Source organism: Riemerella columbina DSM 16469, assembly GCF_000374405.1.
Classification (GTDB): domain Bacteria; phylum Bacteroidota; class Bacteroidia; order Flavobacteriales; family Weeksellaceae; genus Riemerella; species Riemerella columbina.
The window spans coordinates 54,845-112,212 of sequence record NZ_KB894229.1 but is presented as its reverse complement, the minus strand read 5'-3'; the positions used below and the strand labels follow the sequence as shown (position 1 = coordinate 112,212).

The following is a 57,368-nucleotide window of genomic DNA, read 5'->3' as shown; positions in this document are numbered from 1 at the left end:
TTCTGTGGCGACAGAACTTCAAGCTGATTTCTACGCTGGACTTTGGGCTAGAAAAACAGATAATAGAGCGCATATATTAGAACCTGGTGATATCCAAAGTGCCATAGATGCTGCTGCTGCGGTAGGGGATGACAATATCCAAAAGCGCGGTCAAGGCTATGTGAATCAAGAAGCCTTTACCCATGGTAGTTCAGCACAAAGAAAAGAGTGGTTTTTAAAAGGCTATGAAACAGGCGACATCCGCCAAGGTAATACTTTTGATGCGTTGTTGAAGTAATTATATCTTTATTAAAAATTTAATGCCCAGCCTTGAAAAAGAGGCTGGGTCTTTTTAGTTGAGCATGGCTTTAATTTCCCTTAAAATATCTTCTAAACCATTGAGTTTTATTTCGTAGATGGTTGCCAGTTGCATGCCTAGTTTACCTTTGGGGAATCCTCCCTGTCTTAGAAACCATTCTAGATAGGCAATAGGTAAATCGACTAAAATGAAATCTTTATATTTCCCAAAAGGCATTTTGGTTTTACAAATTTCTTTTAAAATCTCTGGATTGATACTAGGTTGTTCCATTAAGCATCTTTTGGGTCAATAATTAAGTCTGTATCATCTCTGTCTTCCTCAGGTTGGTCGGTGAGTACCAATTCTGGAGTTGGATTATCGGTAAACTCGTCTTGGTAAACTTGTATCAATAACAAGGTAACGGATACTAAAATAGGTCCAAATACTAAGCCCATAAATCCAAATAAATTCATACCCAAGATAATTCCAAATACGGTATTGAGTGGGTGGATGTCTTCTAGTTTTTTTAGTAAAGTAAACCTTAAAACATTATCGGTTAACCCCACTAAAATTACACAATATAGAAATATACCAATCCCCGAAACTACATCGCCCTCTGCCGCCATAAATAGCGCAACGGGAATAAAGATAATAGACGCCCCAACGATAGGAATCATAGAACAAACCGCAGTTAATGCAAATAATAATATCGGGCTTGGTGCCCCAAAGATATAATATCCAATCAGTGCTACAATCCCTTGTCCTAAGGCAACCACAGGAATCCCAATAGCATTGGCAATAATCATTTTTCTAATTTTATCCGCAATAAGGTTGATATTGGTTCTTTTAAGTGGTGCCGCTTTTACTAGAATTCTTTCAAAAACCCTAGGATTAATGAGCATGAAATATAAAATAAAATAAGCAGAACTTACAACGGTAACGGTATTAAAGGTACTGCTAACCGCTGTTGTAGATATAGTCCCTGCGAGCTCTTTCACCTTATCCAGATTATCTTGACTTAGTATATCAAAGCCCACTTTGTCTAAAATATATTGGTGTATTTTGTCTAAGAAATCATTAAACTTTGCCATATAGTTCTTAGCATGCCCCAGTTTTTCTATCACCATATCTACTAAAAAATACATTGGCAAAATCAGTATCAAAATCGTAGAAAGCATAATGGTGAGAGCGGAGAGCCACGGTTTCCATTTTTTCTTTTCTATGAGATAAAGATTATATTTTCTAGAAATTACATAGAGTGTAATTGCGCCTAACAAAGATGGAATAAACATAGCTAAGTTGTAGGCGATCAGTAGAAATAATATTAGGATAATTAAAATCAGGGCAATTTGCTTGATTTTAACATTGCTTATGGCATCGTTATTCATAGGATTGTAAATTTATTATCAACAAAGATAGTTTTTTAATAGTGAAAATAAAAGACCTTTTTTTGAAATAAAAAGGTCTTCAATCTGGATAGGAATTGCTAGCTACATCCCTAGATTGGTGCGTACGCGTTTGAGTGTTTCATGGGCGATGCGTCTTGTTTTTTCTGCCCCAACTTGTAGTTTTTCTTCAAGCTCCTCTAGGTTGTTCATATAGTAATTGTACAGTTCGCGTTCTTTTGCAAATTTTTCTAAAATTAGGCTAAGCAGTTCCGTTTTTGCATGACCATAGCCAAAGTTACCCGCCAGATATTTTGCTCTTAACGCCTCGGTTTGTTCAGGGCTAGCAATCAATTCGTAGATGGCAAATACTTTGTCGGTTTCTGGGTCTTTAGGCTCTTCTAAAGTTTTAGAATCCGTTTCTATTGACATCACTTGTTTTTTTAATTGCTTTTCTGGTAAGAAAATATTGATGATGTTTCCTCTAGATTTAGACATTTTATTACCATCAGTACCTGGTACATATTTAGTGTTTTCTTGTAATTCTGCCTGTGGCAATACAAAAGTTTCCCCCATTTGGTGATTAAACCTAGATCCCATATCTCTTGCCATTTCTAGATGTTGAAGTTGGTCTTTACCCACGGGAACAATTTCAGCATCGTAGAGAAGGATATCTGCTGCCATCAATACGGGATAAGTAAACAATCCCGCGTTGACATCTTCTAATCTATCGGCTTTATCTTTAAAAGAGTGGGCAAGTGTTAATCTTTGGTAAGGAAAAAAACACGATAAATACCAAGAGAGTTCGCAGACTTCTGGAATATCGCTTTGGCGGTAGAAATAAGTTTTTTCTGTATCTAGTCCACAGGCGAGCCAAGCCGCTGCAATTTCGTAAGTATTTTGTTTTAGTGTAGCAGCATCTTTAATTTGAGTTAAAGAATGCAGGTTGGCAATAAACAAAAAAGATTCGTTATCCGAAGATTTAGACAATTCTATGGCGGGAATAATAGCACCTAGTAAATTTCCTAAGTGTGGCGTTCCTGTCGCCTGTATCCCTGTAAGTATTCTTGACATTATATTTTATTTTTTACAAATGCAAAATTAATCATTTTATAGGTTAAAGATAATCTTTTACCTCAGAAAGCGTTTTAATATTGATGATACCCGTCTCTGAAAATCCTTCGTCGAACACATCAAAAAATAGAACGGGTAAGCCAAAATCTCTAGCGCCCAAGGCATCGGCAATCCAATCATCCCCAATAAAATAAGTGTTTTGCTCTTCGGCATGGGCTTTATTTAAAGCAAATTGAAAAATTTCCGGGTGAGGTTTTCTTAGCCCAATTTCATCGGCACTGGTTACAGTTTCAAAATAATGTTCTATTTTACTCCCCGTTAATTTTCTTCGGGTTACTTCTTGGAAACCGTTGGATAGAATGTGTAAGGTGTAGCCTTTGTCTTTTAAGTAATTTAAAAGTGGCACAGTGCCTTCTACCAGTTCGTTATACTCTATAATTTCATCTAAAAATTGATGTTCAAAAGTTTGAGCCAGTTCAAAATCATCAAGCCCAAAGTGTAGAAATACATCATAAAAGCGATGCTTTCTCAGTGTGTCTTTATCAATAATGCCATCTCTGATTTTTGCCCATAAATCTTCGTTGATGGTATGGTATACACTATGATATTCCTCAAAGCTGATAGAAAGTTTATCTTGTATATTGTACTCAGAGAATAACTTTTGTAAAGTGAGCTGAGCATTTTTACGATGGTCCCAAAGGGTATTGTCTAAATCAAAAAAAATGTGCCTAATTTTCATAAGGCACAAAGTTAGTTAATTTTTTGAGAGTACGAAGACTCCATTTTCAGAATTAAAAACCGTCAACGATTTTGAAAAATCTAACAAAAACTTAACCGTTGATGGTTTTGGAAGTAATACTTGATAGGCTCTAGAGTAAATGTTTTTCATCGGCTTTATTATTTGTTTTTTTGATAACGAAATAATAGCCTAAATATTATATTTATCGGGTTAAAATTATTTGATGTTCCTCCATAATTTTTCTTAAATTTAGAACCGCATACCTAACCCTGCCAAGCGTTGTATTAATACTAGAATCGGTTTGTTCAGCAATTTCTTTAAAACTTAAACCATCAAAAAATCTTAGTTTAATGACTTCTCTTTGATTTTCTGGAAGCAACTGAATCATCTGGGTAAGAGATTCGTTAATTTGTAATGAAACCATTTGTTCTTCTATGTTTTCGGAAGGTTCACAAAGGGTGTCAAAGATAGAAAACTCATCATCGAAGGTAGTTTCAGAAATGTGCTGCCGTTTAGATGTTATTCTATAATGGTCTATGATAAGGTTGCGGGCAATTCTTTTAGCCCAAAGGATAAATTTACCTTCGTCTTTATAAGCGCCAGATTTTAATTTGATGATGATTTTCATAAAGGTATCTTGGAAGATATCATTGGCTATATGCTCATCATAAACTTTATAAAAAATAAAAGTAAATAAATCTTTTTGGTGTTTTTCTATAAGTTGGGCAAGTGCGGATTCGCTGCCTTGCTGGTAAGATTGTATCAGTGTGCTATCGCATAAAACTTTCATAACTTTACAGTTTAACTCGTTAGTGCCTTATAATGGATAGGGCAATTTGGATTTTTAATAATAGTTAAAAGAGTAAAGTTTTATCTATAGTTTTGGTTTTATGATGCTACAAATATAAGATTTATTTTGAAAGAATTAAGAAAAATTAACATTTTATTGGTATTGATGTTTTAAAATCATTTGATAATGGTATTGGAATCCCTCAAAAAACCTTAATTTTGCATAAAGATTGATAATCTATGAGCCAAACCTTTACTGATAAACAAATTAATATTCTAGATGCTGCGGAAGTTCTGATTGCTGAAAAAGGCTACGATGCTACTTCTATGCGGGAAATTGCTAAACTAGCCCAAGTGAATGTGGCGATGATTTCTTATTACTTCGGTTCTAAAGAAAAAATGATGGCGGCATTGTATCAATATCGCGTAGAAAAAACGAGAGAGGTATTTAGCGTGTTTACATTGACCATATCTAAGGCAAGCCCTACCACACAAATTTCGGAAATGGTTGCTTTTGTAGTGAAACATATTCTGAAATTTAGTTATTTTCATGGGTTTGTCACACAAGAAATGCAGTTTAATCCAAACCTTGCGTTTTTCTTAAAGGATTTTTATGATTTGTGTATCCATAGGCTAGATGACGCCATAAAAAAAGGTATCGTAACGGGCGAATTTACCAAACTGGCAAAAGCGGAGGAAATCCTATCCAGTCTTATAGGTACCATAGTCTTTACCATAAGAAACCAATTTTTTTATAAAGATTATTTGCCAAAGGGAAAATCCTATTTGCCCGCCTTAGAAAAAAAACTGAATCTCTATTTAAAAGATATGATTTTTTCGCTTCTAGGTCATCAGCAAAAGTGATTGGATTATTGTCCTAAATAATAAAGCCCTTTTAAGGTATGCAATCGATCAGCGATATGGATTTTATTGGTTAGTGGTTTGTAGACATGGGATACGCCACCCGTGGCAATCACGAAACAATCGTCTTTTACTTCTTCATTAATTCTGTCAATAAACCCTTCTACCATACCGAGATAGCCATAGACCATACCGCTCTGCATACAAGTAACGGTATCTAAACCCAATACAGATTTTGGTTTTACCAATTCTATTTCTGGCAGTTGTGCCGTTTGTCCTACGAGAGAATTAAGTGCGGTGATAATCCCTGGAGCAATAATGACGCCTAAGGTTTCCCCCGTTTCGGAAAGGCAACTTGCCGTTAAGGCTGTGCCAAAATCTAGAATGATTTTTTTTCTTTCGGGATAAAGATGGTGTGCTGCCACTAGATTCGCATAGATGTCAGTTCCCATTTGTTTAGATTTAGGATTAACTTCCGAAGGAGTATTGCGGTCGACTAAAATTGGTTTTTGTTGGTGGATTTTTTCAATAGCTCTGGCAATATCGTGGGTCATCTGTGGTACTACCGAGCCGATAATAATTTTAGAAATATCCTCTACCTTAATATTGTAAGATTGATACATCATTTTAAACTGAACAAAAAGTTCGTCTTTGGTTCGGTAGGGTTTGGTATTGATAACCCAAGAAACGCTACAATGGTCTTGTTCAAAAAGTCCAAAACGAATGTTTGTATTTCCAATATTAATGACGATAGATTTCATCGCGTGTGTTTTATTTTACTTCTAAGAAATTATTACTTAAATCCACATCGGCTAATCGCTGAGAAAAATCTATCCCTAATGCAGCCAATTGACTTTTAGCATAAGGAATTTCAAAACTATATTCTTTAGATGTCCAACACCAGTAAGGCAGCGTGGTAAAACTTCCAAAATAATCTGAAGTTTTAGGGCTTCTCATCATATTGAGTGGAATATGATAAGTGATGATTTGTTTGTCCTTGGTTAATACACCAAAATCAATAGGCATAGGCACTTCCCCTTTATTTTCTAATGTAATGGTGGTAGAGCTTTCGTTGTATTTTACATTTTTAATGGCATAGTCTATGGTTTTAGTGGTATTAATCCAATAGTGCTGAAACCATTTTAAATCCATACCCGAAACTTTTTGTGCGATATGTAAGAAATCTCTATCAGATGGGTGTTTTAGCGCCCATTCATCATAATAAGTTCTAAGGGTGCTTTGTAGGGCTTCTTGCCCCATAATATAACCGAGTTCTACCAAATAAAGTTCCCCTTTAGTATAAGAGGCTACGGAATACGCCGAGGCATCATCGTGGTGGTCACCTAGCCAGCTGGCAGGCTCTTCTTTATCTGTTTTTACAAATTTTCTATAACTATCCAATACGCCTACAAAAGGATTAGGCAATGGATTCTGAATTGGAAAGAGTTGGTACATTACAAAGTCTTCGGCATAGCTGGTAAAACCTTCGTCTAGCCATGGTTTCATGCTCTCATTGGTAGCGAGCATTTGCTGGTACCATGAGTGTCCACCCTCGTGTGCCATTAGTCCAATGAGTCTTTCTAGGCTTTTATGTTCGCCTAGAATCATCGTACACATGCCATATTCCATACCGCCATCACCCCCTTGGATAAAGGCATAGCTAGGGTATACATAGCGTCCGAAATTGGCATTCATCAGTTGGTAGAATTTAGTTATATACGGTTGGGCTTCACTCCAGTATTGAGTTTTATCGGATTTTTGGTATACAAAATAAACTTTTGGTCCATCTGGCACCGTAAATTGCTCTACGCTATAATCTGGGTCTGCTGCCCAAGCAAAATCTAAGATATTTTTAGCGATCCAGTGCCAAGTTACTTTTCCTTCGCTATTAGGTGTTATGTTAGGATCGGCGGTGTAGCCTTTCACTTGATTTGGGTTTTCCAAAGTTCCTCCTGCACCTATCACATAATTGGCATCTATGGCGATATTAACTTCGTAATCGGAAAAAGGGGCGTGAAATTCTCTGCCCACATAGTCAAAAGTCGCCCAACCATCGTAGTCGTATTCTGCAATTTTTGGATACCATTGCGTCATAGTCATTTCTATACCTTCGCGATTTTGGCGACCTGCTCTACGGATTTGATATGGGATATTGGCGTCCCATTCCATTGTGAAAGTGGTTTTGCTATTAGGTTTTAATGGCTGGTCTAGGTAAACTTTCATGACCGTTTCTTGGATTTCAAACTTAAGGTCTTTGCCATTTTGTTTAATCCAGTGGATGTTTTGAGCGCCTTCTTCACCTTTTGGAATAGTGGCTAACCTTGAGACTAACTGCCCTGCTTTGTTTTTGTCGGCTAATCTTTTATCGGCGTGGTTACCCTGATTTTGAACCCTTTGGTCCATTAAGGAATTGGGTTTAAATGCGTTCCAATATAGGTTGAAATAGACTACCTTTAACTCGTCTGGGGAATTATTAGTGTAGGTTAAGGTTTGCTTACCGTTATAAGCATAGTGTTGTGCATCTACATCAATATCCATTTTATAAGCGGCGTGTTGCTGATAGTATTTGCCTTTTTGAGCAAACAATAAAGTGGAATAACTGATGATAAATAAAATGAAGAATCGTTTCATTGTAAAAATATTTTATGACTAAATATAATGAATTTAATTTTTTGGTTTAATGTTAAGGAGTTATTGGGTTTCTTACCATTTCCGTATGCGGGAGTTGGTCTTCTAGATATTTTTTATCCGTTTCTATAAAACCGTAAGTTTGGTAAAAAGGGATAAGGTAGTCCTGAGCGGAAATTCTAATTTGGTTGGTACCCAATCGGTTTTCTATACACTCTACGGCGTAGGCTACCAACTGTTTGCCAATTCCTTTACCTCTGGCTTTTGAAGTCGTTAATACCCTTCCGATAGAGGCTTCAGCATATTTAATACCTTTAGGAAATAAGCGGGCGTAGGCTAGAATATCGCCATTTTGTTCTGCCCAAAGATGTAGCGCCACTTGGTCGGTATTATCCGCATCGAGATAGTAGACTTTTTGTTCTATAAGGAATACTTCTTGCCTTGCCACCATAATTTTATAAAGTTGTGTGGTGGTAAGGTCTTCAAAAGTGCTGATATGCCAAATGATTTTATCCATCAAAACGAACTTTGTTTTCTACTAACATTTGATTGGTTTGGTCTATATAGTCTAGAAGTTCCTCAGTGCCTCTTTTTTTCTCTGCGGAGGTCATAAACATTTTTGGGGTTTGTTCCCAAGTTTCCAATAGTTTATCGGTGTATATATTCTGGTTTTTTAGAGCCGCATTGGGTTTTAGTTTATCCTCTTTCGTGAATACGATAGAAAAAGGAACGCCACTTTCGCCACACCATTGCATAAATTCTAAATCTATTTTTTGAGGCGTGTGTCTGGCATCTACCAAAACAAAAAGATTAACCAAATTTTTTCGATTGAGGATATAGTTGGTAATTAGTTTTTCAAAATCTTTTCGGATAGATTTTGAGACTTTAGCATAACCATAGCCGGGTAAGTCGGTAAGGTACCACTGGTCATTAACCAAAAAATGGTTGATGAGTTGTGTTTTCCCAGGGGTTTGAGAGGTTTTAGCCAACCCTTTATGATTGGTCAAGGCATTGATGAGAGATGATTTGCCTACATTAGACCTGCCGATAAAGGCGTACTCTGGTAAATTAGGCTCTGGACACTCTTGCCATTTTTGGCTACTTTTTATAAAGGCTACAGTTTTTATCATATCTTAAAAATATAAAAGGAAGACGGTGGCCTTCCTTAGTGTATTTTATGCTTCTACTTTTTTTAGCCAGTGGTATAGAATATCGTTGAATTCTTCTGGTTTTTCCATCATAGCGGCATGTCCACATTCGTCTATCCAATAGAGGTCAGAATTTGGAATGTGTTTGTGCATATCTTCTGCCACCTCGGGTGGGGTTACATTATCTTGTTTTCCCCAGATGATGCAGGTAGGACAAGAGATTTTTGGCAAATCTTTCAGCATATTGTGTTTGATGGCGCTTCGGGCGAGCATTACGGTTTTAATGCCCTTCATTCTATCATTTACCACATCAAATACTTCATCTACTAATTCGTCTGTGGCTACATCGGGGTTGTAGAATACCTCTTGTGTTTTTTTGCGGATATAATCTTTGTCGCCTTTTCTTGGAAAGCTATCCCCAAATGATTTTTCATAAAGTCCCGAACTTCCTGTAAGTACCAAATGTTTTACCAATTCTGGCTTTGCTAAAGTTAGGATAATACCGATATGTCCTCCCATAGAGTTCCCAGTTAAAGTGACAGGCTCCCCGCCCAGTTCTTGCTGAATGAATTTGGCTACAAATTTAGAAATAGCCGTAAGGTTGGTGTTCAGAATAGGCAAATCATAAACGGGTAACACGGGCGCCAATACTCTATAACCTCTCTGTGAGAAATAGGAGATGGTGTCATCAAAATTACTCAAGCCACCCATAAGTCCATGAAGTAGGACGATTGGATGTCCTTCCCCTTCTTCGATGTAACTGAATTTCTTTTCTTTTTTAGTTTTAAATATCATAAAAACATTACTAAACCTCGCAAAAATACAAATTATAGATTAAACCGACCTACTAAACTGCCTTTTTTCTTACTGGTATATAAAAAATTTGCTGATATTCATAAGGTTTAGGGACTAATTGAAATGGGTTTTAAGTTTGTATTTGGATAATCAATGAGTTAGAGATTTTTAAAAACTTATCCACAAAGTGGTAAAAAGTGGTAATTTTTGGAAAATATTATATAATTTTGTACCAGGTGAATTATTTTTTTGAAACATATGAGTGTAAGATAGATAGCAAAGGGCGAATGAAATTGCCTGTCGCTTTAGCGAAACATCTATCCACATTGCAAGGCGAATACCTTGTGGTGAAGCGTTCTGTGTTTCAAAATTGCCTAGAAGTGTACCCGCAACAACCGTGGCAAAAACTTATGGAAAAACTCAGCCGTATCAATCGTTTTAAAAAGAAAAATACGGATTTTATTAGGTTATTTACAGCAGGTGTGAAGACGGTAGAAACGGATAAAGTAGGTCGGATTTTAATTCCTAAAGATTTAAAATCTTTTGCAGGTTTGCAGTCGGATATCGTGATTTCTGGAGCAGGGGAATATTTTGAAATTTGGGATAAAGCCCAATACGAAGATAATATTCGCTATAATGAAAAAGATTTTGCCGAGCGTGCAGAAGAAATTATGGGGAATATAGAGGATTTTGATTTTTAAAAAATAGATAGCAGTGTATCATCAGCCAGTATTATTAAAGGAAAGTGTGGAAACGCTCGTTACTAATAGTAGCGGGATATATGTAGATTGTACCTTTGGGGGTGGTGGGCATTCTCGCGAGATTGTATCTCGTTTATCTGCGGAAGGTAAATTATATGCTTTCGACCAAGATTTAGACGCGATAAATAATCAGTTTGAAGACCAAAGATTTACTTTAATTAATCAAAATTTTAGGTTTTTAGAAAATTCTTTAATGCTCTACGGCGTTAATGAAGTGGATGGGGTGTTAGCGGATTTAGGTGTGTCTTCGCATCAGTTTGATGCCGCAGAGCGTGGGTTTTCGACAAGAAGTAATGCACCGCTGGATATGCGAATGAACGCCATGCAAAAACTCAATGCCCAAGAGGTGGTGAATGAGTATGAGGAGCATCAGCTGGCAGATATTTTCTATTATTATGGAGAATTGCGAGAGGCTAGGAAATTGGCTAGAGAAATTGTACATCATCGAAAAACTAAAAAAATTGAAACTACGGAAGATTTAAAGGCTTTGTTTGACTATTTGCCACCTAATAGAAGAAATAAATTTTTTGCCCAATTATTTCAAGCGATAAGAATTGAGGTAAACCAAGAGCTAGATGCTTTAAAGGATATGTTGCAGCAGGCTTACAATGTGCTAAAGCCAGGTGGGAGATTAGTAGTGATTTCTTACCATTCGTTGGAAGATAGGTTGGTAAAGCGTTTTCTAAAGAATGGGATGTTTGAAGGAGAGCCAGAGCGCGATATTTTTGGAAATTATCATAAGCCTTTTGAGTTGTTACAAACCAAGGCAATTATTCCGAGTGATGAGGAAATAGAGCAAAATTCTAGAGCACGAAGTGCTAAAATGAGAGTAGGGATTAAAAATTAAAGTTTAGGAAGAGTTAGAAATGGCGAGAAAACCAACTTATAAAAAGAAGAAACTGACCTTTGGCGATATTGTGAAGGGGAATTTTCTGAATCGTGATGAGATTAGACCGCACTATAAATACCTTCTTCTTCTCGCTGCAATGATGTGTGGTATTATTTATACCAACCATTTGGTTAATAAAAAAATAAAGAAAATCAATGCTTTAAAAGAACAAACGGAAGAATACAAATCGAGAAATGCTTATGCTCAGAGTCGATTGATTAAAATAAAATTAGAAAGTGAACTGGGAAAGGAGATGCTAAAAGATTCATTGATGCCACTAGAGAGCCACCCGCATAAACTGATTATAAAAATAGATTCTACCAATGAAAAATAATACCAACACTTTTGAGCAAAAAAGAAAAAAAATGCTGCTCTGGGGCTACGGCTTCGGGTTGGTTGCTTTAGTGATGTTTGTGGTGTTTGTGGGTAGAATTTTCGTATTGCAAAATACCAATGTAGAAGAAATAAAGGCAGATTATATCAATAGAGATTATCGCCAAGCCACCCTTAAAGCAGCACGAGGCAACCTCTATGCCGCCGATGGATCTATTCTAGCCACTACGGTGATGCGATATGATATCTATTTGGATTTCAAAACTATGCGTGATTCGCTTTACAAAAATAACATTAGTGCATTAACGGATTCTCTCGGTAAAATGTTTGGGAAACCGAGGTCTTATTTTAGAGCTAAGTTTGATAAGCAGAGAGGCTATGGAAATCAATATTATTTATTGGTAAGAGATTTGGATTTTGATGAATACGAACGCATTAAGCAGTTTCCAATATTTAATAAAGGTAAAAACAAAGGGGGCTTCATTGTGGAAAAAAGATTCCAGCGAGAGTTGGCAACAGCAAAAATAGGACGCGGAACGATTGGGGTAGATGAGGGCAATTACCACTACGGATTAGAATGGGCATTCAGCAAATACTTATCTGGTAAAGATGGGAGCCGGTTTGAGCAAAGAGTGAATGCGTCCCAATGGAAACCCATAGATTATTGGAAAATTGTAGAACCTGTAGATGGAAATGATGTATATACGACTTTAGATTTAAGGATTCAAGATATTGCCCACTCTGCGCTATCCAAACAGTTGGCAGAATTTGATGCTGAACATGGAACCGTGATTGTGATGGAAACAAATACAGGGAAAGTAAAAGCGATGGTTAATCTTAGAAAAAAAGAACCGGGCGTGTATGTGGATTCTTATAATTATGCCATAAAAGATAATTTAGAACCAGGGTCTACATTTAAGACAGTATCGTTATTGGCGGGGATGGACGATGGTTTTATAGATGAAAACACCAAAGTGAATGTAGGCAATGGCGTTTGGACTTATGCAGGACAGACCATTAGTGATGGGCATGGCGGTGGTACTTACGAAATCAGCGATGTATTGGCTAAATCTAGCAATGTAGGAACTGCGAAATTGATTACTAAATATTACGCTAAAGACCCTAAAATATTTCTAGACCATTTAAGACGATGGAAATTGTTTGATGCGATGGATATCGAATTGCCGGGAATTTCAACCCCCAAAATCGTTACACCTAAAAATCCGCGTTGGAATGCAGCAACTTTAGCATCTATTTCTTACGGCTATTCTACCAACTTTAATCTGTTGCAACTTGCCACTTTTTATAATGGGATTGCCAATAAAGGGAAAATGCTAAAACCATTATTTATAGAAAAGGTAATGAAGGATGGTAAAGTAAAATATGAAGCCCAACCAGAAGTCATGGTAGAGAAAATGGCTTCGGACAAAGCAATAGAAATGATGACCCATGCTTTAACAAAAGCTGTGGAAAAAGGGACGGCACGCAGTATCTTTACCCCAAACCTAAAAATGGCAGGAAAAACGGGAACGGCAAGGTTTGAATATTGGAAAAAAGGGACTAAAAAATACCGTGCATCGTTCGCGGGGTTTTATCCGTCGGATAATCCTAAATACACTTGTTATGTGATGATTAGCGAGCCTGATGTAACAAAAGGTTACTATGGCTCAACCGTAGCAGCGCCAGTCTTTAAGGAAATTGCAGGGAAAACTTTCCTAAAAACACCACTCAATGTAGAAAAAGCATTGTTGGTAGAGAAGAAGGTAGACCTTAAAAAGATGATGCCACATCAAGTAAAAATTAAAATTGAAAACCACCGAATGCCTAATCTTAAAAATATGATAGGCAAAAATGTGATTCCTCAATTGGAAAACTTAGGTTATAGAGTAGAATATGAGGGTGTTGGGAAAATTATAAACCAATTTCCGCAAGAAGGGACTTATATTAAAAAAGACCAAAAAATTTATTTGACACTTCAAAAATAAAAGCAGAATGAACATCAATTCTTTAATACAACATATCGGCATTATTCAGCATCAAGGTGATTTGAATACAGAAGTTTCGTCTTTGGTTTTCGATAGCCGAAAGGTAACCGATGGTGCAATGTATGTGGCAATTAAAGGCACAGTGGCAGACGGTCATCAATTTATAGCCTCTGCTATTGAGAAAGGTGCTAAAGCCATCGTATGCGAAGAGCTACCAAGTGAATTGGTAGAGGGCGTGGTGTATATTCAAGTTAAAAATTCTGCGGAAACTTTGGGGATTTTGGCATCGAACTTTTATGGCAATCCTTCGGAGCGTTTGAAATTAATTGGTGTTACAGGGACTAATGGTAAGACTTCAGTGTCTACACTTTTGTTTGATGTGTTTAAATTATTGGGCTACCCTTCCGCTTTAATTTCTACGGTAGAATATAGAATTGGCGATACCGTTTTGCCATCTACACATACCACACCAGATGTGGTAACTTTAAATAAAATTCTTGCTCAGGCGGTAGAAGAAGGTTGTGAATATGCTTTTATGGAAGTGTCTTCACATGGCATTCATCAAGGAAGAATTAATGGACTAAATTTTTCGGTGGCAGGATTTACCAATATCACGCACGACCATCTGGATTATCATAAAACCTTTTTGGATTATCTCAATACTAAAAAATTATTTTTTGACCATTTACCCGCATCAGCAACGGCGATTACCAATATAGATGATAAAAACGGGATGGTGATGCTTCAAAATACCAAAGCGACTAAAAAATCCTACGCTATGAAAACCATGGCAGACTATCATGGTAGGCTATTGGAGGCTGATTTTAATGGCATGTTGCTTAATTTTAATGGTCATGAATTTTGGACTACGCTTACAGGAAAGTTTAATGTCTATAACTTATTATTGGTATTTGCAATAACCCAAGAACTTGGTTTTGATGAGGTGGAAGTACTCCAAGCCATGTCGAAACTTCAGCGTGTTAATGGGCGATTTGAAACTTTAAAATCCGATGGTGGTATTTTCTTTATTGTAGATTATGCCCATACGCCAGATGCGTTGGCTAATACCTTAGATGCCATTAATGAAATTAGAACAAAAAATGAACGCCTGATTACCGTGTTTGGTTGTGGTGGGGATAGAGATACAGAAAAACGCCCAGAAATGGGAAAAATAGCCACCCAAAAATCCACCTTGTCTATCATTACTTCGGATAATCCACGCACGGAAGACCCACAGCAAATCATCAAAGGCATAGAAGCGGGTATAGAACCCCAGCATTATAGCAAATATACCGTAGTGCCAGACCGAAAGGAAGCGATAAAAATGGCGATAAAATTTGCAGAACCCAAAGATATTGTCCTAGTGGCAGGAAAAGGACACGAAACCTATCAAGATATTAATGGGAAAAAGCATCATTTTGATGATAAAGAAACGATTGTAGAACTCTATAAAGCCATGTCTAAATAAAAAAAGAAACTTATGTTGTACTACCTATACGAATACCTTACCGCGAATAATATTCATATTCCAGGGCTTAATCTTTTTAAATATATTTCTTTTCGCGCTGCCATGGCGGTGCTTAGTTCATTGATTATCGCCGTGGCGTATGGTAAACGAATCATCAACCTATTGCGAAGAAAGCAAATGGGAGAATTGGTAAGAGATTTGGGCCTAGACGGACAGAAACAAAAGGAAGGTACACCAACGATGGGGGGCTTAATTATCATTATAGCAACGCTGATTCCCGTATTGTTATTTACTAAAATTACTAATGTTTACATCGTTCTGTTGATTGTTTCGGTTGTATGGATGGGCGTAATTGGTTTTATTGATGATTATTTGAAGAAAATTAAAAAAAATAAAGACGGACTAAGTGGTAAATTTAAAGTCATTGGTCAGGTTGGTCTGGGATTAATTGTGGGCGTCACAATGTATTTTCATCCTGATATTACGGTTAAAAGAAAATATGCCGATGCGGGCGTGGTGAATCGAAACAATGTGGAACAAAACTTTATGCCAGAGGAAAAAATTACTGTGTCCACTGTACCTATGATTAAAAATAACGAGTTCGATTATAGCGGTATTCTATTTTGGATGAACGAAAAAGATGCCCACGAATGGGCTTGGGTTGTCTTCATCCCAGTGGTGATTTTTATCGTCACAGCCGTGTCCAACGGTGCTAATATTACTGATGGAATAGATGGCTTAGCAGCGGGAACGAGTGTAATTATTCTTCTTGCGTTAGCCTTTTTTGCCTATGTGTCGGGGAATATTATTTTTGCTGATTATCTCAATATTATGTTCCTACCGAATATGGGGGAAACCACCATTTTTGCCGTCGCCATGGTAGGTGCGGTTATTGGATTTTTCTGGTACAATACCTATCCTGCCCAAGTATTTATGGGGGATACAGGAAGTTTAATGTTGGGTGGTGTCATTGCAGTACTGGCGATTATTCTAAGAAAAGAATTGTTAATCCCCGTGCTGTGTGGTATTTTCTTAATTGAAAATATTTCGGTGATGCTTCAGGTGTCTGTATTCAAATATAGGAAGAAAAAATATGGGTTAGAATATGCCCAAAATAACCGATTATTCAAAATGTCGCCTCTGCATCATCATTATCAGAAAAGTGGATACCACGAGAGTAAGATTGTGAATCGAATGATTATTATAGGGGTGATATTAGCAATTATTTGTTTAATTACATTGAAAATCAGATAGTCGTCCGATAATTTATAAACTTTACATTATGAAAGTAGTCGTATTAGGTGCAGGAGAAAGTGGATTTGGAGCGGCATACCTTGCTAAAAAGAAGGGTATGGAAGTTCTGGTGTCCGATAAAAATAAAATCAAACCAGAATACAAGCAATTGCTGATAGAACACGATATAGAATTTGAAGAAGGGCAACATACCGAATCGCGTATCTTGAATGCCGATTGGGTGGTGAAGTCGCCTGGGATTCCTAAAAAAGCAGATATCGTAATCAAGGTAAAAGCAGAAGGCATCCGTTTATCTTCGGAAATAGAGTTCGCTTCAGAATTTACCGATGCTAAAATTATTGCCATCACGGGGAGTAATGGGAAAACTACAACCACTTCGCTCATCTATCATATCCTTAAAAATAATGGCATGAATGTGGGCTTAGGAGGAAATATTGGTAAAAGTTTTGCCAAGCAAGTAGCCGATGAAAATCACGACTATTATGTTCTGGAAGTCAGTTCGTTTCAATTAGATGATATTCAGAATTTTAGACCCTATATTTCTCTGTTGCTGAATCTTAGCAAAGACCATTTAGACCAGTACAACTATAATTATGAGGAATATGCCCTTGCGAAGTTTAGAATTGCAGAAAACCAAACACAAGACAACTTTTTCATCTATAATAAAGATGATGAAATGAGCCAAAAGATTTTGCAAGAGCTGGATTTTAGTGTAAGCAAAATTCCGTTCTCTCTTAGAGAAAAATTGGACAAAGGAGGCTATATTGACGATGATAAATTAGTGGTTAATTTAGACCATTATTTTGCTATGGAGCTGAAAGAGCTTTCCCTGATTGGTAACCATAATGTGGCGAATAGTCTAGCGGCATCTATCGCAGGGAAAATATTAAACATTAGTGATGAAAATATTAGAGCATCATTAATGACTTTTGAGGCGGTAGACCATCGACTTCAAGAAATTGCGGTACTTAATGATGTGAAATTCATTAATGATAGTAAAGCTACCAATGTTAATGCCACTTACTACGCGTTGGAAAGTATGCAGCAACCCACCATTTGGATTGTAGGAGGCGTGGACAAAGGAAATGATTATTCAGAAATAGAGCATTTGGTTAAGAAAAAAGTAAAAGCCATTATTTGTTTGGGCTTAGATAATGATAAAATCATAGAATATTTCCGAGATAAAATAGAATTGATTTACGATACCAGCAGTATGGCAGATGCTATAAAAATTGCTAAATCCATTGCTACTGATGGCGATGCGGTATTATTATCCCCATGCTGTGCGAGTTTTGATTTGTTTAAAAACTATGAAGACCGTGGCGAGCAGTTTAAAATGGAAACTTTAAAATCTAATTAAGATGGAAGTGTCAGCAGATAGAAAAATAGAACTGTTTAAAGGTGACCGTGTATTGTGGATTACCATTATCGTGATATCGGTGATGTCCATTTTACCAGTTTACTCGGCGAGTTCCAATCTAGAGCATATTGTAAATGCGGGTTCTACCACACTGCACACCGTAAAACATATGTTGTTTATACTTTTGGGATTGGCGCTGATGAGGTTTATCGGTGCCGTCAAATACGAATATATAGGTAAACTTAGTATATTTCTACTAGGTTTTTCGGTGGTGTTGTTATTCATTACAATGTTTACGGGACAAACCATTCAAGGAGCGAGTGCCTCTAGATGGCTAAAAATTCCGGGGACAGGTTTTTCGTTTCAGCCATCATCAGTAGCGTATTTGATGTTGGTGATTTACCTTTGTCGCTATTTGACTAAAAAAATCCAACGCGAGCGCTTACCAATTGAAAATATCATCTATATTTTTGGACCAATATTACTGGTGTTTTTATTAGTGGCTAAGGACAATGGGTCTACGGCATTGATGATTTTATTTACTTCTATTTGTGTGTTGATTTTAGGACAACTCAATTGGAAATATATTGCAGGGTTTATCAGTATTTCTTTTATTACCTCAGCGTTGTTTTTGCTTATCGCCCTCAATACCGATTTAATTAAAGACAACCGTGTAAACACTTGGTGGAGTAGGATAGAATCCTTTGTTAATAGCAAATCCAAAAGTGAACTTAGTGAAACGGAACTTCAAGAAGTTAAAGAAAAAAATTACCAAGTATTACATGCCAAAGCAGCGATAGTACATGGCGGAATTGCAGGCGTAGGACCAGGTAAAAGTGTACTTAAAAGAAGTTTACCCCAATCGGCATCTGATTTTATTTTTGCAATTATCATCGAGGAATATGGATTGATAGGTGCGTCGTTGCTTATTGCGATGTATTTTATCATGATTATTCGGATTCTTATCATAGCAAGTAAAACACGGCCATTTTTTGGAGCGTTGCTGGTGATTTCTTTAGGGTTGATGATTTTCATTCAGCTTTCGGCAAATATTATGGTCGCCCTTAATCTGATACCCGTTACGGGGCAGCCTTTGCCTTTAATCAGTTATGGAGGAACTTCAATGTTAGTTACTTATGCCCAATTGGGTTTAATTTTAAATATCAGCTCTAGAATCCCCATTTACGATGAAGAAGGCATTGGCAAAAAACAAAGTATAGAGGAAATTAATGATATTGCTTAATATAAAAATAACTACGCATGGAACAGCATCAACATAACACTTTCGCACCACGCATTTTGATGAGTGGCGGGGGAACTGGTGGGCATATTTTCCCTGCGATTGCCATTGCCCAAGAAATTAAAAAAAGATACCCTAAGGCTGAGTTTTTATTCATTGGTGCATTAGGTAAAATGGAAATGGAAAAAGTACCGCAGGCGGGATTTAAAATTGAAGGATTGAACATTGCAGGGTTTGATAGAAGTAGCCTTATCAAGAATTTGGGATTGCCTTTTAAACTGGTGTCTAGTCTTTGGAAGGCAAGAAAAATGATTAAAGCATTTAACCCCGATGTTGCCATAGGAACAGGCGGTTTTGCGAGTGGTCCCGCATTATTTGTTGCATCTATGCTGGGTGTTCCCATTATGGTTCAAGAGCAAAACTCATTACCTGGGAAAACCAATCAGTTTTTAGCGAAGAAGGCAAAAGCGGTATTTACGGCATATCCTGATATGGCATCTTACTTTGATGGTACGGACACTTTATTTTTAGGAAACCCTATCCGAGAAAACATTATTACAGATAATATAGATACTAAAGTTGCCAAACAGCAATTAGGATTAAACCAAGAAAAATTAACGGTTTTATCCGTGGGTGGGTCGTTAGGTTCTAGAACTTTGAATAATGCTTGGAAAAAACACGCCACCGAACTTTTGGATAGAGATATTCAATTGATTTGGCAAACGGGTAAAACGGATTATCAAGCCATTATTAACAGTGAACTAGGGCAATCTTTAGCACAAGATAAAGGCATACAAATTAAAGAATTCATCTCGGATATGAGTTTGGCGTATGCGGCGGCAGATATCATTGTATCTAGAGCGGGGGCAATTGCCGTATCCGAATTAGCCGTAGTGGGAAAACCCATTGTATTGGTGCCATTCCCTTTTGCTGCGGAAGACCATCAAACGAAAAACGCCCAAGCTTTAGTGGAAAAAAATGCAGCCCGAATGGTAAAGGATAGCGAGATGGAAGATAAATTTTGGGCTACACTAATGGAAATTTGTACACAACCCGAATTAAGGGCAACGCTATCGCAGAATCTTTTATCTTTTGCAAAACCCAAGGCGACGCAAGCCATTGTGGATGAAATTGAAACTCGAATATTAAAACCTTTGAACCAATAGACTATGGATACGCATCATTTAAAAAGTATTAAGGATAAAGACACATTCTATTTTATAGGTATTGGCGGTATTGGTATGTCGGCATTGGCAAGGTATTTTCATTCGATTGGGAAAACTGTATTAGGTTATGATAAAACACCCACTAAGCTTACCCAAGCACTTGAAAAAGAAGGAATAGATATTAGTTTTGAAGATAAAGTAGACGATACGATACACCAACTCAATCCTGATGATACTTTGGTGGTCTATACCCCAGCGATAAAGTCGCTAGGGATTTTAGATTATTTCCAAAAGCATGGGTTTGAAGTTTTAAAACGCGCAAAAGTTCTAGGGGTAATCACCGAGCATACTCAATGTCTAGCAGTTGCTGGGACACATGGTAAAACCACTACTTCTAGTTTATTGGCGCATTTATGCCGCGAAGCCGATTTGCCTTTTTCGGCATTTTTGGGTGGAATAGCAGAGAATTTCGGGTCTAATTTTTTATTTAATGGGGATACTTACGCGGTGGTAGAAGCCGATGAGTACGATAGAAGTTTTCTTAATTTATCGCCAGATTATGCCATCATTACCTCTACCGATGCCGACCATTTGGATATTTATGGGGATAAGGCAACAATACAGCAAGGGTTTCAGGATTTTGCCGATTTAGTGCCTCATGAAAAGCATTTATTTGTGAGAAAAGGGATTCAATTAAATCAAAATGCTACCACTTACGCTGTGAATGAAGAGGCAGATTATTATTCTGATAATTTAAAACTAAACGGTGACCAAATTACATTTGATTTTCATACGCCAAACCATGAGGTACAGTCATGTTCTTGGGGGATACCGGGAATTCATAATGTTGAAAATGCCACGGCAGCTATGGCGGTACTTCATCAGTTAGGAGTAGATTTATCGGTAATTGTAAAGGGACTTCAAACTTTTAAGGGGATTAAAAGACGCTATACAAAGCACCAGTTTGATAATGGTAAAATTTATATTGATGATTATGCCCATCATCCCACAGAGCTCAATGCCGTTATAGGGTCGATAAGAAATTTCTATCCAGATAAAAAATTATTGGTAGTTTTTCAGCCGCATTTGTTCAGTAGAACGAGAGATTTTGCTGATGATTTTGCGAAAAGCTTATCCCAAGCCAACGAATTATTGCTGCTAGACATCTACCCAGCCCGCGAATTGCAATCTAATTTTGAAGGGGTTACATCCAAATGGTTATTGGACAAGGTTGAACTTAAAGATAAAGCGGTGGCTAGTTTGGATGAGGCTTTAGACCTTATAAAAACTAAAAATTTCGATATTTTGCTTACCGTAGGGGCGGGGAATATTGATACCTTGTATGATGATTTGGTAGCATATGTGGACAGTATAAAATGAAAGGAATGAAAAATAAATACAGAATATTAAAAATTGCGGTGACGCTGGTGATATTAGCGTTTCTATTAAATTTTTCGTTGAAGCGATTTAATGAAATGGCTATGCCGCCAATTGATATTCGTATGCTGCAAGGCGCTACACCAGTTTATTTTGTAGATGAAAAAGATATTGTGAAATTGGTCAATCAAGCTAACCCGACCAATAAAGTAGGCGATATAGATATCCCTAAACTAGAGCGAAGTATCAAAGCGCTAGAGGCGGTGGATAGTGCTAATGTATATCTAAGTCTAGATGGGATTTTACACTTGGATATTAAACAAAGAATACCTATCTTTAGACTTCATAAAGGAAATAAAAGTTGGTATGTAGATGAGCAAGGCGTGGCGTTTCCTACACAGAGTAATTTTGCTTATCCTTGTATGCTGGTATCTGGGAATATCCCTAAAGAAGACTATCCCCAATTGATTAATTTAATCAAGACCATTAATCAAGATAGTTTTAGTAAACAATTTTTTATAGGGATTTCTAAGTATAAGAATGATTATAATTTGGTGACCGACAATGGTAATTATAAAGTGGAAATAGGCGATTTAGACCATATTGATTTTAAAATCAAAGGCTTTAAAACTTTTGTAGAGAAGTATTTGGTGTACCAATCGCCAGAGAAGTATTCTAAAATATCCGTAAAATACGATAATCAAATTGTAACCACTTTGAATCCAAGGTACAAGGAGCAAAAAGAAACAACAGAAAATTAGTAGAACAAAGTAAATATAAATCAATGAAAAGTCAAGATTTCTCAGTAGGCTTAGATATAGGAACCACCAAAATTGTGGCCATAGTAGGGCGACACAATAGGTTCGGTAAAATTGAGGTTATGGGTGTAGGTGTGGCACCGAGCCTCGGCGTGCATAATGGTATTGTTAATAATATCTCACTTACCATAGACTCTATAAAGTCGGCGGTGGAAAAAGCACAAAAAAATGCAGGGATCATCATAAAAAAAGTTACGGTAGGCATTGCAGGAAAGCACATTCGCTCTCTACAACACTCGGATTATATTATGAGAGAACATCCCGACCAGTACATTACCGAAGCGGATATAGAAACCCTTAAAAATCAGGTTAAAAAATTGGTAATGTTCCCAGGTGAAGAAATTATCCATGTGCTACCACAAGAGTATAAAGTGGATTCCGAAGGTGAGATTTTAGAACCTATCGGGATGCACGGGAAGCGCTTAGAGGCAAATTTCCATGTGGTAGTGGGGCAGATGAGTAATATCAAGAATATTACCCGTTGTGTTCGTGAGGCAGGTTTAGAAATGGAATCGCTTACCCTTGAACCTTTGGCGTCTTCGGAGGCGGTACTTACTGAGGAAGAAAAAGAAGCGGGTGTTGCCATTATCGATATCGGTGGTGGAACTACGGATATTGCAGTGTTTAAGAATGATATTATTCGCCATACTTGTGTTATTCCTTATGGAGGAGGTATCGTAACAGACGACATTAAAGACGGCTGTTCTATAATAGGAAAACACGCCGAGCAACTCAAAGTAAAATTTGGGGCAGCTATACCTGAGAAAGAAAAAGAAACCACTTATGTGACGATTCCTGGCTTACACGGCAGACCCGAAAAGGAAATTTCATTAAAGACTTTAGCCAAGATTATCCATGCTAGAATGGAAGAAATTTTGGAAATGGTCAATACCGAACTGAAAGCCTACGGCGCACACGAGCAGAGAAAAAAATTGATTGCTGGGATTGTTCTTACAGGGGGTGGGTCTAACCTAAAGCATTTAAGACAATTGGCAAATTATGTCACAGGGTTTGACAGTCGTATTGGTTATGCCAATGAGTTTATCTCTAATGATGATAAGGATTTATTAAAAAGTCCAAGTTTTGCGACTTCTATTGGATTGCTAATGGAAAGTTTAAACATTAATAGCAAACGAAAAGCCGAAGCCGTAGAGCCAATTTCTGAGGATAAATTGGAAGATAAACCTTCTGATGTAAAAGATAATGAAGAAGTTAGAGTAGAAGCACCTTTGGAAGGGGATAGAAAGAAGGCGTCTATCGGTCAAAATATCTTAGAATTTGTCAAAAAGTTCTTTGAAGAGTCAGAATAAATTATTAATTTCGTTTTTTTATAAATATACCTATGGAACATAGTAACAATACAGGATTTCAATTCGATTTACCAAAAGGCAACTCATCAATTATTAAAGTAATTGGCGTTGGTGGCGGTGGAAATAACGCCCTAAAACACATGTACGAAAAAGGCATACATGGTGTAGATTTCGTTATTTGCAATACCGATGCCCAAACGCTAGACAGCAATCCCGTAGCACACAAAGTACAATTGGGTACTGCAATTACGGAGGGCTTAGGAGCAGGTGCCGACCCAGAAGTAGGAGAAAAGGCGGCTATTGAAAGTATTGATGATATTAAGTCTGCCTTAGGGCAAAACACCAAAATGGTTTTCATTACTGCTGGTATGGGAGGCGGTACGGGAACGGGTGCTGCGCCTGTGGTTGCAAAAATCGCTAAAGAAATGGGTATTCTTACCGTGGCTATTGTTACCGTACCATTTGCATTTGAAGGCAAAAGAAGATTGGAACAAGCGGAAGCTGGATTAGAAAAACTTAGAGAAAATGTAGACTCCCTGATTGTAATTAATAATGATAAATTGCGTCAGCAGTTTGGAAATTTAGGCTTTAGACAAGGCTTTTCCAAAGCAGATGAAGTACTTACCAATGCTGCTAAAGGGATGGCAGAGGTCATTACAGCACCATTCTCTATTAATATTGACTTTAGAGATGCCAAATCGGTATTGCAAAATTCTGGTACAGCACTCATGTCCACTGGTATTGCAACGGGTGAAAAAAGAGCAGAAGAAGCCGTAAGAAAGGCTTTGGATTCACCATTATTAAATGATAATAAAATCACTGGTGCTAAAGATGTATTGCTATTGATTTTGAGTGGTAGTGATGAAGCCCATGAAGCCACTATGGACGAGATAGGATTGATTAATGACTATGTTCAAAACGAAGCGGGTGGAAATAATAACGCCAATATCATCTTTGGTGTAGGAACAGATGAAGAACTTGGCGAAGCGATAAAAGTATTGGTGATTGCAACAGGATTTGCTAAGGAAACTCCAATTAATGCAGGACCTTCTGAGGTGGTAAAAGTGCCACTTCATGATGACCAACAGGGACGAAGAAGAGTATCCCCATTTAAAACATCCTCCGAAAGAAAGCAAGAATCGACTTCTACCGCGGAGAAAAAAATAGTAAGATTGGATGACGAGGATGATTTTTCTTCGCCACAATTTTCAACCACTACGGATAATAACACCGCTTTTGAAACTAAAACGGCAACATCTGAAATCCAGTTGATGGTTGAAGACGAAACCAACCAGTGGGAAAGACACCAAGACAAAGAAGAATTGAGCTTATTTTCTTTTGAAGATGAATTCTCTACGGAAAGTGAAGGGCTTTCTTTTACTTTTGAAAAAGAAGAGGTAGAAAGTTCTTCTATCGAAACATTGGAAACAGAATCTACGGACTTTAATTTTACAGTTAAAGAAAAAGAACAGCCTTCAAATACTGTTTTTGAAGAGGCAAAGCCTTTGGCTAATGAACCTAAAAAAGAAGAGGTGCAAGCCTCTGTAAATGAGGAAGTACAAGATATTAAAACTGATATCGTAACATCTGAGGAAACTTTATTTACCATTATCGAAAAAGAACCAGAAGATAAAAAAGTTCAAGACCGTAGAAATAAATTGAGAGAATTTAATTCTCGCTACCAGACTCAGGAAGAAGAAAATGTATTTGAAACGATTCCTGCATTCAGAAGAAAAAATATCAATATTGATGAGGATATGCCTTCTGAGCAGCGAATAGACTCTTTTCTAAGTCAGAAAGATGGTAAAATGGAATTGAGAGAAAATAGATTCTTAAATAAAGATGTAGATTAATATCAAATGCCGTCTCATAATTGAGGCGGTTTTTTGTCATTATGACCGAATTTCGAGTTTGGAATACTTTTGACGACAATTAACCATATTAATAATTACTAAATAAAATATTATGTATCCACAAGATTTAGTCATGCCGATGAAGGCAGAATTAACCAATAACGGATTTGAAGACTTAACCACGCCAGAAGCGGTAAACGAAGCTCTTAAGAAATCAGGAACAACTTTACTTATGGTAAACTCCGTATGTGGTTGTGCGGCAGGAGCAGCAAGACCAGGCGTATTATATTCACTAACAGGAGATAAAAAACCAGACCATTTAACAACGGTATTTGCAGGGTTTGATATCGAAGCTGTTGCAGAAGCGAGAAAGCATTTAGCCCCATTTCCACCATCGTCGCCATGTGTCGCCTTGTTTAAGGATGGAGAATTGGTTCATATGGTAGAAAGACATCATATAGAAGGTAACCCCGCAGGTGCCATCGCCGCGAATTTGCAAGCCGCTTATGATGAGTATTGTTAATAACTTATAACTAAACTAAACTGCCTCATAAAAAGAGGCAGTTTTTTTATTATTGATAATATGAATAAGAGAACAGTTAATATAATATCAATAGCCTTATTTGTTGATATAGTTATTCTATTACTGTTAAATAAATTTCATACAACAGACCTGATTTTTCTTTATGGTAATGCTCCAATCGGCCATTCCCCTTAAATATTTATTAGGTATCAAGAAATAGGATGGATGATTAAAAAGTTTATTTACCAGAACGATACCATTATCTACCCACAAATACCTCATATAGAATATCATGATAGTGGAGTCTATGAACTATCAAAAAGCAGAGTATTCAAGCACCGCTATTATTTAAAAGATGTTGGGAGTTGATATTTACTTAATGATGTTAAGAATTTCTACTGCCAACTGGTAACCATTAGTTCCAAATCCAGAAATTAATCCATCGGTATAAGCGGCAGTAACAGATTTTTGACGGAAAGTTTCTCTTTGATAAATATGGCTGATATGTATTTCTATTTTAGGTTTTTTCAGATTTTTTAAAGCATCAGCGATGGCATAAGAATAATGCGTAAAAGCACCAGGGTTGATGATTAACGCATCATAATCCTCATCTTGGATTCTATTGATGATTTCCCCTTCAATATTAGATTGGTAGTATAATAGATTATGGCTGGGATAAGCGGTTTTGATCTCGTTTAAAACCTCATCCATAGTTTTATTGCCATAGATTTCGGGTTCTCTGGTACCTAGTAAGTTGAGATTAGGACCGTTAATAATTAGGATAGTCATAAGCAAAATGTTATTTGATGCTAAAATACAAAAAATCCTCAGAATATTCTGAGGATTGTAGCCCGTAGGGGAATCGAACCCCTCTTGCAAGAATGAAAATCTTGAGTCCTAACCGATAGACGAACGGGCCTTATAGGTTTTATTATCCTAATTTATTAACATGCTTAGTTAACTTGCTTTTCAAGTTAGCCGCTTTGTTTTTGTGGATAATGTTTTTCTTAGCCAATTTATCAATCAAAGAGATTACTTTTGGTAATTGCTCTGCTGCTGCTGTTTTATCTTCTTCATTTCTTAATACTTTCACAGCCGTTCTAGCGGTTTTGTGATAGTATCTGTTACGAAGTCTTCTTGCTTCGTTTTGTCTGATTCTCTTAAGTGCTGATTTATGATTTGCCATAACTTTCTAAAAACTTGAGTGCAAAGATATATATTTTTTTTTAATTACAAAATTTTTTTAATAAAATTTTTAATTTAGTAGCCTATAGGGGAATCGAACCCCTGTTGCAAGAATGAAAATCTTGAGTCCTAACCACTAGACGAATAGGCCATAATTTTTTTGGATTGCAAAAATACAAATATTTTTTAATCCTCAAAAATTATTTTACTACTTTTTCTATCACAATGTTTTTTATGCCTTTAGCTTCTAAAGTTTTTAAGGCTTCAGCTGCGAGTTCTAGGGTTTCAAACTTACCATAGGTATAATAGAATTTTCCTTTTTGTCTATTTCTTACAACATCTTTTCCGAGGGTATTCAGAATATAGGATTCTTGTCCTAATTTTCTGTCCGTTACCGCAACTTCTAAGGTGTAATACCCGACGGCTAATTTTTGATTAGGTACAAAACTAATGGCTACGGCATTTCTAAAGCCAGCATCTTTGGCGGTTTTTACATTGCTATTTTTAACAGAAGCAAAGTTGGTGGTACCATAATAATATTTATAATAACCATTTTCTTTTAAAGTTAAAATATAATTAAGCCCTTTTAGTGCTGGGTCACCTTCGTTATATTTCTCTTCCGAACTCATTAGTAAAACTCTAAAGTCATTTTTCAAAGGTTGTTCTTTAGGTTTTTCTGGAATGTTTTTTAGGGTAAGGTTTCCACCTTTTCGGTCTGATAGTCTTTTGTATTCTACAATAGCATTGTAGACGCTTTTTGCAGTTTCCATTTGTCCTTCGTAAGACATCAGGTATGCGGCATCATCATAATTGCTTATAAACCCCATTTCTATGAGGATAGAAGGCATGGCATTAAGTCTTAGCACATGGAGGTTTTTTTGTTTTACTCCTCTAGAGAAACGATGGTCTTTTTTTACAAAATTATCTTCCACCAAACTGCCTACGATTAGGCTGCTTTCTAAATACTTCTGTTGTTGAAGTTTCAAGGCAATTAAAGATTCTGGCGAACGCGGGTCGTAGGTGGCAAAGGTTTGCTTATCTTCCTCATCTAAAAATATCACATCGTTTTCAGATTTGGCAACTTCTAGATTCGTTGCATTTTGGTCAGGACCTTGAACATAGGTTTCGGTACCATAAGCGGACGACCTTCCCGCGGCATTACAATGGAGGGATACAAATAAGTCGGCTTTTGAACGGTTAGCCAAATTGGTTCTAGAGGTAAGGTTAGGATAAAAATCTTCTTTTCTGGTATAAACTACTTTAAATTCCTTGTTTTTTTCTAGCATTGCCCCCAGTTTTAGAGTCACGGCTAGGGAAATCTCTTTTTCTACTACATTGCCTAGGTCGCTGTACCTTCTATTAGCTCCGTGGTCACTACCACCATGTCCTGCATCCAGAACAATCACAAAAGGCTTACTTCGCTGTGCTGAGACAGACATTAATAATAAACTGAACAGCAGAATCAACGATTTTTTTATGTTAAATAAACTTTTATTTGTCATCATATTTAATAAAAATTACTATTTTTGACACCTAATTTTTTCAAGATAAGGCATTGGTAAGAAAAGGCTTCAAAAATACTTTACATATTTTAATTATCCTAATTTTTAACAATTTTTTAGCACAAACCCAACCTTTTAAACCTGCTAAAATTTCGGTTAAAGATTCAGTGATGGTTAAAAAAGATTCTTTAACCCCCAAAAAAGAATCGCTAGATGGAGTGGTAAAAATGAAAGCGGATAACCAGCGCAATGACATTCCTAAGAAAATGTCTTACCTTAATAAGAATGCCCAAGTCCAATATTTGGATATGACCATAGATGCCGATTATATTTCCATCAATTGGGAAACGGGCGATATCTACGCTAGAGGGGGGCAAGACGACGATGGTAAAATCATTACCCCAGCAAAGTCTACCCAAGGGGGCAAGTCCTATGAGTACAACGAAGTCAAATTCAACTTTAAAAATAGAAAAGCGGTGGCTTACAACGCCAGAACCGAAGAACAGGAAGGCGTTATCGTAGCACAAAAAACCAAAAAGGTAAGCGATTCGGTATTCTATATGAGGAATGGTTTGTATACCACGGATGATTATTTCATCAAGAAAAAAGATACCGTTGCCGATTATTATCTCTTAGCCCCAAACATCAAATTGATTAAAGGTGAGAAAAACTCAAGGGTTATTACAGGGCCTATACAAATGTATATCGAACGAGTGCCTACGCCATTGGTATTGCCATTTGCCATTTTACCATTTTCGGATAAGCGTACCGCAGGGATTTTAATTCCGAGTTTTGGGGAACGAGAAGATGTAGGCTTTTTCCTTAATAATTTAGGATATTACCAGCCTATTGGCGACCATTTCGACTTAAAGGTGTATTTTGATTTCTATACCAAAGGCAGTTGGAATATCCGTCCAGAACTGGGCTACAAGAAAAACTATAAATACAATGGCAGTTTCTCTGCGGATATAGGCACTACGGTAAGAGGGATTAAAGGGCTAGATGATTATTCCAAATCCAAAACTTATCGTGTGGCGTGGCGCCATACCCAAGACCCGAAAGCCAACCCGTTTTTTAATTTCTCGGCTTCGGTGGATATGGTGAGTAATAAGTTTTATAATAATACCATTAATAATAATTATATCTTTAACCAAGATGTATTAAAAACGCAGCAAAATTCGTCTATTAGCGTTACCAAGCGTTTTTTAAATTTACCGATTACCATTACAGGAAATGCGTCTTATTCCCAAAATTTTGCAACGGGACAAGCCAATATTCGTTTGCCACAGTTGAATGTTGCGGTCAATCAATTTTATCTATTTAAGCCTAAAACTGGGGTAAGGCAAGGGCTTCTGGAAAATATTAATGTGAATACAGGCTTGTCTTTTAATAATTATGTGAATACAGAACAGGGCGAAGCCTTTACAAAAGCAATGTGGGATAAAATGCAAACGGGAATGAAGATTCCTATCGCTCTATCGACTAATACAACGATATTTAAGTACTTTACCTTGTCTTTAGGGGCTAATATAGAAAATGTATTGACGACTAAAACTTTACGAAAAGTATACGACCCAATTAAAAATGAAGTGGTAAATGATTATCAAAAAAACATTAACGGCTTTACCACTTTTTCCACTTCGGCGAGTGTACAAACCATGTTGTATGGACAAGCCAACTTTAAAAAGGGTTCAGCCATCCAAGCCATAAGACATACGCTCTCACCGAGTGTGAATTTTTCCTATACACCAGATTTTGGAACGCCATCTTGGGGCTATTATAAAAACTATTACGATGCCACTGGAGCCATGACGCCGTATTCGATATTTGATGGCGGTGTGTTTGGGGCGCCGTCTAGAGGGCTTTCTCAGTCTATTGGGTTTAATATCAATAATAATATTGAAATGAAAGTCCGCTCCAAATCGGATTCTACGGGGGTGAAAAAGATTAAAATTTTTGAAAACATCAATATTTCTGGAGGGTATAATTTTGCCGCAGAAAAATTTAAATGGTCTATATTTAATGTTAGCTCCCAATCTTCATTTTTTAATAATAAACTGAATATCAATACCAGTCTGGCGATAGACCCTTACCAAATTGTCTACGCTCAAAATTCCGATAAAGGTGAAAGGGTAGAGAACTTTGGACATTTTAGTGTTCAGGGGTTTAATATCCAGTTATCCTATCCGCTATCGAGTACGATTTTTAGTAAAAAAGAGGGCGAGAATAAACCCAAGTATAAAACTAAGGGTAAAGTAATGCAGGAAGTCTATGAGTTTGATGATGATCACTATGCGCATTTTGAGCAACCTTGGAATTTAAATATTAATGCCAACTATGGCTACACCCGTTCATTGAGTAAATTTGGAAATAAAGTAGGGGCAATTGGGCTTAATGGTAATATCAAACTAACACCTTACTGGGCGATTAATGGAAGTACCAATTACGATTTTATCAATAAAACTTGGGGCTATACGCGATTAGGATTTGCAAGAGACCAGCGAAGTTTTAGTATTAATTTTAACTGGGTGCCATTTGGGGCTTACAAAGTTTACGATTTCTATATCGGCATCAAAGCGAATATCTTAAGAGATGCGGTAAAATATAAGGATAGAAGTTTCCCGCAGCGCGGTGATTTTTAATTTTAAAAATCAAAAAAATAGTATATTTGCAGCCAATTAATGTTTCAACAATGAAAACCATCATATCTACAACAGACGCACCAGCCGCGATAGGACCTTATGCACAGGCTAATTTAATTAATGGTGTGCTGTATATTTCTGGGCAAATTCCACTAGATCCTCAAACGGGGGAGTTGGTAAAAGGTGTAGACGCAGAAACCCACCAAGTGATGAAAAACCTAGAAGCGGTACTAAAAGCAGCAGGTATGACTTTTTCTAATGTGGTGAAATCGACCATTTTTCTTAAAGATATGAAGGATTTTTCTATCGTCAATGAGATTTACGCCTCTTACTTAGACCCTCATCAATTGCCTGCGCGGGAAACTGTTCAGGTGAGTGAATTGCCAAAGCAAGTGAATGTTGAAATTTCAATGATAGCACACCAATTCTAATGGATTTTTTAAGGAATACCATAGGCGTTATTTTAGGGCTTCTCGTGGCAGGAGTCATCATTACGCTTGGTGTCAGGCTTAATCCCTCGTGGATTAGTTACGATACTTTTTCGCCGTTTGAACAGTGGGAAGAGGTATTGTATTCCGTAAGGCATAAGGATTATTTCTTTGTAGCATTACTTATTTCTTCGGGGATTGGAGCAACGGTGGGTGGCGTAGTTACTGCAATTGTGGTAAAATATGCTAAAGTGGCTTATGCTATTTTGATTGGGTTTATATTGTTGTTTTTGGCGATGTTAGATGTAATTATTTTCCCATACCATCCTACATTTTATAAAATTGCTATTTTTCTTATCTTTTTTCCATTCTCTTGGGTAGGGGGTAAAATTGTAGAAGTCATCTACGAGAAAAAACGCAAGCATAAGCTTGATATGTTTTAATAGGGAGATTAAAAACACACAAATATTTAAAATGCTATATCATTTGCTCTTTAATTTATTTAAAATATTGGACTATTATGCTTTTATTTAGAAAACATTTCCTATCTTTGCCAGCGATGAAACGAACTGAGAACATAGCACTTACTGCAAACCAAAACTTTTTAGGCAAAAACTTCCAAAATAATTTGGTGGTCTCAGAAAATTGTGTAAACACACACACACACACACACACACACACACACACACACACAAGGGCGACCGTTCTTGTGCACGCGCGTAATATTTACAAAACTTTTAAAATATACAAGCTTTGCTGTTTTTTATTTTGTAGAAAACACGCTTAAGCTATACACTAAATTTAGCATTACATACAATTATTGCCTCTTTCGAAAAGTTTCGAAAGGGGCTTTTTGTGTTTTTTAATAAGCAAATATCAACTTTTTAAATTTAAATTTTATGAAAAAAAGTATTTTACTTTTATCGGTTTTAGCGATGAGCGCTAGTCTTTACGCTCAGCAAGACCAAGGAAGAGTGGGGATAAACACCACCTCTCCAAAAGCCACTTTAGACATTAGCAAAGAGGGCGTAGACGATGCCAAAGGGCTACTCATACCACGCCTTACGGCAGACGAGGTAAAGACTATGACAGATGCCAATAAGATAGGCGAAGACCAAAACTCTTTACTTCTTTATGTAACACAGCCTTTTACCGAACTTAGAAACAGAACGGGAAAATACAGGCTTATACATCAGGCAGGTTATTATTACTACGATACCAAGGAAGACAATGGAATGTGGGTGCCTATTTCAGGAAATAAAAAGAATATTTACGAAATCACAGAAGAAACTTACCTATTGCCAGAGCATAATAATTCCTTTTTGTATGTAAATTCTGATGAAAATATAAATATTTACCTATCAGATTATGTTGGACTTCCTTTAGGGTTTAATTGTGTAATAGTACAAGAAGGTAATGGGCAGGTTTTTATTGTTCCAGATGGAACATTTAGTATGAAAACCGCCAGAGGCTATAAAACACGAACTCAATACTCGGCTATTGGAATTATTGTAAATAAGCCAAATACTTTTACAATTACAGGAGATGCTGTCAATTAAATTATTCTAAATAATGATGAACAATACAATTATATTTAGCCTAATCTTATCCCTTACTTCATTAGTTGCAAAGGCACAAACTGTAGTAATGGATGCACTAGATGCTCCTAATACAAAAGTGTTGATAGCATCTTATCAAAAAGATTTTCAACGAAATAATTGCCAAAAAGGTTACGGAGAAATAATGACTTACCAAAAAGATGTAACCTACACTGTGGCAGAATATGCAACTCCAGAAGAAAAAGAAAAAGAAGCTCAGAAGGCTATGGAGAAAGCAAAACAATTAGTAGAAAATGAAGGACAGGATTTTGTAAATAATATTGGACAATGCTTGGATAAAGGTATAAATATCAGCGAGTCTTTTGTTGCAATGAGAAATGTATATGAAAGCATTCAACTTGCCTGTTCTTCTATCGTTGTAGAAAAAGAAATTAAGGCTTATAGTAATATAAGCCAGCAGGATGCGGAAGAGAAAGCAGATAAACTTGTAGAGCAATTTAATGCAGAGCAAACCGCTAAATCCCGATCGGGCGGGTGTCTCCACACTGCCCCTGACTTGCTTTTAGCAAAATGCCAATTCACTTATGGGCATGAGACACTTTTTGTAATGTTTAATTTCTTTAAGCTATTTCCGGCTTATGTTAAAAGAGATGCCTATAATAATGTTATTGAGACGGTATTTTTGGGAGACGATACCGAGGATCCTTACTACAAGCCAGAATCCAACTTTTATGAAGAGCCAGGTAAATCTTCAATGTATCAGTGGTGTAGAGATAAGGTGGCAGAGGCAGGAGGCGAAATCATTACTGAGCCAGGTGGTAAAAAAGTATTTTTGAGCGGTTTTAGAGTTGAATATTTAAGAGATATACGATTAAATTTTGGAATAAATGAACTTTCGGAGCAAGATAGAGAAGATCTTGATGCATTTAGGAATGACTTATGGTGGCATTGGTATCCTAAATATTGGGGAGGTCCAAATCAAAGCCATTACCTAGATTTTTATTCTACTCCTGATCGTGTATGGACAGGGGATTCCTACGGGTACGTTCAAGGAGATCATGCACCTCCAGCGTGCTCAAATTGTGTAAATTAAAATTATTAATTAAATATAAAACATATAAACATGCCAATTAAATACAAAGTAATCGAGAGAGGAGAGCCTGGTGTAAAGGGCGGTGGTACTAAGAAATACTACGCTTCGCCCAATATGAGCGGAGAACTAAGCCTAGAGGGGCTTACCAAAGCCATTGAGAAGATTAGCACGGTGAGCGGAGCAGACATTCGCGCGGTGTTGTATGCCTTAGTAGATGTGATGGATGGCGCTTTAGCCGAGGGGCAAATCGTCCGTTTGGGCGAGCTAGGCAGCCTGCGCACAAGTTTCAGTAGCGAAGGCAAAGCCAAAGCCGAGGAGGTCAATGCCACGAGTATTAAAAACCCCAAAGTGATTTTCACCCCAGGCAAAAACATTAAAAAGACGCTGGCTAGCCTCACCTACGAGAAGCTCTAAAAACTTATAGCTATAAAATAAATTTTTATAACTATAAAAATAAATCCTATGCTTATAAAATTACAAACTTATAGGCATAGGATTTTTTGTGTGGGTTAGGTTTTTTATATGTAGAGGTAGAAGGCAAATAGCTATGGAAAAAAGAAGTAAGAAAAATTGAAAAGGATTCAGAAAGAGATTAGCCTGATATTTTATCATTTTCTATGTTTTACTTATAAAAAATCCTTACTTTTGGATTTTAATATAAAAATAACTTCATGAGTAAAACTTGGACAACACAAGAGATTTTAGATATTTATAATCAACCATTTTTTGATTTGGTTTATCAAGCGGCACAAGTTCATCGCCAGCACCACGACCCCAATAAAGTACAAATTTCTTCATTGATTTCGGTTAAAACGGGGGGCTGTCCAGAGGACTGTGGCTATTGTCCACAAGCGGCAAGGTATCATACCGAGGTTAAAATTCATGAAATGATGCCCGTAAACCAAGTGAAAGCCCAAGCATTAAGAGCAAGAGAGAATGGGATTTCTAGAGTATGTTTGGGAGCTGCATGGCGAAATGTAAAAGATGGTCCAGATTTCGAGCATGTGTTGGATATGGTAAGAGAGGTTACTAAACTAGATATGGAAGTATGCTGTACCCTGGGCATGCTTACGGAAAACCAAGCCAAAAGATTAGAAGAAGCAGGGCTATACGCCTATAACCACAATATCGACAGTTCCGAAGAATATTATAAAGAAGTGATTTCTACCCGAGCCTTTGAAGACCGCTTGGAAACGATAGGCAATGTTAGAAAAACTTCTATTACGCTGTGTTCAGGTGGAATTATCGGTATGGGTGAGTCCATAGAAGACCGCTGTGGCATGCTGAAAGTTTTGGCGAATATGACCCCACAACCCGAGAGCGTACCAATTAATGCGCTAGTAGCAGTAGAAGGAACGCCAATGGAAGACCAAGAACCTGTTAATATTTTTGAGTTTGTTCGTATGGTCGCTACAGCTAGAATAGTGCTACCTAAAACTCAAGTAAGGCTATCGGCAGGGCGAACGGAGTTTTCTAAAGAAGGTCAGGCATTGTGTTTCTTTGCAGGGGCCAACTCTATCTTTGCAGGGGATAAATTATTAACCACACCAAACCCTGATATTAACGAAGACAAAACCTTATTTCAGCTATTAGGCATAACACCGCAACAGCCGTTTGAAAAACATGCCAAGCGAGAAGTGGTAGAAAAAGACCAAACACAATATCAGCCATTAGGCGAAAATCCAAAGTGGACAAGGCCGGGGCATAAAATTGAACGCAATGAGGAAAAGCGTCTGTCATCAATTAAAAAATAATGAATAAAAACCTCAACGATTACCTAAGACTATTTTTACGCTCTTTTTTACAAGGGCTGGTTATTTTAGGTCCTTTTGCCGCCACTATTTGGATTATTTGGTATATCGTTTCGAGTATTGATAATTTAATTCCATCTATTTCCGAGGAATTTCCAGGGGTAATTTTTGTCTGTGTAATTTCTGGAACCGCATTGATTGGTTGGCTCGGGAATAAGTTTTTATTAGGTCGTGTGATAGTGGATAGTATGGACTATGTGCTACAAAATACACCAGGGATTAAATTCATCTATACTTCGCTGAAAGATGTGATGTCGTCTTTTGTAGGGGATAAAAAGAAGTTTAATAGACTAGTATTGGTAAAAACCAATGAACAGCCAGAGGTGTGGCGTATGGGATTTTTAACCCAAGAAGATATTTCTGTCTTAGGGCTTAAGGATTATATTTCCGTATACTTGCCGCACTCTTATGCGGTGTCTGGCTGGGTGGTAATGGTAGAAAGGCATCAAATTAAAGTGTTGGAAAATATCAGCGCGGCAGATGCAATGAAGTTTGCTGTAAGCGGAGGCGTGGCAGGGTTTCCCAATGAACCTTCCCAACCCAATGAAAGTGCGGATGTTCCCAAAGTTTCAGAATTTTATAATCAATATTAAATAATGGATTGGCTAGACCGTTTTTTTTCAAAGTACCCACAAGATAAAATTATTCAATGGTTTAAAAAGATTTGTGTTGCAGAAGCCATTTCTTGTTTTCTGCTTTATGGCGTTGCTATGGTATGGAAACGCTACGATTCTGAAGGACTGCTCCCCACCATTTTTATTATTATTGTCGGTAATATCCACGGGTTATTTTTTACTTTGTACCTTATTTTGTGCCTTCTTGTGCGTAAGATTTTCAATTGGGACGATGAGGATTTCGTCTTCGCGTTGCTCTCTGCCTTCTTCCCATTTGCTACCATTTGGGTAGATAAAAAATTAGCCAAAACCGATAGAGACTAAACCTACCAAATTTCATATCCTAAAAATTTTTGCTACATTTGTGAGATATGAATCAAAAATGGATTTACAAACCTGAACCCGATGAAGATATCGTAGATGGCTTAATGTCTTCGATTGGCTATGGTATGCTCGAATCAAAAATATTAGTGCTTAGAGGGATTGATAATTATCAAAAAGCCAGAGAGTTTTTTAAGCCTCGGCTAGAGGATATTCATCATCCATTTTTAATGGCAGATATGCAAAATGCCGTAGAGCGTATTGCAACTGCGGTGGAAAATGGCGAGAAAATTTTGGTCTATGGGGATTATGATGTAGATGGCACAACTGCTGTTTCGCTGATGTACCTCTACCTATCCAAAATTGTGGGTAAAAAATACCTCGAATTTTATATTCCCAATAGAAATTCTGAAGGCTATGGAATTTCCATTGAAGGGATTGATTATGCTAAGGCTCAAGGGTTTTCATTAATTATTGCTTTGGATTGCGGTATTAAAGCGGTTGATAAAGTAGAATACGCTAAAACATTAGGCGTAGATTTTATTATTTGTGACCACCATTTACCTGGGGAACAAATTCCCGATGCGGTGGCAGTGCTAGACCCTAAGCGAGAAGATTGTCGCTATCCATTTAAAGAATTATCGGGTTGTGGTGTAGGGTTTAAACTCTGCCAAGGGCTGAATACCATTTATAAAATCCCCGATGAAGAATTTTACGAATTAACCGATTTGCTAGCTATTTCTATTGCGGCAGATATCGTTTCTATGACGGGCGAAAATCGTGTGTTAGCAAAACTAGGATTAAAACACCTTCGTAAAACTAGAAAAATTGGGTTGAGGTTATTAATTAATGATGATGAAAAATTATCCCATTTTAATATCTCAAATATTGTCTTTGATGTTGCCCCAAAAATCAATGCGGCAGGTAGAATCTCGCATGGCAAGGCAGCCGTAGAACTGATGATTTCCGAAGATTTAAAACACGCGACCGAAATTGTTGAGAATATTGTTAATCTTAATAACAACCGTAGGGAAATGGATATGAGTTCCACTACGGCAGCGCTACAACAAGTGGAAGAGACCCACCAAGCTCAAAATGCGACAACGGTAGTCTATGGTTCGGATTGGAACAAAGGCGTGATTGGTATAGTAGCCTCTCGACTAACGGAAAATTATTATAAACCCACAGTGGTCTTTACCGATGGTAATAATGGCGAAATTGTGGCTTCGGCGAGGTCGGTTTCGGATTTTGATGTGCATCAGGCGTTGGAAGAATGCTCGGATTTGTTTTTAAAATTCGGGGGACATCCTGCAGCAGCAGGGCTATCTATGGAAAAAGAACATTTAGAGACTTTTAAAAAACGCTTTGAAGCAGCGGTTCAACGAAACATTAAAGATTATCAAAGAGAGCCGAGTCTTAACATCGATACAGAAGTAGCAATTGAAGAACTGAACCGAGATTTTTTTATCTTTCATCGTAAACTGTCGCCGTTTGGACCGCATAATATGAAACCAGTACTGGTGCTCAAAAATCAAAAAGTAGATGGTTTTGTAAAAACGATGGGTAGAGAAAACAACCATGTAAAATTCTTTATCCACAATCCCAATCTTAGAAATGGAAAAATAGAATGCGTAGGGTTTAAATTGGGCAAAGCAGCAGAGGAGTTTAAAACTAAATCCTTCCATATCGCCTTTACTTTGGAGGAAAACCATTGGAAGGGCAATGTAAATTATTATTTGAATATACGAGATGTAGAGTTTATAGATTAAATTATGAGTGCAACTAAAAAAACAGGTTTATTTTTTGGGTCATTTAATCCTATCCATATCGGTCATTTAATTTTAGCCAACTATATTTTGGAGCATACCGATATGGAAGAATTGTGGTTTGTGGTAAGTCCCCAAAACCCGTTTAAAGATAAAAAATCTCTTCTTGCTGACCATAATCGTTTAGAAATGGTGGAGCTAGCGATACAACATTATCCTAAAATGCGAGCGTCCAATATAGAGTTTTCGTTGCCACAACCAAGCTATACAATTGATACTTTGGCGTATTTGCATGAAAAATATACATCGCATCAGTTTAGTTTAATTATGGGGGAGGACAATTTAGCTCATCTTCACAAATGGAAAAATGCACAAACTTTGGTTGATAACCACCAGATTATAGTATATCCAAGATTGTTTGAAGGCAATACTACCGACTACCCATTTGCCCATCACGAAAATATCCATGAGGTGTCTGCACCGATTATAGAACTCTCAGCAACGGAAATTAGGAAAATGATTAAAGAGCATAAAAATGTGCGTCCGATGCTACCGCCAGAAGTTTTTGAGTATTTAGATGGGAGCCATTTTTATCAATAGAATTTAAACTTTGTTTTCTAAGGTTAAGACTACACTAGCCCCTTTCATTTCGCCTTTCATTGGTGGTGCTGTTTTGGTTAATTTAATTTCTAAATAGGAAATTTGTGGGTAAGTTTTAGCCACCGACTTTAAAATGCGTCCCGCAACATGTTCTAATAATTTAGAGGGTATTGCCATTTCGGTATGGATAATCTCATTGATATCTGCATAACTGATGGTATCTTCTAAATCATCTGTTTCTGCGGCTTTCCATAAATCTACATCACATTTTAGCGTGATGAGGTAATAAGTACCAATACGATTTTCCTCTGGCAGTACCCCATGGTGGGCATAGATTTTAATATCTTCTAAAATAATTTGAGACTTTGTCATAAAAATTTAGCCTTCAAAAGATTGGTCGATTAATAAAGCGTAAGGGAATTCATATTTTAGGGCTAAATAAATTTCCTCTAGCAACTCATCGGTGGTGCTTTCCTCATCGTTAAGGTCTTCTAATCCCAAAAAGTCATTTTCTTCAGGGAATAGAATGGTTTTATTAGGGTGTAACATTTTTAAAACTCCCGCGTCTGCCATAGTCCCCGTAAACAAAATAGTATCATGCGATACCGTTTTTAGGTGGTCGGCAACTTCTTTTAAAGAACCTACAATATCCGCTACTGCACGGCGAGATTCAGAATCTTGCGAAGGGTGAAGGGTAATGTATATCCCTTTATCTGCTTTAAGTTTTAAAATTTCGTCTACCAACTGCTCAGGATTAGGTAAAGCAAAATCGTTAAAATCTAAAAATTTGGGAACGGGAAGGTTGGCTTTTTTAGTATCTTTCATCGTGTTATTTTATAAATTGGTTTAAGGTATTTTCAATTTCTAATTTTGCAGTGGCCAAATCATCATTAATGATTGTTTTATCAAATTGTGGCTGATAGGTCAGTTCTTCTTCGGCTTTTTCTAAGCGGGTTTCAATGGCTTCAGCAGTATCGGTGCCTCTTTGAGTTAGGCGGTGTTTTAAGGCGTCTACATTGGGTGGCGCGATAAAAATAGAAAGGGCTTGGTCTTTAAAAATTTGTTTTAAATTGACGCCCCCTACCACATCTACATCAAAAATCACAATTTTGCCCTCGTCCCAAATGCGTTCCACTTCACTTTTTAAAGTACCATAATATTTATCGGTATAGACTTCCTCGAACTCTACAAAGGCATCTTCCGCAATTTTAGTTCTAAACTCATCAGGGGTTAGAAAGTAGTAATCTTTGGCGTGTTGTTCTTCGCCTCGTGGGGCTCTAGTCGTTGCTGAAATGGAAAATTGCAACTGTGGAAACAGCTCTAGACAATGCTTTACCAAAGTGGTTTTACCACTTCCAGAGGGTGCTGAAAATATGATGACTTGATTTTGCATTATAAAATATTGAGGGTTTGTTCTTTAATTTTTTCTAGGTCGTCCTTCATTTCTACCACTAGTTTTTGAATATCGGCTTGGTTGGCTTTAGAGCCTAGTGTATTAATTTCCCTACCCATTTCCTGAGCGATAAAGCCTAGTTTTTTACCATTGGGAGCGGTATCTTGCATCACTTCTTGGTAGTATTTTAAATGTTGGGTAAGGCGTACTTTTTCTTCAGAAATATCCAATTTTTCTGTATAGTAAGCCATTTCTTGGTAGAAGCGGGTTTCATCGACTTGTTCAAACTCTTGTAGTGTTTTGCGATACCTTTCTTTAATGTTGATGATACGCTCTTCTTCAAAGGGAACCACCTTTTCTAAACAATCACTAATATTCTGAAGGCTTTGTGACAATTGGACTTCCATAGATGCCCCTTCCGTAGTACGAAACTCGTTCAATTGGGCGATGGCTTTTTGCAATAACTGCTCTACAAATAGCCCTTCTTCCTCTGAAATATCTTCGGTTTTTGGGGTGGTGGCATCGGGTAAGCGCATGGCAATCTTTAGCAGTTCATATACTGGAGTATGACTATCGCTTATAGATTTTAGTTGGTTGATATAGTCTTTTAGCACTTCCGTATTTAGAGAGATTTGACTTTCTTTTACCAAATCTTCGGTATTAAAAAATACATCTACCTTCCCACGGATAACCCCTTCGGAAATGATTTTTTTTAGGACAAACTCTTGATCTTTATATAGAGTTGGTATTCTAAGGTTAATGTCTAGCCCTTTGCTATTAACCGTTCTAAGGTCTATACTTATTTTTTTATTATTAAAAACACCTTCGGCTCTACCAAAGCCCGTCATAGATTTTACCATAAGCAAATTGTTGTTCGTGCAAAGATAGAGAATTTTGTAGAGATGAGGATTTGATGTACTAATGTATGAATGTACCAATGTAAAAAGTATTAATGTAAAAGTGTAAATATGTACTGATGTAAAAAGTATAAATTTACCAATAGTTTAGAGATTAGAGTTTAGAACTTGGAATTTAGATATTAAACAGCCGTAGGCAATAAGCAAGAGGCAGAAGGTAACTTAACACTCAAAACTTATCACTTCATTTAAAATCTATAATTTAGCATTTATAATTCCCCTTCTATCTTCCATTATACTTCGGTGTTCTTTTTTCTACGAAGGCTTGGATTCCTTCTAAAAAATCTTCGGTTTCGGCGGCATCTTGCTGGAGGATGCTTTCTAAGTCCAATTGCTCAGCTAGATTATTTTGGTAAGACTCATTGAAGGCTTTTTTGGTTAAACCTAAAGCTACGGTGGGCTGGTTGGTTATATGGTTTAAAATATGGAGCGCTTCTGTTCCAAAATGTTCATCAGGGAATACTTCCACTACTAGCCCTCGTTCTAAAGCGTCTTTAGCACAAAGTCTTTTTCCTGTAAAGGCTAAATAATTGGCTAAAGAACGGCCTAATAATTTAGGCAAATAATAAGTCCCTGCGGTGTCCGGAATAAGACCAATATTAGAAAACGCCATAGAAAAATAAGAAGATTCGGTTGCTAAAGCAAAATCACAAATTAAGGCTAACATCGCACCAGCCCCCACTGCGGGACCATTAACTAAAGCAATTACAGGTTTTTTGCATTTGACAATAGCCTTTACCAAAGGATTATAATAATCAATCACGATGCGTTGGATAAAACGCTCTTCATGGGATTCCTCTTTGTAAGCTAAGGCTTCTTTCAAGTTTTGACCAGAACAGAACGCTTTACCTTTACCACTGATGGCTACACATCGCACAGCATCATCCGCATCGCAGGCTTTGATGAACTTGGTAAGCTCTTTTAGCATGGTAGGATTGAGGCTGTTGTAAGTTTCAGGTTGGTTGAGGTACGCCACTTGTAAAGCACCGCCATAGTGGCTATCGATATCAATTAATTTATACATACGCTTGTTTTTGTTTCAAATATAATCAATTTAAGTGAAAAAAGCACGGAATTTTGTGTTAAGATGAGACGATAAAGCGAAAAGTTTAAAATTTTTTTTGGTGGTTTGCATAAAACTTTTATATTTGTTACCAAAGATTTCTAAAAAACAGATGCAATGAGCGATTACAAAGAAAAACGAAACGAAAATGAAATTTTCACTAGAGTGTTGAAGGCAGGAAGAAGAACTTATTTCTTTGATGTCCGTGAAACGAAAGCAGGCGACTATTACTTAACTATTACCGAAAGCAAAAAACATTTTCAGGAAGATGGCAATGCGACTTTTGAGAAGCATAAAATCTACTTATACAAAGAAGATTTCAATAACTTTTTAGAAATGTTTAAAGAAACTTCGGAGTTCATTATCCAAGAAAAAGGCGAAGATGTAATTTCTGAGCGACACGATAAAGACTATAAAAGCAGAAGCTTTACCATTGAGGATAGCGAAGAAGTTTAATACATGGAAATATTAAAAAAAATCGGGTTCAGCAATTGCTGAACCCGATTTTTTATTTCCTCATTTGGTATTAGCCATTATGATGCATTTGGTTAAAATCTATATTTACGCCTAATCCTGAAGCGATTCTCATTCCTAAATCCAAATTAGCACGGAAGAAATGACATAGTTGTCGGTTGATGATATCATTCTTTTTAGGACCATCAATTTTGCTCATATGTCCCACGATATTATTAACCAAGTGGGTTCTATCCTCGTCGTTCATGGCTTTGGTATAGAGTAGACCAGGTTGCGTAAAATGGTCGTCGTCATTTTCATTTCTATCAAAATAAGCAACTTGATTGCTATCCAACTCGTATTCATAACCTTTATAAGCAGGGTCAGGACGAATGTCATCAAAGCTATTAGGATAGTAGTTTGGAGCATCTTCGTAATCTGAAGCATCTGCCATGACGCCATCTCTTTGGTAATTATTGACTTTATAAGGGCAACGGTTGACCTTTAATTGATGAGCGTTGACCCCAACACGGTATCGATGTGCATCTGAATAAGAAAATAATCGCCCTTGCAACATTTTATCAGGGGAAAAGCTGATGCCATCTACCATATGGCTTGGCGAAAATACCGACTGCTCTACTTCGGCAAAATAATTTTTTGGAATCTCGTTCAGTTCCATAACACCGACTTCAATCAATGGAAATTCTTCGTGTGGCCATACTTTGGTGACATCAAAGGGGTTCCAGCGGAATTCTCTAGATTGTGCTTCTGTCATTACTTGGATAAACATCGTCCATTTAGGGAAGTGTCCTGCTTCAATTTTATTAACCAAATCTTCTTGTGCAAAATCTGGATTTTCCCCTTTCATTTTAGTCGCCTCAGCATCGGTGAAATTTTTGATACCTTGTTGGGTTTTTAAGTGGAATTTAACCCAGACTCTTTCATTTTTATCATTGATCATAGAAAAAGTGTGGGAACCATAGCCGTTCATATGGCGATAACCGTAAGGAGTACCTCTGTCTGACATTAGAATTAAAACTTGGTGTAAAGATTCTGGATTAAGCGACCAGAAATCCCACATCATGGTATGGCTTTTTAGGTTAGTTTTTGGGTGTCTTTTTTGCGTATGAATAAAGTCTGGAAATTTTTTTGCATCTTTAATGAAGAATACTGGTGTATTATTACCTACTAAATCCCAATTGCCATCTTCAGTATAGAATTTTAGAGCAAAACCTCTAGGGTCTCTTTCGGTATCGGCACTGCCTCTTTCGCCCCCAACGGTAGAAAAACGGGCAAACATTTTGCAAGTATTTCCTACTTTAGAAAATAATTTCGCTCTGGTATATTGGCTAATATCATGAGTCACCGTAAAGGTACCATAAGCACCACTACCATTGGCGTGTACCACTCTTTCAGGGATTCGCTCTCTTACGAAATGGGCTAAATTTTCTTGTAATATAAAATCCTGTAATAATACAGGCCCTCTAGGTCCTACGGTTTGAGAATTTTCGTGTTCGTAGTATGGTAAACCAGAGTTATTAGTTAATTTTTTATCAGACATAATCTTTGCTTTTAATTTGCTATACAAAATTAGTGCTAAACTTATTAAAGAGTTGTATATTTGTGCATAAATATTTTGAATAACATTTATCATCGTTATTATGAATATCCAGCAATTAGAATATTTAATCGCCGTAGATAAATACAAACATTTTGGTAAAGCAGCTAAAGCATGCTTTGTAACCCAACCAACACTAAGTGCTATGGTGCAAAAACTAGAAGAGGAACTCAAAGTTAAAATTTTCGACCGCACCCAGCACCCTATCCGTACGACGGATTCGGGAAAAGAAATTTTAAATTATGCGTATCGTATCATCGACCAAGTTAATGAAATGGTGGGCAAAGCCAATGCGCTAAACGATATGGTGGCTGGGGCATTAAATTTAGGGATTATTCCTACGCTTTCCCCTTATGTGGTGCCACACGAAATTTTCGATTTTCTAGGCGAGCATAGCGATATCGAAATGGAAGTGAAAGAAATGAGTACAGATAGTATTATCAAGGCATTAAAAAGTGGAGAAATTGATGCTGGAATCATTGCGACGCCTTATAAAAAAGCAGAAGAGTTTTTTAAAGATGAACTCTTTAATGAAGAGTTGATGATTTACTCTACGCTGTCCATTAATGATAAAAAAGAAGACCAGTTTATTTTACCAGAAGATATAGATTTGGAAAAAGTATGGCTTCTAGAAGAAGGCAATTGCTTAAGCACCCAGTTTGAAAATATTTGCAACTTAAAAGAAAACCACCTAAAACCTAAAAACCTTCAATTTAAGGGTTCGAGTATCAGTACATTGATTCAGATGGTAGACCGTGTGGGTGGAGCTACACTATTGCCTGAACTGGCAGCAAAACAACTGCCTGAAAGTCAGCAAAAAAAAATTTCAAGATTAAGACGCCCTTTTCCCTATCGAGAAATTAGTTTAATCTATTATAAACCCACCTATAAGCAAAAAATTATTGATGCATTGAAACGATATATTAGTACCATCATTAAAGAAAAATTGAATTACTATCAATCCCCAAACGACTATATTAATGTTAAACCTGAATAATCTAATGAAGCAAAATACCTCCCTTAAAGTTCTATTTCTTATTGTACTTTGTTTATGTCTATATATTGGTGGATTTTTCGCTTCGTATCCCTATTTACTTGATGCTGAAGTTAAAAATGTAAGTTTGTTTGATACAGTTAGAAATGTCATGGAGTATAGTGTGATGTATATTTCACTGATGCTTTTTTGTGCTTTTTTATACCAAAAAGGTAAGTTTTTAAGGGTAATATCATCCATCATTTTAGTTTTATTAAGCCTTAATTTTATGATTTCCGCATCCTGCTTTTTTATATACGAGCAGGGATTTAATATCGGGATGATGGTGAGTATACTAGATACGAATGTCGCAGAAAGTTTAAGTATGGTCAAAACTTTAGTTTTACCTATATTATTTTCTGTATTGTTTTTTATATGTAGTTGGTTTTTAGTGAAATACTTATCTAAAATTAGATATTCTTTGGTCTTAAAGTTAATGATGTCATTATGGCTTTTGATGCCTGTAATATTTTATCTTAAACATCGATTTATAAGCAATAAAGGTGGTGGTTTTATGGTAAAGAACGCCCTTTACCATGGTAAGGATTTGGTAGGTGCCTATAACTTTAGAAATGAAATGGATAAGGTTAAAAATAATAAAGTGACCTATCATTTAGAACCCTATAATTCGGATGCTCAAGTGCCTCAAAATATCGTGGTGTTTATTGGTGAGTCGGCGAGAAGACAGAATATGAGTCTCTACGGCTATAACCAGCGAAATACTACGCCTTTAGTATCAAAAGAAATTCAAAACATAAAGTTATTTACCCATGCTTACGCTCCCGCGGCAATTACCAATTTGGCAGTGCCAATCATTTTGAGCAATGTGGAAATGAATGATTATAGTAAGAATTTTTTAAGCATTAGCGATAATATTGTGAATGTAGCGAATCATTTGGGGTACGAAACCTATTGGCTCAGTACCCAAGGAGGGGCTAGGGGAATTACTGCCATTGCTTCTTTTGCTAAGAATAAAGCGTGGGTTAATGGTTATGATGAGGTATTACTACCCGAGTTGGCGAATATATTAAATAATAATAGCACTACGGCTTCAAAAAAAATGATTATAGTACATATCAATGGTAGCCATCCATATAGTTGTGATAAATACCCTGCCAAAGAAGAAATTTGGAAAGGCGATATTGATGATTGCTATGATAATTCTATACGATATACCGATAAAATTTTAGGACAAACCATACAAAAGTTGAAAAACACAAACTCTGTTTTAGTGTATGTATCAGACCATGGGCAAGTAAAAAAAGAGGGGGTATATAGTCATGGGGATTATAGAGAAGCGGTACAAGTACCTTATTTTATTTGGTATTCGCCACTGTATAAAACCAATGAAAGAAATACGGTTGTTAAAGATACCATTTCAACGAGCAGTCTATATTCTACAGTTTTACAATTGATGAATGTAAGGAATCCGAAAGCTGTTAATAACCAAGGAAAATACCTAAAACTAGATATGAGTACAATAGATTATATGGATTTGAAATAAACAATTTAATTAAACCTGAATAATATCAACTTGTACAAGATAAAATTCTTTTATAAATTTGCATTTCGAATTAAGAGGAAAAATTTGGCTGATTGCAACCTCATTAAAAAATGCTAAAACAGAGTTTCTATTTTAGACCATTTTTCGTCTTTGCATATTAGCCTTTTTTCAGTTTTTTAACTTTAATAAAAAGAAAATATGCCTTACTTATTTACATCAGAATCCGTTTCTGAAGGACATCCCGATAAAATAGCCGACCAAATTTCAGACGCACTTATCGACCATTTTTTAGCCTATGACCCTAATTCTAAAGTCGCTTGCGAAACTCTAGTGACTACGGGACAAGTGATTTTGGCGGGGGAAGTGAAGTCTTCCGCTTATTTAGATGTGCAAACCATTGCCCGAGAGGTGATTAATGATATTGGCTATACCAAAGGCGAATATATGTTTAATGGTAATTCTTGTGGTGTCCTTTCTGCCATCCATGAGCAGTCGCCAGAAATCAACCAAGGCGTGGATAGAATCACAGATACTGATGATTTTGAAACGAAAGCCAATGCACAAGGGGCGGGTGACCAAGGGATTATGTTTGGTTATGCGACTAATGAGACGGAAAACTATATGCCTCTAGCCCTGGATTTAGCCCATGCTATTTTGCAGGAATTATCAAAAATTAGAAAAGAAAATACAGATATTACTTACCTTAGACCCGATGCTAAAAGTCAGGTAACGATAGAATATTCCGATGACCATAAGCCGATACGAATTGATAGTATCGTGATTTCTACACAGCATGATGAGTTTGATGAAGATGTGGCGATGCTTCAAAAAATAAGAACGGACTTAACCGAAATTTTGATGCCGAGAGTCATTAAAAACCAAAAACCTGAAATACAAAAATTATTTAATGACGATATTAAATACCATATCAATCCAACGGGAAAATTTGTTATTGGTGGGCCTCATGGGGATTCTGGGCTTACGGGAAGAAAAATCATTGTAGATACTTATGGCGGTAAAGGTGCGCATGGTGGTGGTGCATTTTCTGGTAAAGACCCTTCAAAAGTAGATAGAAGTGCGGCATATGCAATGCGTCATATTGCTAAAAACTTAGTGGCTGCTGGGGTGGCAGATGAGGTTTTGGTTCAGGTGTCTTATGCGATTGGGGTGGCGGAACCTTGTGGACTTTACATCAATACTTACGGAACTTCTAAAGTTAATGAAACTGATGGCACTATCGCTAAAAAAGTAAGCGAGTTATTTGATTTAAGGCCTTATGCTATCGAAACGCATCTAAAACTTAGAAATCCGATTTACCAAGAAACCGCCGCTTACGGACATATGGGAAGAACACCGTATGTGGCAGATAAAACTTTTAATAAGGGCTTAGAAAAAGAGAAGACGCTTAAAAATTTAGAATTTTTTACTTGGGAAAAACTTGACCGCGTAGAAGATATTAAACAAGCGTTTGGTTTACAGTAGATTATCGATGTTTAAAGCCTGAATAATAGACGGCATCAATAGCAGAAATATACAAAGATTAAGACTAAAGATTGAAACACATTAAATTAATGCTTATATTTGAGCGAACTAAAAAATAAATTTTATGTCATTTGAATTACCAAAATTAGGCTATGCATACGATGCATTAGAACCAAGTATAGATGCGAAAACAATGGAAATCCACTATACAAAACACCACCAAGGCTATGTAAACAACCTTAACAAAGCAGTAGAAGGTACGCCGATGGAAAACAAATCTCTAGAAGAATTGTGCAAGACCGAAAGTGATAATACAGCCGTAAGAAACAACGGAGGTGGACACTACAACCACAGTTTATTCTGGGAAATTTTAACCCCTGGTGGAAGCAAAGAGCCTGTAGGAAATGTAAAAGCAGCGATTGAAAAAATGGGTGGTTTTGAAAAATTTAAAAATGATTTTTCTGAAGCCGCTAAAACAAGATTCGGTTCTGGATGGGCGTGGCTATGTAAGAAAGAAGATGGTTCTTTAGAAGTTTGTTCATCTGCCAACCAAGATAATCCCTTGATGCCAAATATAGGCTGTGGTGGTACGCCAATTCTTGGATTAGATGTTTGGGAGCACGCTTACTACTTAAACTACCAAAACAGAAGACCAGACTATGTATCTGCATTTTTTGATGTGATTAACTGGGACAAAGTAGAAGAAAAATACAACCAATAATTAACGGTAGATTTCTAATATTACAACGGCCATCTTCTTATGAGGATGGTCGTTTTTTTATAAATATTTAAGATAAGGCTTTATTTTATCCAGTCGTTTAAGGTATTGAATTTGGCTACTGATGATAATAGAAATTAGAAAAAATATAAAGATGAGGAAACATAAGAATACAAATCCTCTGTTAGAATAATGCCCATGCAATAGATTGTATATCATAGGAATACTTTCTTCTAAATTTCCATAAGAACTTAAAGCTGCACCAATGCCACCCAGCATAGCTGTACTGATACCATCAAAGACCGTGAGGGTGTAATTTTGATATTGGTGTCTAAGTGTAAATTCTTTTCTGTGGTAAATGAAAATAAATAACGGAGCGAATATTATAATAAAATAGAATATCATCAATGTCCAATAAAAGAATGTTTGGGTGGATATATAGGCGAGAGGAAATAGGACTAAAATTATTATTAGAGCAGTAGGAATGGCTTTTTTAGCCACGGTTTTATAGGCTTCTTTTTGGAATTTTTTCATTAATGGTGTAATGTCATCAAAGCTATATAAGGCTTCGTAAGTCATTTTAAGTTCGCTAATCCATCGGGTTTTGGTCATATCAAAGGCTTCGTCAAAATTTTTATCTTCTACTTCCATCAAATGCGTCATTTGAGTAATGAAATGGTCTTCCACTTCCATCAACACATCAATAGATAATTTTCTTGAAATAAGGTAGTTGCGAATCTGTGTTAATTGTGTTTCAGTCATGATGAAATAGATTGCTTAGTATTAAACTTTTTATAGATAATAAAACCGATGAGTACCATAATGAAAACCACAGCCCCAACAACGATTTCCGATGAATAGAGGTTTATACCATTCTTCCAATGTTGATATACTTGCAACTCTAGGTAATTGCTGATTTTTAGAGAAAGGTTGAGCATTACTCTATAAGGACTACGGTACGGGAAAATATCGGAAAGAAATTGAATCGCTATCATCTGAGTAAAACATTTTTATTATGAATATGGAAGTAAATCAGTTTTTTATGACATGAAGAAATCCCATAGGTATTTTTTAATTTGAAAAATTTCTGTAGAGTTAAGCATCGTTTTACAATTTTAAGTTGATTTTCTTTTCCAGAAGCCCAATGGTCTTTTTATATTCTCTGTAGGAAATTATACCAGCAATACAAAAATAGACTCCCATTAAAAACATAAATAGATTATTGAAAATTGGTATAAATAATGTGTCATAATTATAATAGTTTTTCGTTTCGAAATGATAAATGATATTCATAGACCTTTCAAAAATTTCGTATCCTCCCATTACTCTTAAGAAAATGTAAGCCATTCCAGCACCTATAAAAAAATTCGAACATTTCTGTAATATGCCGATTGATTTAGAGTAATTCCTTCTACATGTCTTTATCACTTTCCAATCGAAAATAATGATAAATAAGGCTACTAAAAATAGCACTACATTAATGAAGTTCCAATAATAATACGCCATTTTAAAATTATACCATCCGAGTATTAACAATATCAATACTAGTGGAATAAAATATTTTAGAGTTTGAATATGAACATGTTTAATAACAGAATTTAAAGTCTCTTTATGAATTTTGGTTATTTCTCTTTTAGGCGAAAACCAATATCTTTTAACCATAGTTAGGTCATTCTTCCATTCTGATTTTGTAGCTTTAAAAACTTCATCAAAAGAAAGTCCATCCTGAAACATAAGGTGGTCGATATGCTCTACCATATGGTCTTGGATTTCTACAACCAATTCTAAAGGTAGACTCTTTTGTAGTAAATAATCTGTAATATGTTGAAGTTCTTGTTGAGATAGCATACTAATTCATTTTAAGGTTGAAAATCGTATTCAAGTTAAAGATATAACTCTTCATTTCTGCTTCTTCCTCCGCTTGTTGGCGTTTGCCTTTTTCAGTCAGCAGATAATACTTTCTATCTCTACCATTTATTTTTTGAACTTCGGATTCTATTATGCCGTCGCTTTCTAGTTTATGGAGAATTGGATAGAGGGCACCTTCGGTCATTTGTAGGTGACCTTTGGTCAGTTCTTTGGCGCGTTGCGTCATTTGGTAACCATACATTTTTACTTCTTTAGCTAGAAGTTTTAGAATAATGTTTTGGAGTGTGCCTTTATACAATGCATTTTTTTTCATAGCGAATCTTCTATTAATACCTCGCAAATATATACATAATTTTCTTATGTATAAAAATTATTTTTTAATTTTTTTTAGTTGAAATTGGTGTCTGTTATTGAAGTTTATTTAGTTGATAAATAGTATGTTGTTGGTTTGAAAATTTTTTGTAATTTCGCACCCTCAAAAAATATAAGAAATGAAAAAAACAATTTTAATGGCTTTGGCCTTAGTAGGAATGAATGTTGTGGCTCAGGAAGTCCCTAGCGACAGCATAGGCGGATGGACTGTTGTAGGACAAAACACATTGATGTTAAACCAAGCAGCTTTCTCTAACTGGGTAGGCGGTGGAGCAAACAATGTAGGTTGGATTGCGGGAACTAATTACAATATGACTTACAGAGAGAATGGTGATCTTTGGGAGAATAATATTGTATTAGGTTATGGGCAAACTAATACTCAAGGTGTGGGTAGTAGAAAAACTCAAGATGTTATTAATTTGTCAACTAACTACGGTAGAAAAATTTCTAATAACTGGTATGCGTCTGCAGGAGCGAGCTTAGATACTCAGTTTGCACCAGGATATGATTATGCAGGTAATAGTACTGTATTAAGTAATAAAATCGATAATGAAGGACATAAAAAAACTTCTAGTTTTATGGCTCCTGGTTATATAATGATGGGTGCAGGTTTTACTTATACACCAAACAAAAACTTTACAGCCACACTTCGCCCTGCTAATGCGAGATGGACAATCGTTTCAGATAAAGATTTACAAAGCAAAGGAAACTTTGGTCTTAAAAATGATGGAGACTCTTCATTATTTCAATTTGGTTTCCTAGGAACTGCTATGTATAGAGTTCAATTAATGGAAAATATATCATTAGACAATACTGCATCGGTATTTTCAAATTATTTAGAGAATCCAGATCATTTGGTGTTAGGTTATAATGGTGCATTAAATATGAAGATTAATAAATATATTTCTTCAGTAGTGACTTTAGGATTAATCTATGATCATAACCAAATTAAGAAAACTCAGCTTAAACAAACTTTAGGTGTTGGTTTTTCTTACAATATCGGTAACAAATAAGGCTAACATTATGTTAAATACTAAGGCAGTCACTTTTTTTAGTGGCTGTTTTTTTTGTTTTAATAGTTTATTTTGTATCCATTATATTAATCCTTACTTTTGTCGAGTGAAAATAGAAAAAATCATACTAGGCATAGACCCAGGGACTACGGTGATGGGGTTTGGAATCATTTCGGTTTTAGGAAACCAAATGGAATTGGTATCCATCCACGAGTTGATTTTAAAAAAATACCCCAACCACGAAACCAAGCTTAAATATATTTTTGAGCGTACCCTAGCTTTAATTGATGAATTTCACCCCGATGAGGTAGCATTAGAAGCACCCTTCTATGGTAAGAATGTGCAGAGTATGCTCAAACTAGGTCGGGCGCAAGGTGTAGCAATGGCAGCTAGCCTATATAGAGATATTCCCATTACAGAATATTCCCCTAAAAAAATCAAAATGGCGATTACAGGAAATGGTAATGCCAGTAAGGAGCAAGTGGCAGGGATGCTTAAAAAATTACTGAATTTAAAGGCATTTCCTACAAAATATCTAGATGCCACAGATGGCTTGGCTGTTGCGGTGTGCCACCATTACAATTCAGGAAAAATAGAAACGGGCAAAAACTATTCGGGTTGGGATAGTTTTATTAAGCAAAACCCCGACCGCGTCAAGTAAAACATTTTCAACTAATTGTTTGTCAGTTCAAAAAAAGTTTGTATATTTGCACTCTCAAATTGAGGGTGGAGTGTGCCTATTTCAAAAGTAGAAATCGCCAAACCCTTTGTTGAGGACGAAAAGAATAAATTAACTATATTAATTTTAATAATGTCAGGTATTATTGGAAAAAAAATCGGTATGACATCGTTGTTTGACGAGGCTGGGAAAAATATTCCTTGCACCGTTATTCAAGCAGGTCCATGCTCGGTTTTACAGGTCAGAACCGAAGAGACTGACGGCTATAAGTCCGTACAGCTAGGTTTCGATGACAAGAGTGAAAAGAATGTCGGAAAGGCATTGGCTGGTCATTTTAAAAAGGCTGGTTCTACTCCTAAAGCGAAGTTGGTAGAATTCTATCATGCATTTGTTGATACGCTTAAAGTAGGAGATGAAGTGAAGGTAGACCTTTTCAAAGAGGGAGAGTATGTAGATGTTACAGGAACTTCTAAAGGTAAAGGTTTTCAAGGGGTTGTTAAAAGACACGGCTTCGGTGGTGTAATGCAGGCAACTCACGGACAGCACAACAGATTAAGAGCTCCAGGTTCTATTGGTGCAGGTTCAGACCCATCGAGAGTATTCAAGGGGATGAGAATGGCAGGTAGAATGGGAGGTAAGCAGGTGACTGTTCAAAACCTTCAAGTGTTAAAAGTAGATGAAGAACAAAATCTTTTAGTAGTAAAAGGTGCTGTTCCAGGAGCTAAAAATTCTTATGTAATTATCAGAAAATGGAACTAAAAGTATTAAATACATCAGGAAAAGAAACTGGAAGAACCATCGCTTTAGACGATGCGATTTTCGGTATAGAGCCTAACCAGCACGCTGTTTACTTAGAAGTTAAGCAATACCTTGCTGCACAAAGACAAGGAACGCATAAAGCTAAAGAAAGAAGCGAAATTACCGCTTCTACTAGAAAGCTTAAAAAGCAAAAAGGTTCAGGTTCTGCAAGATATGGTGATATTAAGTCGCCAATATTCAAAGGTGGAGGTAGAATTTTCGGTCCGAAACCAAGAGATTATAGATTCAAATTAAATAAAGCTCTTAAAAGATTAGCTAAAAAATCTGTGCTTTCTCAGAAAGTAAAAGATAATAGCGTAAAGGTGTTAGAAGATTTTTCATTTGATGCGCCTAAGACTAAAGATTTCATCAATGTAGTGAATGCTTTAGGTTTAGAAGGTAAAAAGTCTTTATTCATCCTTGGTGAAGCTAATAAGAATGTATATCTTTCTTCTAGAAACTTACCAAAATCACAAGTGAAAACGTTTAACGAGATTTCATCTTACGATTTAGTAAATGCTGGAGAAGTGGTATTCTTAGAAGGTGCGGTAGAGAAATTTCAAGAAAATTTAAGAAAATAAGTCATGTCAGTAATCATAAAACCAATTATTTCAGAAAAGGCTTCTAATTTGTCTGATTTGAGAGGCGTTTATAGTTTCTTAGTAGATACTAAAGCGAACAAAATCCAAATCAAACAAGCTGTAGAAGAAGCTTATAGTGTAAAGGTAGCAGATGTAAGAACCATGATTTATGCGCCTAAAGTTTCTGCCAAGTACACTAAAAAGGGACTTCAAATTGGGAAAACCAATAAACTAAAGAAAGCAATGGTTCAGCTTGTAGAAGGTGAATTCATTGATATTTTTGCAACTAATTAATAATTATAAATAATAGTAATGTCTGTTAGAAAATTAAAACCTATCACCCCAGGACAGAGATTCAGAATTGTAAACAATTTTGATGAGATTACTACCAACAAACCTGAGAAAAGCCTTACTGTAGGTCTTTCGAAGAAAGGCGGTCGTAACAATACGGGTAAGATGACCATGCGTTACACTGGAGGTGGACACAAAAGAAAGTACAGAATCATTGACTTCAAAAGAAACAAATTTGATGTTAAGGCAACTGTAAAAACTGTGGAATACGATCCAAATAGAACTGCTTTTATCGCACTTCTTGAGTATGCGGATGGAGAGAAAAGATATATGATCGCTCCAAACGGTATTAAAGTGGGACAAACTGTAGTATCTGGTGATTCGGCTACTCCTGATGTTGGTAACGCAATGAAACTAAAAAACATTCCTTTGGGTACTGTAATTTCTTGCATCGAATTGAGACCTGGACAAGGGGCAATTTTAGCGAGAAGTGCTGGTTCATCAGCGCAATTAACTTCTAGAGATGGTAAATTTGCTATCGTGAAGTTACCTTCAGGGGAATCAAGAATGATTTTAGTAGAATGTATGGCTACCATCGGTTCAGTGTCTAACTCAGACCATCAATTAACAGTATCTGGTAAAGCAGGTAGAAGCAGATGGTTAGGTAGAAGACCAAGAACTAGAGCAGTAGCAATGAACCCAGTAGATCACCCAATGGGTGGTGGTGAAGGTAGATCTTCAGGTGGACACCCAAGATCTAGAAACGGTAAACCAGCGAAAGGTTACAAGACGAGAAAGAAAAATAAAGTGTCTAACCGTTACATCGTATCCAAAAGAAAATAATTATGGCAAGATCACTTAAAAAAGGACCTTACATTCACTACTCATTAGAGAAGAAGGTTCAAGCGAATATAGAGTCTGGTAAAAAGACAGTAATTAAAACATGGTCTAGAGCATCTATGATTTCTCCAGACATGGTAGGTCAAACTATAGCTGTACACAACGGGAAATCTTTTATCCCTGTATATGTTACAGAAAATATGGTAGGACACAAGTTAGGCGAATTTTCTCCAACACGATCTTTTAGAGGTCATAGTGGTAACAAAAATAAAGGTAGCAGATAATCATTATGGGAAAAAGAAAACAAGACAGTGCATTAGCACGCAAAGTAGCGAATCAGGATGTGGTAAAAGCCCGTCTTAATGATTGCCCATCTTCTCCTAGAAAAATGAGACTCGTTGCTGATATCATTAGAGGAGAAAATGTAGATAAAGCATTATATATTCTTAAATATTCAAAAAAAGAAGCTTCTAACAAATTAGAAAAACTCCTTCTTTCTGCAATTGCTAACTGGCAAAACAAAAATGAAGGGGCAGATATCGAAGAGGCTAACCTTTTTGTAAAAGAAATATATGTAGATAGTGCAAGACAATTGAAGAGATTGCGTCCTGCACCACAAGGTAGAGGTCATAGAATTAGAAAAAGATCTAATCATGTGACATTAGTATTAGGTTCAAAAACAGATAATCAATAATCAAGATATGGGACAGAAAACAAATCCAATTGGTAATAGATTAGGTATCATCAGAGGATGGGATTCTAACTGGTTTGGTGGTAACGATTATGGAGACAGAATCGCAGAAGACTACAAAATCAGAAGATATCTTGAAGCAAGATTATCCAAAGGTGGTGTATCTAGAATTTATATAGAAAGAACACTTAAACTCGTTACAGTAACTATTACGACTGCTAGACCGGGATTAATCATCGGTAAAGGTGGTCAAGAGGTAGACAAACTGAAAGAAGAGCTTAAGAAATTAACAGGTAAAGATATTCAAATCAATATCTTTGAAATCAAAAGACCAGAATTAGACGCTGTATTAGTAGCGGATAGCGTAGCAAGACAAATCGAAAACAGAATCTCTTACAGAAGAGCCGTTAAGATGGCTATTGCTAGTGCGATGAGAATGGGTGCAGAAGGAATTAAAATCCAAATCTCAGGAAGACTAAACGGTGCTGAAATGGCAAGA

General features: G+C 36.6%; 66 protein-coding genes and 2 tRNA genes (2 of these 68 running past the window's edge). 42 read left to right on the top strand and 26 right to left on the bottom strand.

What is annotated here, in order from left to right:
- On the top strand, positions 1-277 hold the 3' end of the coding sequence (ypfJ, locus tag C237_RS0105360; protein WP_018675471.1) for a KPN_02809 family neutral zinc metallopeptidase. Its footprint begins 569 nt before the window's first position; 277 of the gene's 846 nt are visible here — the last part of the coding sequence; its start codon lies beyond the left edge, outside the window; it ends in the stop codon at positions 275-277.
- 54 nt (positions 278-331) lie between these two features.
- Here the strand turns inward: ypfJ and C237_RS0105355 are convergent, their stop codons facing one another.
- The 6 genes from C237_RS0105355 to C237_RS0105335 all read right to left on the bottom strand — a co-directional run bounded on the left by C237_RS0105355 (position 332) and on the right by C237_RS0105335 (position 4,265).
- On the bottom strand, positions 332-553 hold the full coding sequence (locus C237_RS0105355) for a DUF3820 family protein (protein ID WP_026315509.1): 222 nt from the start codon (positions 551-553) through the stop codon (positions 332-334).
- A 14-nt stretch (positions 554-567) separates the two neighbouring features.
- Positions 568-1,665, bottom strand: a complete 1,098-nt coding sequence (locus C237_RS0105350) for an AI-2E family transporter (protein WP_018675469.1) — start codon at positions 1,663-1,665, stop codon at positions 568-570.
- Positions 1,666-1,767: 102 nt separating this feature from the next.
- Positions 1,768-2,736: a tryptophan--tRNA ligase gene (trpS, locus tag C237_RS0105345; RefSeq protein ID WP_018675468.1), complete on the bottom strand. Its 969-nt coding sequence runs from the start codon at positions 2,734-2,736 to the stop codon at positions 1,768-1,770.
- Between the two features lie 43 nt (positions 2,737-2,779).
- Complete coding sequence (locus tag C237_RS0105340; RefSeq protein WP_018675467.1) at positions 2,780-3,475, bottom strand: YjjG family noncanonical pyrimidine nucleotidase; 696 nt, start codon at positions 3,473-3,475, stop codon at positions 2,780-2,782.
- A 15-nt stretch (positions 3,476-3,490) separates the two neighbouring features.
- Positions 3,491-3,625, bottom strand: coding sequence for a hypothetical protein (locus tag C237_RS15085; RefSeq protein ID WP_281166423.1), 135 nt, complete (start codon positions 3,623-3,625; stop codon positions 3,491-3,493).
- Between the two features lie 52 nt (positions 3,626-3,677).
- Entirely contained in the window at positions 3,678-4,265 is a 588-nt protein-coding gene (locus C237_RS0105335; RefSeq protein ID WP_018675466.1) for an RNA polymerase sigma factor, read from the bottom strand.
- A 239-nt stretch (positions 4,266-4,504) separates the two neighbouring features.
- Here C237_RS0105335 and C237_RS0105330 point away from each other — a divergent pair, with 239 nt between their 5' ends.
- The gene (locus C237_RS0105330) at positions 4,505-5,128 is read left to right on the top strand and encodes a TetR/AcrR family transcriptional regulator (RefSeq protein ID WP_018675465.1); all 624 of its coding nucleotides are present in this window, start codon (positions 4,505-4,507) and stop codon (positions 5,126-5,128) included.
- A 5-nt stretch (positions 5,129-5,133) separates the two neighbouring features.
- Here the strand turns inward: C237_RS0105330 and C237_RS0105325 are convergent, their stop codons facing one another.
- Genes C237_RS0105325 through C237_RS0105305 form a run of 5 tightly spaced genes read right to left on the bottom strand, consistent with a single transcriptional unit; the run spans position 5,134 to position 9,696 of the window.
- On the bottom strand, positions 5,134-5,886 hold the full coding sequence (locus tag C237_RS0105325; RefSeq protein ID WP_018675464.1) for a type III pantothenate kinase: 753 nt from the start codon (positions 5,884-5,886) through the stop codon (positions 5,134-5,136).
- 10 nt (positions 5,887-5,896) lie between these two features.
- Positions 5,897-7,756 (bottom strand): M1 family metallopeptidase, encoded by a 1,860-nt coding sequence (locus C237_RS0105320; protein WP_018675463.1) that lies wholly within the window; start codon positions 7,754-7,756, stop codon positions 5,897-5,899.
- A 52-nt stretch (positions 7,757-7,808) separates the two neighbouring features.
- Positions 7,809-8,270 carry a GNAT family N-acetyltransferase gene (locus C237_RS0105315; RefSeq protein WP_018675462.1) on the bottom strand — a complete coding sequence of 154 codons (462 nt, stop codon included), beginning with the start codon at positions 8,268-8,270 and terminating at the stop codon, positions 7,809-7,811.
- Positions 8,263-8,883: a ribosome biogenesis GTP-binding protein YihA/YsxC gene (yihA, locus tag C237_RS0105310; protein ID WP_018675461.1), complete on the bottom strand. Its 621-nt coding sequence runs from the start codon at positions 8,881-8,883 to the stop codon at positions 8,263-8,265. The genes C237_RS0105315 and yihA overlap by 8 nt, the downstream gene beginning before the upstream one ends.
- Before the next feature lie 45 nt (positions 8,884-8,928).
- Entirely contained in the window at positions 8,929-9,696 is a 768-nt protein-coding gene (locus tag C237_RS0105305; protein WP_018675460.1) for an alpha/beta fold hydrolase, read from the bottom strand.
- A 236-nt stretch (positions 9,697-9,932) separates the two neighbouring features.
- Here C237_RS0105305 and mraZ point away from each other — a divergent pair, with 236 nt between their 5' ends.
- The 15 genes from mraZ (at position 9,933) to C237_RS14510 (ending at position 26,402) form a co-directional block, all read left to right on the top strand.
- The gene (gene mraZ, locus C237_RS0105300) at positions 9,933-10,397 is read left to right on the top strand and encodes a division/cell wall cluster transcriptional repressor MraZ (RefSeq protein WP_425413726.1); all 465 of its coding nucleotides are present in this window, start codon (positions 9,933-9,935) and stop codon (positions 10,395-10,397) included.
- Between the two features lie 13 nt (positions 10,398-10,410).
- Complete coding sequence (gene rsmH / locus C237_RS0105295) at positions 10,411-11,304, top strand: 16S rRNA (cytosine(1402)-N(4))-methyltransferase RsmH (RefSeq protein ID WP_018675457.1); 894 nt, start codon at positions 10,411-10,413, stop codon at positions 11,302-11,304.
- A 19-nt stretch (positions 11,305-11,323) separates the two neighbouring features.
- Entirely contained in the window at positions 11,324-11,680 is a 357-nt protein-coding gene (locus tag C237_RS0105290) for an FtsL-like putative cell division protein (protein WP_018675456.1), read from the top strand.
- A complete protein-coding gene (locus C237_RS0105285) occupies positions 11,670-13,664 on the top strand; it encodes a penicillin-binding transpeptidase domain-containing protein (RefSeq protein WP_018675455.1) in 1,995 nt (664 codons plus the stop codon). Before C237_RS0105290 ends, C237_RS0105285 begins: the two co-directional genes overlap by 11 nt.
- A gap of 7 nt (positions 13,665-13,671) precedes the next feature.
- A complete protein-coding gene (locus tag C237_RS0105280) occupies positions 13,672-15,132 on the top strand; it encodes a UDP-N-acetylmuramoyl-L-alanyl-D-glutamate--2,6-diaminopimelate ligase (RefSeq protein WP_018675454.1) in 1,461 nt (486 codons plus the stop codon).
- A gap of 12 nt (positions 15,133-15,144) precedes the next feature.
- Entirely contained in the window at positions 15,145-16,386 is a 1,242-nt protein-coding gene (mraY, locus tag C237_RS0105275; RefSeq protein WP_018675453.1) for a phospho-N-acetylmuramoyl-pentapeptide-transferase, read from the top strand.
- Between the two features lie 28 nt (positions 16,387-16,414).
- Positions 16,415-17,746, top strand: coding sequence for a UDP-N-acetylmuramoyl-L-alanine--D-glutamate ligase (gene murD / locus C237_RS0105270; protein ID WP_018675452.1), 1,332 nt, complete (start codon positions 16,415-16,417; stop codon positions 17,744-17,746).
- Between the two features lies 1 nt (position 17,747).
- Positions 17,748-18,989: an FtsW/RodA/SpoVE family cell cycle protein gene (locus tag C237_RS0105265; RefSeq protein WP_018675451.1), complete on the top strand. Its 1,242-nt coding sequence runs from the start codon at positions 17,748-17,750 to the stop codon at positions 18,987-18,989.
- Between the two features lie 17 nt (positions 18,990-19,006).
- Positions 19,007-20,152, top strand: coding sequence for an undecaprenyldiphospho-muramoylpentapeptide beta-N-acetylglucosaminyltransferase (gene murG / locus C237_RS0105260; protein ID WP_018675450.1), 1,146 nt, complete (start codon positions 19,007-19,009; stop codon positions 20,150-20,152).
- Between the two features lie 3 nt (positions 20,153-20,155).
- A complete protein-coding gene (gene murC, locus C237_RS0105255) occupies positions 20,156-21,532 on the top strand; it encodes a UDP-N-acetylmuramate--L-alanine ligase (protein WP_018675449.1) in 1,377 nt (458 codons plus the stop codon).
- A 5-nt stretch (positions 21,533-21,537) separates the two neighbouring features.
- Complete coding sequence (locus C237_RS0105250; RefSeq protein ID WP_033398667.1) at positions 21,538-22,290, top strand: cell division protein FtsQ/DivIB; 753 nt, start codon at positions 21,538-21,540, stop codon at positions 22,288-22,290.
- A gap of 23 nt (positions 22,291-22,313) precedes the next feature.
- Positions 22,314-23,657 carry a cell division protein FtsA gene (gene ftsA, locus C237_RS0105245; protein ID WP_018675447.1) on the top strand — a complete coding sequence of 448 codons (1,344 nt, stop codon included), beginning with the start codon at positions 22,314-22,316 and terminating at the stop codon, positions 23,655-23,657.
- A 32-nt stretch (positions 23,658-23,689) separates the two neighbouring features.
- Entirely contained in the window at positions 23,690-25,510 is a 1,821-nt protein-coding gene (gene ftsZ / locus C237_RS0105240) for a cell division protein FtsZ (protein WP_018675446.1), read from the top strand.
- A gap of 112 nt (positions 25,511-25,622) precedes the next feature.
- Positions 25,623-26,033 (top strand): BrxA/BrxB family bacilliredoxin, encoded by a 411-nt coding sequence (locus C237_RS0105235; protein ID WP_018675445.1) that lies wholly within the window; start codon positions 25,623-25,625, stop codon positions 26,031-26,033.
- A gap of 225 nt (positions 26,034-26,258) precedes the next feature.
- On the top strand, positions 26,259-26,402 hold the full coding sequence (locus tag C237_RS14510) for a hypothetical protein (RefSeq protein WP_018675444.1): 144 nt from the start codon (positions 26,259-26,261) through the stop codon (positions 26,400-26,402).
- A gap of 3 nt (positions 26,403-26,405) precedes the next feature.
- Here C237_RS14510 and C237_RS0105225 read toward each other — a convergent pair whose 3' ends face one another.
- From C237_RS0105225 to C237_RS0105205, 5 genes are all read right to left on the bottom strand, one after another.
- Entirely contained in the window at positions 26,406-26,822 is a 417-nt protein-coding gene (locus tag C237_RS0105225; protein ID WP_018675443.1) for a type II 3-dehydroquinate dehydratase, read from the bottom strand.
- 58 nt (positions 26,823-26,880) lie between these two features.
- Positions 26,881-26,952, bottom strand: a tRNA-Glu gene (locus C237_RS0105220).
- Positions 26,953-26,964: 12 nt separating this feature from the next.
- Positions 26,965-27,219: a 30S ribosomal protein S20 gene (rpsT, locus tag C237_RS0105215; protein ID WP_018675442.1), complete on the bottom strand. Its 255-nt coding sequence runs from the start codon at positions 27,217-27,219 to the stop codon at positions 26,965-26,967.
- A gap of 78 nt (positions 27,220-27,297) precedes the next feature.
- Positions 27,298-27,369: transfer RNA gene (locus tag C237_RS0105210), tRNA-Glu, on the bottom strand.
- 49 nt (positions 27,370-27,418) lie between these two features.
- The gene (locus C237_RS0105205; RefSeq protein WP_026315505.1) at positions 27,419-28,723 is read right to left on the bottom strand and encodes an N-acetylmuramoyl-L-alanine amidase family protein; all 1,305 of its coding nucleotides are present in this window, start codon (positions 28,721-28,723) and stop codon (positions 27,419-27,421) included.
- A gap of 50 nt (positions 28,724-28,773) precedes the next feature.
- On the opposite strand from C237_RS0105205, the gene C237_RS0105200 reads away from it, so the two are divergent.
- The 11 genes from C237_RS0105200 to nadD all read left to right on the top strand — a co-directional run bounded on the left by C237_RS0105200 (position 28,774) and on the right by nadD (position 39,554).
- A complete protein-coding gene (locus tag C237_RS0105200) occupies positions 28,774-31,362 on the top strand; it encodes a putative LPS assembly protein LptD (protein WP_018675440.1) in 2,589 nt (862 codons plus the stop codon).
- A gap of 50 nt (positions 31,363-31,412) precedes the next feature.
- Positions 31,413-31,793, top strand: coding sequence for a RidA family protein (locus C237_RS0105195; RefSeq protein ID WP_018675439.1), 381 nt, complete (start codon positions 31,413-31,415; stop codon positions 31,791-31,793).
- On the top strand, positions 31,793-32,233 hold the full coding sequence (locus C237_RS0105190; protein ID WP_018675438.1) for a hypothetical protein: 441 nt from the start codon (positions 31,793-31,795) through the stop codon (positions 32,231-32,233). The genes C237_RS0105195 and C237_RS0105190 overlap by 1 nt, the downstream gene beginning before the upstream one ends.
- A gap of 456 nt (positions 32,234-32,689) precedes the next feature.
- Complete coding sequence (locus C237_RS0105185) at positions 32,690-33,349, top strand: hypothetical protein (protein WP_018675437.1); 660 nt, start codon at positions 32,690-32,692, stop codon at positions 33,347-33,349.
- 13 nt (positions 33,350-33,362) lie between these two features.
- Entirely contained in the window at positions 33,363-34,442 is a 1,080-nt protein-coding gene (locus C237_RS0105180) for a DUF5977 domain-containing protein (RefSeq protein ID WP_033398652.1), read from the top strand.
- A 30-nt stretch (positions 34,443-34,472) separates the two neighbouring features.
- A complete protein-coding gene (locus C237_RS0105175; protein WP_018675435.1) occupies positions 34,473-34,856 on the top strand; it encodes an HU family DNA-binding protein in 384 nt (127 codons plus the stop codon).
- 257 nt (positions 34,857-35,113) lie between these two features.
- A complete protein-coding gene (gene bioB, locus C237_RS0105170) occupies positions 35,114-36,196 on the top strand; it encodes a biotin synthase BioB (protein WP_018675434.1) in 1,083 nt (360 codons plus the stop codon).
- Positions 36,196-36,846 (top strand): DUF502 domain-containing protein, encoded by a 651-nt coding sequence (locus tag C237_RS0105165; protein ID WP_018675433.1) that lies wholly within the window; start codon positions 36,196-36,198, stop codon positions 36,844-36,846. The genes bioB and C237_RS0105165 overlap by 1 nt, the downstream gene beginning before the upstream one ends.
- Before the next feature lie 3 nt (positions 36,847-36,849).
- Positions 36,850-37,191 (top strand): DUF3817 domain-containing protein, encoded by a 342-nt coding sequence (locus C237_RS0105160; RefSeq protein ID WP_018675432.1) that lies wholly within the window; start codon positions 36,850-36,852, stop codon positions 37,189-37,191.
- A gap of 47 nt (positions 37,192-37,238) precedes the next feature.
- Complete coding sequence (gene recJ / locus C237_RS0105155) at positions 37,239-38,957, top strand: single-stranded-DNA-specific exonuclease RecJ (protein ID WP_018675431.1); 1,719 nt, start codon at positions 37,239-37,241, stop codon at positions 38,955-38,957.
- Between the two features lie 3 nt (positions 38,958-38,960).
- The gene (gene nadD / locus C237_RS0105150) at positions 38,961-39,554 is read left to right on the top strand and encodes a nicotinate (nicotinamide) nucleotide adenylyltransferase (protein WP_018675430.1); all 594 of its coding nucleotides are present in this window, start codon (positions 38,961-38,963) and stop codon (positions 39,552-39,554) included.
- 3 nt (positions 39,555-39,557) lie between these two features.
- Here nadD and folB read toward each other — a convergent pair whose 3' ends face one another.
- The 5 genes from folB to C237_RS0105125 form a co-directional block, all read right to left on the bottom strand.
- Entirely contained in the window at positions 39,558-39,926 is a 369-nt protein-coding gene (gene folB, locus C237_RS0105145) for a dihydroneopterin aldolase (RefSeq protein WP_018675429.1), read from the bottom strand.
- Between the two features lie 6 nt (positions 39,927-39,932).
- A complete protein-coding gene (locus C237_RS0105140; protein WP_018675428.1) occupies positions 39,933-40,379 on the bottom strand; it encodes a quinolinate synthase NadA in 447 nt (148 codons plus the stop codon).
- 4 nt (positions 40,380-40,383) lie between these two features.
- Positions 40,384-40,947: a guanylate kinase gene (gene gmk / locus C237_RS0105135; protein WP_018675427.1), complete on the bottom strand. Its 564-nt coding sequence runs from the start codon at positions 40,945-40,947 to the stop codon at positions 40,384-40,386.
- On the bottom strand, positions 40,947-41,807 hold the full coding sequence (locus C237_RS0105130; protein ID WP_018675426.1) for a YicC/YloC family endoribonuclease: 861 nt from the start codon (positions 41,805-41,807) through the stop codon (positions 40,947-40,949). Before C237_RS0105130 ends, gmk begins: the two co-directional genes overlap by 1 nt.
- 280 nt (positions 41,808-42,087) lie before the next feature.
- Positions 42,088-42,888 carry an enoyl-CoA hydratase/isomerase family protein gene (locus C237_RS0105125; protein WP_018675425.1) on the bottom strand — a complete coding sequence of 267 codons (801 nt, stop codon included), beginning with the start codon at positions 42,886-42,888 and terminating at the stop codon, positions 42,088-42,090.
- Positions 42,889-43,044: 156 nt separating this feature from the next.
- Between C237_RS0105125 and C237_RS0105120 the strand changes: the two genes are divergently transcribed.
- Positions 43,045-43,383, top strand: coding sequence for a DUF3276 family protein (locus C237_RS0105120; protein WP_018675424.1), 339 nt, complete (start codon positions 43,045-43,047; stop codon positions 43,381-43,383).
- Positions 43,384-43,453: 70 nt separating this feature from the next.
- Here the strand turns inward: C237_RS0105120 and C237_RS0105115 are convergent, their stop codons facing one another.
- Positions 43,454-44,941, bottom strand: a complete 1,488-nt coding sequence (locus C237_RS0105115) for a catalase (RefSeq protein ID WP_018675423.1) — start codon at positions 44,939-44,941, stop codon at positions 43,454-43,456.
- 100 nt (positions 44,942-45,041) lie between these two features.
- On the opposite strand from C237_RS0105115, the gene C237_RS0105110 reads away from it, so the two are divergent.
- The 4 genes from C237_RS0105110 (at position 45,042) to C237_RS0105095 (ending at position 49,738) form a co-directional block, all read left to right on the top strand.
- Positions 45,042-45,995, top strand: coding sequence for a hydrogen peroxide-inducible genes activator (locus C237_RS0105110; RefSeq protein ID WP_018675422.1), 954 nt, complete (start codon positions 45,042-45,044; stop codon positions 45,993-45,995).
- A 4-nt stretch (positions 45,996-45,999) separates the two neighbouring features.
- Positions 46,000-47,535 carry a phosphoethanolamine transferase gene (locus C237_RS0105105; RefSeq protein WP_051081506.1) on the top strand — a complete coding sequence of 512 codons (1,536 nt, stop codon included), beginning with the start codon at positions 46,000-46,002 and terminating at the stop codon, positions 47,533-47,535.
- 198 nt (positions 47,536-47,733) lie between these two features.
- Positions 47,734-49,017: a methionine adenosyltransferase gene (metK, locus tag C237_RS0105100; protein ID WP_018675420.1), complete on the top strand. Its 1,284-nt coding sequence runs from the start codon at positions 47,734-47,736 to the stop codon at positions 49,015-49,017.
- A 124-nt stretch (positions 49,018-49,141) separates the two neighbouring features.
- Positions 49,142-49,738, top strand: a complete 597-nt coding sequence (locus tag C237_RS0105095) for a superoxide dismutase (protein WP_018675419.1) — start codon at positions 49,142-49,144, stop codon at positions 49,736-49,738.
- A 57-nt stretch (positions 49,739-49,795) separates the two neighbouring features.
- On the opposite strand, the gene C237_RS13905 is transcribed toward C237_RS0105095, so the two are convergent.
- The 4 genes from C237_RS13905 to C237_RS0105075 form a co-directional block, all read right to left on the bottom strand.
- Entirely contained in the window at positions 49,796-50,497 is a 702-nt protein-coding gene (locus C237_RS13905; RefSeq protein ID WP_018675418.1) for a hypothetical protein, read from the bottom strand.
- Complete coding sequence (locus C237_RS12945) at positions 50,494-50,730, bottom strand: hypothetical protein (RefSeq protein ID WP_018675417.1); 237 nt, start codon at positions 50,728-50,730, stop codon at positions 50,494-50,496. Before C237_RS12945 ends, C237_RS13905 begins: the two co-directional genes overlap by 4 nt.
- 112 nt (positions 50,731-50,842) lie before the next feature.
- Complete coding sequence (locus tag C237_RS0105080; RefSeq protein WP_018675416.1) at positions 50,843-51,583, bottom strand: hypothetical protein; 741 nt, start codon at positions 51,581-51,583, stop codon at positions 50,843-50,845.
- A 1-nt stretch (position 51,584) separates the two neighbouring features.
- Positions 51,585-51,917 carry a PadR family transcriptional regulator gene (locus C237_RS0105075; protein WP_018675415.1) on the bottom strand — a complete coding sequence of 111 codons (333 nt, stop codon included), beginning with the start codon at positions 51,915-51,917 and terminating at the stop codon, positions 51,585-51,587.
- 178 nt (positions 51,918-52,095) lie between these two features.
- On the opposite strand from C237_RS0105075, the gene C237_RS0105070 reads away from it, so the two are divergent.
- The 9 genes from C237_RS0105070 to rpsC form a co-directional block, all read left to right on the top strand.
- The gene (locus tag C237_RS0105070; protein ID WP_018675414.1) at positions 52,096-52,989 is read left to right on the top strand and encodes a DUF3078 domain-containing protein; all 894 of its coding nucleotides are present in this window, start codon (positions 52,096-52,098) and stop codon (positions 52,987-52,989) included.
- Positions 52,990-53,095: 106 nt separating this feature from the next.
- The gene (gene ruvC, locus C237_RS0105065) at positions 53,096-53,650 is read left to right on the top strand and encodes a crossover junction endodeoxyribonuclease RuvC (RefSeq protein WP_018675413.1); all 555 of its coding nucleotides are present in this window, start codon (positions 53,096-53,098) and stop codon (positions 53,648-53,650) included.
- A gap of 150 nt (positions 53,651-53,800) precedes the next feature.
- Positions 53,801-54,427 (top strand): 50S ribosomal protein L3, encoded by a 627-nt coding sequence (gene rplC / locus C237_RS0105060; protein WP_026315503.1) that lies wholly within the window; start codon positions 53,801-53,803, stop codon positions 54,425-54,427.
- Positions 54,418-55,047, top strand: coding sequence for a 50S ribosomal protein L4 (gene rplD, locus C237_RS0105055; RefSeq protein ID WP_018675411.1), 630 nt, complete (start codon positions 54,418-54,420; stop codon positions 55,045-55,047). The genes rplC and rplD overlap by 10 nt, the downstream gene beginning before the upstream one ends.
- Before the next feature lie 3 nt (positions 55,048-55,050).
- Positions 55,051-55,341 (top strand): 50S ribosomal protein L23, encoded by a 291-nt coding sequence (rplW, locus tag C237_RS0105050; protein WP_018675410.1) that lies wholly within the window; start codon positions 55,051-55,053, stop codon positions 55,339-55,341.
- A gap of 18 nt (positions 55,342-55,359) precedes the next feature.
- On the top strand, positions 55,360-56,181 hold the full coding sequence (rplB, locus tag C237_RS0105045; protein ID WP_018675409.1) for a 50S ribosomal protein L2: 822 nt from the start codon (positions 55,360-55,362) through the stop codon (positions 56,179-56,181).
- A gap of 2 nt (positions 56,182-56,183) precedes the next feature.
- A complete protein-coding gene (gene rpsS / locus C237_RS0105040) occupies positions 56,184-56,462 on the top strand; it encodes a 30S ribosomal protein S19 (protein ID WP_018675408.1) in 279 nt (92 codons plus the stop codon).
- A 5-nt stretch (positions 56,463-56,467) separates the two neighbouring features.
- A complete protein-coding gene (gene rplV, locus C237_RS0105035; protein WP_018675407.1) occupies positions 56,468-56,872 on the top strand; it encodes a 50S ribosomal protein L22 in 405 nt (134 codons plus the stop codon).
- A gap of 7 nt (positions 56,873-56,879) precedes the next feature.
- Positions 56,880-57,368 carry the 5' portion of a 30S ribosomal protein S3 gene (rpsC, locus tag C237_RS0105030; RefSeq protein WP_018675406.1) on the top strand. Its footprint extends 204 nt past the window's final position, so only the first 489 of its 693 coding nucleotides appear in the window; the start codon lies at positions 56,880-56,882; the stop codon falls past the right edge of the window.

Coding starts and splice junctions, on each gene's coding strand:
- murG (WP_018675450.1), top strand. CDS start 19,007: ATGGAACAGCATCAACATAACACTTTCGCACCACGCATTTTGATGAGT.
- rpsT (WP_018675442.1), bottom strand. CDS start 27,219: ATGGCAAATCATAAATCAGCACTTAAGAGAATCAGACAAAACGAAGCA.
- C237_RS0105115 (WP_018675423.1), bottom strand. CDS start 44,941: ATGTCTGATAAAAAATTAACTAATAACTCTGGTTTACCATACTACGAA.
- C237_RS0105105 (WP_051081506.1), top strand. CDS start 46,000: ATGAAGCAAAATACCTCCCTTAAAGTTCTATTTCTTATTGTACTTTGT.
- murD (WP_018675452.1), top strand. CDS start 16,415: ATGAAAGTAGTCGTATTAGGTGCAGGAGAAAGTGGATTTGGAGCGGCA.
- C237_RS13905 (WP_018675418.1), bottom strand. CDS start 50,497: ATGACTGAAACACAATTAACACAGATTCGCAACTACCTTATTTCAAGA.
- rplV (WP_018675407.1), top strand. CDS start 56,468: ATGGGAAAAAGAAAACAAGACAGTGCATTAGCACGCAAAGTAGCGAAT.
- C237_RS0105185 (WP_018675437.1), top strand. CDS start 32,690: ATGAAAAAAAGTATTTTACTTTTATCGGTTTTAGCGATGAGCGCTAGT.
- C237_RS15085 (WP_281166423.1), bottom strand. CDS start 3,625: ATGAAAAACATTTACTCTAGAGCCTATCAAGTATTACTTCCAAAACCA.
- C237_RS0105175 (WP_018675435.1), top strand. CDS start 34,473: ATGCCAATTAAATACAAAGTAATCGAGAGAGGAGAGCCTGGTGTAAAG.
- C237_RS0105325 (WP_018675464.1), bottom strand. CDS start 5,886: ATGAAATCTATCGTCATTAATATTGGAAATACAAACATTCGTTTTGGA.
- C237_RS0105165 (WP_018675433.1), top strand. CDS start 36,196: ATGAATAAAAACCTCAACGATTACCTAAGACTATTTTTACGCTCTTTT.
- nadD (WP_018675430.1), top strand. CDS start 38,961: ATGAGTGCAACTAAAAAAACAGGTTTATTTTTTGGGTCATTTAATCCT.
- C237_RS0105160 (WP_018675432.1), top strand. CDS start 36,850: ATGGATTGGCTAGACCGTTTTTTTTCAAAGTACCCACAAGATAAAATT.
- C237_RS0105070 (WP_018675414.1), top strand. CDS start 52,096: ATGAAAAAAACAATTTTAATGGCTTTGGCCTTAGTAGGAATGAATGTT.
- C237_RS0105225 (WP_018675443.1), bottom strand. CDS start 26,822: ATGACTATCCTAATTATTAACGGTCCTAATCTCAACTTACTAGGTACC.
- rpsS (WP_018675408.1), top strand. CDS start 56,184: ATGGCAAGATCACTTAAAAAAGGACCTTACATTCACTACTCATTAGAG.
- C237_RS0105095 (WP_018675419.1), top strand. CDS start 49,142: ATGTCATTTGAATTACCAAAATTAGGCTATGCATACGATGCATTAGAA.
- C237_RS0105285 (WP_018675455.1), top strand. CDS start 11,670: ATGAAAAATAATACCAACACTTTTGAGCAAAAAAGAAAAAAAATGCTG.
- rplW (WP_018675410.1), top strand. CDS start 55,051: ATGTCAGTAATCATAAAACCAATTATTTCAGAAAAGGCTTCTAATTTG.
- C237_RS0105330 (WP_018675465.1), top strand. CDS start 4,505: ATGAGCCAAACCTTTACTGATAAACAAATTAATATTCTAGATGCTGCG.
- C237_RS12945 (WP_018675417.1), bottom strand. CDS start 50,730: ATGATAGCGATTCAATTTCTTTCCGATATTTTCCCGTACCGTAGTCCT.
- C237_RS0105190 (WP_018675438.1), top strand. CDS start 31,793: ATGGATTTTTTAAGGAATACCATAGGCGTTATTTTAGGGCTTCTCGTG.
- folB (WP_018675429.1), bottom strand. CDS start 39,926: ATGACAAAGTCTCAAATTATTTTAGAAGATATTAAAATCTATGCCCAC.
- C237_RS0105195 (WP_018675439.1), top strand. CDS start 31,413: ATGAAAACCATCATATCTACAACAGACGCACCAGCCGCGATAGGACCT.
- metK (WP_018675420.1), top strand. CDS start 47,734: ATGCCTTACTTATTTACATCAGAATCCGTTTCTGAAGGACATCCCGAT.
- C237_RS0105320 (WP_018675463.1), bottom strand. CDS start 7,756: ATGAAACGATTCTTCATTTTATTTATCATCAGTTATTCCACTTTATTG.
- C237_RS0105350 (WP_018675469.1), bottom strand. CDS start 1,665: ATGAATAACGATGCCATAAGCAATGTTAAAATCAAGCAAATTGCCCTG.
- C237_RS0105125 (WP_018675425.1), bottom strand. CDS start 42,888: ATGTATAAATTAATTGATATCGATAGCCACTATGGCGGTGCTTTACAA.
- C237_RS0105140 (WP_018675428.1), bottom strand. CDS start 40,379: ATGAAAGATACTAAAAAAGCCAACCTTCCCGTTCCCAAATTTTTAGAT.
- bioB (WP_018675434.1), top strand. CDS start 35,114: ATGAGTAAAACTTGGACAACACAAGAGATTTTAGATATTTATAATCAA.
- recJ (WP_018675431.1), top strand. CDS start 37,239: ATGAATCAAAAATGGATTTACAAACCTGAACCCGATGAAGATATCGTA.
- C237_RS0105235 (WP_018675445.1), top strand. CDS start 25,623: ATGTATCCACAAGATTTAGTCATGCCGATGAAGGCAGAATTAACCAAT.
- C237_RS0105130 (WP_018675426.1), bottom strand. CDS start 41,807: ATGGTAAAATCTATGACGGGCTTTGGTAGAGCCGAAGGTGTTTTTAAT.
- rplD (WP_018675411.1), top strand. CDS start 54,418: ATGGAACTAAAAGTATTAAATACATCAGGAAAAGAAACTGGAAGAACC.
- yihA (WP_018675461.1), bottom strand. CDS start 8,883: ATGATAAAAACTGTAGCCTTTATAAAAAGTAGCCAAAAATGGCAAGAG.
- C237_RS0105280 (WP_018675454.1), top strand. CDS start 13,672: ATGAACATCAATTCTTTAATACAACATATCGGCATTATTCAGCATCAA.
- C237_RS0105250 (WP_033398667.1), top strand. CDS start 21,538: ATGAAAAATAAATACAGAATATTAAAAATTGCGGTGACGCTGGTGATA.
- gmk (WP_018675427.1), bottom strand. CDS start 40,947: ATGCAAAATCAAGTCATCATATTTTCAGCACCCTCTGGAAGTGGTAAA.
- rplB (WP_018675409.1), top strand. CDS start 55,360: ATGTCTGTTAGAAAATTAAAACCTATCACCCCAGGACAGAGATTCAGA.
- C237_RS0105075 (WP_018675415.1), bottom strand. CDS start 51,917: ATGAAAAAAAATGCATTGTATAAAGGCACACTCCAAAACATTATTCTA.
- C237_RS0105335 (WP_018675466.1), bottom strand. CDS start 4,265: ATGAAAGTTTTATGCGATAGCACACTGATACAATCTTACCAGCAAGGC.
- C237_RS0105315 (WP_018675462.1), bottom strand. CDS start 8,270: ATGGATAAAATCATTTGGCATATCAGCACTTTTGAAGACCTTACCACC.
- C237_RS0105205 (WP_026315505.1), bottom strand. CDS start 28,723: ATGATGACAAATAAAAGTTTATTTAACATAAAAAAATCGTTGATTCTG.
- ftsZ (WP_018675446.1), top strand. CDS start 23,690: ATGGAACATAGTAACAATACAGGATTTCAATTCGATTTACCAAAAGGC.
- C237_RS14510 (WP_018675444.1), top strand. CDS start 26,259: ATGATTAAAAAGTTTATTTACCAGAACGATACCATTATCTACCCACAA.
- C237_RS0105180 (WP_033398652.1), top strand. CDS start 33,363: ATGATGAACAATACAATTATATTTAGCCTAATCTTATCCCTTACTTCA.
- C237_RS0105290 (WP_018675456.1), top strand. CDS start 11,324: ATGGCGAGAAAACCAACTTATAAAAAGAAGAAACTGACCTTTGGCGAT.
- mraY (WP_018675453.1), top strand. CDS start 15,145: ATGTTGTACTACCTATACGAATACCTTACCGCGAATAATATTCATATT.
- C237_RS0105120 (WP_018675424.1), top strand. CDS start 43,045: ATGAGCGATTACAAAGAAAAACGAAACGAAAATGAAATTTTCACTAGA.
- C237_RS0105110 (WP_018675422.1), top strand. CDS start 45,042: ATGAATATCCAGCAATTAGAATATTTAATCGCCGTAGATAAATACAAA.
- murC (WP_018675449.1), top strand. CDS start 20,156: ATGGATACGCATCATTTAAAAAGTATTAAGGATAAAGACACATTCTAT.
- C237_RS0105305 (WP_018675460.1), bottom strand. CDS start 9,696: ATGATATTTAAAACTAAAAAAGAAAAGAAATTCAGTTACATCGAAGAA.
- C237_RS0105340 (WP_018675467.1), bottom strand. CDS start 3,475: ATGAAAATTAGGCACATTTTTTTTGATTTAGACAATACCCTTTGGGAC.
- C237_RS0105080 (WP_018675416.1), bottom strand. CDS start 51,583: ATGCTATCTCAACAAGAACTTCAACATATTACAGATTATTTACTACAA.
- ftsA (WP_018675447.1), top strand. CDS start 22,314: ATGAAAAGTCAAGATTTCTCAGTAGGCTTAGATATAGGAACCACCAAA.
- trpS (WP_018675468.1), bottom strand. CDS start 2,736: ATGTCAAGAATACTTACAGGGATACAGGCGACAGGAACGCCACACTTA.
- C237_RS0105265 (WP_018675451.1), top strand. CDS start 17,748: ATGGAAGTGTCAGCAGATAGAAAAATAGAACTGTTTAAAGGTGACCGT.
- rplC (WP_026315503.1), top strand. CDS start 53,801: ATGTCAGGTATTATTGGAAAAAAAATCGGTATGACATCGTTGTTTGAC.